This window comes from Acinetobacter seohaensis (assembly GCF_056431365.1).
On sequence record NZ_JBWKMK010000046.1, the window covers coordinates 1 to 48,123 of the forward strand.

The 48,123-nt window shown below is 39.8% G+C and carries 49 protein-coding genes and 3 pseudogenes; 21 read left to right on the top strand and 31 right to left on the bottom strand.

Going from position 1 to position 48,123, the window contains the following annotated elements; translation table 11 throughout:
- Positions 1-402 precede the first annotated feature (402 nt).
- The 4 genes from AC07E5_RS07630 to ftsY form a co-directional block, all read right to left on the bottom strand.
- Positions 403-1,068, bottom strand: coding sequence for a DUF2057 domain-containing protein (locus AC07E5_RS07630; protein WP_498625157.1), 666 nt, complete (start codon positions 1,066-1,068; stop codon positions 403-405).
- Between the two features lie 200 nt (positions 1,069-1,268).
- Positions 1,269-1,862: a nitroreductase family protein gene (locus tag AC07E5_RS07635; RefSeq protein ID WP_498625159.1), complete on the bottom strand. Its 594-nt coding sequence runs from the start codon at positions 1,860-1,862 to the stop codon at positions 1,269-1,271.
- 265 nt (positions 1,863-2,127) lie between these two features.
- The gene (locus AC07E5_RS07640; RefSeq protein ID WP_179990189.1) at positions 2,128-2,814 is read right to left on the bottom strand and encodes a nitroreductase family protein; all 687 of its coding nucleotides are present in this window, start codon (positions 2,812-2,814) and stop codon (positions 2,128-2,130) included.
- 206 nt (positions 2,815-3,020) lie between these two features.
- Positions 3,021-4,127 (bottom strand): signal recognition particle-docking protein FtsY, encoded by a 1,107-nt coding sequence (gene ftsY, locus AC07E5_RS07645; protein WP_004976589.1) that lies wholly within the window; start codon positions 4,125-4,127, stop codon positions 3,021-3,023.
- A 186-nt stretch (positions 4,128-4,313) separates the two neighbouring features.
- Here ftsY and AC07E5_RS07650 point away from each other — a divergent pair, with 186 nt between their 5' ends.
- Positions 4,314-5,648, top strand: coding sequence for a M16 family metallopeptidase (locus tag AC07E5_RS07650; protein ID WP_498625161.1), 1,335 nt, complete (start codon positions 4,314-4,316; stop codon positions 5,646-5,648).
- Between the two features lie 12 nt (positions 5,649-5,660).
- Positions 5,661-7,301: a M16 family metallopeptidase gene (locus AC07E5_RS07655; RefSeq protein WP_498625162.1), complete on the top strand. Its 1,641-nt coding sequence runs from the start codon at positions 5,661-5,663 to the stop codon at positions 7,299-7,301.
- Here AC07E5_RS07655 and AC07E5_RS07660 read toward each other — a convergent pair.
- The gene (locus AC07E5_RS07660) at positions 7,198-7,515 is read right to left on the bottom strand and encodes a hypothetical protein (RefSeq protein ID WP_498625163.1); all 318 of its coding nucleotides are present in this window, start codon (positions 7,513-7,515) and stop codon (positions 7,198-7,200) included. The genes AC07E5_RS07655 and AC07E5_RS07660 overlap by 104 nt on opposite strands.
- 136 nt (positions 7,516-7,651) lie before the next feature.
- Positions 7,652-7,915, bottom strand: a pseudogene (locus AC07E5_RS07665) (hypothetical protein); the annotation flags it as partial.
- A 219-nt stretch (positions 7,916-8,134) separates the two neighbouring features.
- Here AC07E5_RS07665 and AC07E5_RS07670 point away from each other — a divergent pair.
- The 3 genes from AC07E5_RS07670 to AC07E5_RS07680 all read left to right on the top strand — a co-directional run bounded on the left by AC07E5_RS07670 (position 8,135) and on the right by AC07E5_RS07680 (position 9,448).
- On the top strand, positions 8,135-8,368 hold the full coding sequence (locus tag AC07E5_RS07670; RefSeq protein ID WP_004976599.1) for an SEL1-like repeat protein: 234 nt from the start codon (positions 8,135-8,137) through the stop codon (positions 8,366-8,368).
- Positions 8,369-8,519: 151 nt separating this feature from the next.
- Positions 8,520-8,894 carry a DUF2750 domain-containing protein gene (locus tag AC07E5_RS07675; RefSeq protein ID WP_004976601.1) on the top strand — a complete coding sequence of 125 codons (375 nt, stop codon included), beginning with the start codon at positions 8,520-8,522 and terminating at the stop codon, positions 8,892-8,894.
- A gap of 119 nt (positions 8,895-9,013) precedes the next feature.
- Entirely contained in the window at positions 9,014-9,448 is a 435-nt protein-coding gene (locus tag AC07E5_RS07680; protein WP_096901450.1) for a CBS domain-containing protein, read from the top strand.
- A gap of 92 nt (positions 9,449-9,540) precedes the next feature.
- On the opposite strand, the gene trpB is transcribed toward AC07E5_RS07680, so the two are convergent.
- The 9 genes from trpB to AC07E5_RS07725 form a co-directional block, all read right to left on the bottom strand.
- Positions 9,541-10,749, bottom strand: coding sequence for a tryptophan synthase subunit beta (gene trpB / locus AC07E5_RS07685; RefSeq protein WP_498625165.1), 1,209 nt, complete (start codon positions 10,747-10,749; stop codon positions 9,541-9,543).
- Positions 10,750-10,853: 104 nt separating this feature from the next.
- Positions 10,854-12,041: a vWA domain-containing protein gene (locus AC07E5_RS07690; protein ID WP_498625167.1), complete on the bottom strand. Its 1,188-nt coding sequence runs from the start codon at positions 12,039-12,041 to the stop codon at positions 10,854-10,856.
- A 14-nt stretch (positions 12,042-12,055) separates the two neighbouring features.
- Positions 12,056-12,907: an AAA family ATPase gene (locus tag AC07E5_RS07695; RefSeq protein WP_004976610.1), complete on the bottom strand. Its 852-nt coding sequence runs from the start codon at positions 12,905-12,907 to the stop codon at positions 12,056-12,058.
- Positions 12,908-12,929: 22 nt separating this feature from the next.
- A complete protein-coding gene (locus AC07E5_RS07700; protein ID WP_096901448.1) occupies positions 12,930-13,313 on the bottom strand; it encodes a hypothetical protein in 384 nt (127 codons plus the stop codon).
- Positions 13,314-13,334: 21 nt separating this feature from the next.
- Positions 13,335-13,643 (bottom strand): YcgL domain-containing protein, encoded by a 309-nt coding sequence (locus tag AC07E5_RS07705; RefSeq protein WP_004976615.1) that lies wholly within the window; start codon positions 13,641-13,643, stop codon positions 13,335-13,337.
- Positions 13,644-13,812: 169 nt separating this feature from the next.
- Complete coding sequence (locus tag AC07E5_RS07710) at positions 13,813-14,955, bottom strand: ribonuclease D (RefSeq protein ID WP_498625168.1); 1,143 nt, start codon at positions 14,953-14,955, stop codon at positions 13,813-13,815.
- Between the two features lie 273 nt (positions 14,956-15,228).
- Positions 15,229-15,825: a recombination mediator RecR gene (gene recR, locus AC07E5_RS07715; RefSeq protein WP_019837914.1), complete on the bottom strand. Its 597-nt coding sequence runs from the start codon at positions 15,823-15,825 to the stop codon at positions 15,229-15,231.
- Positions 15,826-15,835: 10 nt separating this feature from the next.
- Positions 15,836-16,165 (bottom strand): YbaB/EbfC family nucleoid-associated protein, encoded by a 330-nt coding sequence (locus tag AC07E5_RS07720; protein ID WP_004976621.1) that lies wholly within the window; start codon positions 16,163-16,165, stop codon positions 15,836-15,838.
- 31 nt (positions 16,166-16,196) lie between these two features.
- Complete coding sequence (locus AC07E5_RS07725; RefSeq protein ID WP_498625169.1) at positions 16,197-17,384, bottom strand: O-succinylhomoserine sulfhydrylase; 1,188 nt, start codon at positions 17,382-17,384, stop codon at positions 16,197-16,199.
- A gap of 151 nt (positions 17,385-17,535) precedes the next feature.
- Between AC07E5_RS07725 and AC07E5_RS07730 the strand changes: the two genes are divergently transcribed.
- The 5 genes from AC07E5_RS07730 (at position 17,536) to AC07E5_RS07750 (ending at position 21,829) form a co-directional block, all read left to right on the top strand.
- Entirely contained in the window at positions 17,536-18,630 is a 1,095-nt protein-coding gene (locus tag AC07E5_RS07730; protein ID WP_131261453.1) for an alpha/beta fold hydrolase, read from the top strand.
- A 13-nt stretch (positions 18,631-18,643) separates the two neighbouring features.
- A complete protein-coding gene (locus AC07E5_RS07735; protein ID WP_096901444.1) occupies positions 18,644-19,516 on the top strand; it encodes an NAD(P)-dependent oxidoreductase in 873 nt (290 codons plus the stop codon).
- An 85-nt stretch (positions 19,517-19,601) separates the two neighbouring features.
- Positions 19,602-19,871 carry a YARHG domain-containing protein gene (locus AC07E5_RS07740; protein WP_368782577.1) on the top strand — a complete coding sequence of 90 codons (270 nt, stop codon included), beginning with the start codon at positions 19,602-19,604 and terminating at the stop codon, positions 19,869-19,871.
- A gap of 39 nt (positions 19,872-19,910) precedes the next feature.
- The gene (locus AC07E5_RS07745) at positions 19,911-20,324 is read left to right on the top strand and encodes an HIT family protein (protein WP_446892960.1); all 414 of its coding nucleotides are present in this window, start codon (positions 19,911-19,913) and stop codon (positions 20,322-20,324) included.
- 353 nt (positions 20,325-20,677) lie between these two features.
- The gene (locus AC07E5_RS07750) at positions 20,678-21,829 is read left to right on the top strand and encodes a porin (RefSeq protein WP_498625172.1); all 1,152 of its coding nucleotides are present in this window, start codon (positions 20,678-20,680) and stop codon (positions 21,827-21,829) included.
- A gap of 153 nt (positions 21,830-21,982) precedes the next feature.
- On the opposite strand, the gene AC07E5_RS07755 is transcribed toward AC07E5_RS07750, so the two are convergent.
- Both AC07E5_RS07755 and AC07E5_RS07760 read right to left on the bottom strand, forming a co-directional pair.
- The gene (locus AC07E5_RS07755) at positions 21,983-22,585 is read right to left on the bottom strand and encodes a YidB family protein (protein ID WP_498625173.1); all 603 of its coding nucleotides are present in this window, start codon (positions 22,583-22,585) and stop codon (positions 21,983-21,985) included.
- 140 nt (positions 22,586-22,725) lie between these two features.
- Entirely contained in the window at positions 22,726-23,220 is a 495-nt protein-coding gene (locus AC07E5_RS07760; protein ID WP_278517404.1) for a DUF6231 family protein, read from the bottom strand.
- 34 nt (positions 23,221-23,254) lie between these two features.
- On the opposite strand from AC07E5_RS07760, the gene AC07E5_RS07765 reads away from it, so the two are divergent.
- Complete coding sequence (locus tag AC07E5_RS07765; RefSeq protein WP_096901440.1) at positions 23,255-24,127, top strand: DUF2797 domain-containing protein; 873 nt, start codon at positions 23,255-23,257, stop codon at positions 24,125-24,127.
- An 80-nt stretch (positions 24,128-24,207) separates the two neighbouring features.
- Here AC07E5_RS07765 and AC07E5_RS07770 read toward each other — a convergent pair whose 3' ends face one another.
- The 3 genes from AC07E5_RS07770 to AC07E5_RS07780 all read right to left on the bottom strand — a co-directional run bounded on the left by AC07E5_RS07770 (position 24,208) and on the right by AC07E5_RS07780 (position 27,175).
- The gene (locus AC07E5_RS07770; RefSeq protein ID WP_498625175.1) at positions 24,208-26,079 is read right to left on the bottom strand and encodes a SurA N-terminal domain-containing protein; all 1,872 of its coding nucleotides are present in this window, start codon (positions 26,077-26,079) and stop codon (positions 24,208-24,210) included.
- 131 nt (positions 26,080-26,210) lie between these two features.
- The gene (locus AC07E5_RS07775) at positions 26,211-26,483 is read right to left on the bottom strand and encodes a non-specific DNA-binding protein Hbs (RefSeq protein ID WP_004976639.1); all 273 of its coding nucleotides are present in this window, start codon (positions 26,481-26,483) and stop codon (positions 26,211-26,213) included.
- Positions 26,484-26,707: 224 nt separating this feature from the next.
- On the bottom strand, positions 26,708-27,175 hold the full coding sequence (locus AC07E5_RS07780) for a phasin family protein (protein ID WP_498625177.1): 468 nt from the start codon (positions 27,173-27,175) through the stop codon (positions 26,708-26,710).
- A gap of 197 nt (positions 27,176-27,372) precedes the next feature.
- On the opposite strand from AC07E5_RS07780, the gene AC07E5_RS07785 reads away from it, so the two are divergent.
- From AC07E5_RS07785 to fdx, 8 genes are all read left to right on the top strand, one after another.
- Positions 27,373-28,020: a hypothetical protein gene (locus AC07E5_RS07785; RefSeq protein WP_004976643.1), complete on the top strand. Its 648-nt coding sequence runs from the start codon at positions 27,373-27,375 to the stop codon at positions 28,018-28,020.
- Between the two features lie 123 nt (positions 28,021-28,143).
- Positions 28,144-28,617 (top strand): Rrf2 family transcriptional regulator, encoded by a 474-nt coding sequence (locus tag AC07E5_RS07790; RefSeq protein ID WP_004976645.1) that lies wholly within the window; start codon positions 28,144-28,146, stop codon positions 28,615-28,617.
- A gap of 1 nt (position 28,618) precedes the next feature.
- Complete coding sequence (locus tag AC07E5_RS07795; RefSeq protein WP_004976647.1) at positions 28,619-29,836, top strand: IscS subfamily cysteine desulfurase; 1,218 nt, start codon at positions 28,619-28,621, stop codon at positions 29,834-29,836.
- 104 nt (positions 29,837-29,940) lie between these two features.
- Positions 29,941-30,327, top strand: coding sequence for a Fe-S cluster assembly scaffold IscU (iscU, locus tag AC07E5_RS07800; RefSeq protein WP_004976649.1), 387 nt, complete (start codon positions 29,941-29,943; stop codon positions 30,325-30,327).
- Positions 30,328-30,363: 36 nt separating this feature from the next.
- Entirely contained in the window at positions 30,364-30,684 is a 321-nt protein-coding gene (iscA, locus tag AC07E5_RS07805) for an iron-sulfur cluster assembly protein IscA (RefSeq protein WP_004976650.1), read from the top strand.
- A gap of 99 nt (positions 30,685-30,783) precedes the next feature.
- A complete protein-coding gene (gene hscB / locus AC07E5_RS07810; RefSeq protein WP_004976652.1) occupies positions 30,784-31,299 on the top strand; it encodes a Fe-S protein assembly co-chaperone HscB in 516 nt (171 codons plus the stop codon).
- 45 nt (positions 31,300-31,344) lie between these two features.
- Entirely contained in the window at positions 31,345-33,204 is a 1,860-nt protein-coding gene (gene hscA, locus AC07E5_RS07815; protein WP_498625180.1) for a Fe-S protein assembly chaperone HscA, read from the top strand.
- 15 nt (positions 33,205-33,219) lie between these two features.
- Positions 33,220-33,558: an ISC system 2Fe-2S type ferredoxin gene (gene fdx / locus AC07E5_RS07820; RefSeq protein WP_004976656.1), complete on the top strand. Its 339-nt coding sequence runs from the start codon at positions 33,220-33,222 to the stop codon at positions 33,556-33,558.
- A gap of 121 nt (positions 33,559-33,679) precedes the next feature.
- On the opposite strand, the gene AC07E5_RS07825 is transcribed toward fdx, so the two are convergent.
- The 7 genes from AC07E5_RS07825 to AC07E5_RS07855 form a co-directional block, all read right to left on the bottom strand.
- A complete protein-coding gene (locus AC07E5_RS07825) occupies positions 33,680-35,161 on the bottom strand; it encodes an adenylate/guanylate cyclase domain-containing protein (protein WP_004976658.1) in 1,482 nt (493 codons plus the stop codon).
- Between the two features lie 66 nt (positions 35,162-35,227).
- Positions 35,228-35,662, bottom strand: a complete 435-nt coding sequence (locus AC07E5_RS07830; RefSeq protein ID WP_004976660.1) for an HIT domain-containing protein — start codon at positions 35,660-35,662, stop codon at positions 35,228-35,230.
- A gap of 208 nt (positions 35,663-35,870) precedes the next feature.
- Complete coding sequence (gene mfd, locus AC07E5_RS07835; protein ID WP_104851918.1) at positions 35,871-39,332, bottom strand: transcription-repair coupling factor; 3,462 nt, start codon at positions 39,330-39,332, stop codon at positions 35,871-35,873.
- 150 nt (positions 39,333-39,482) lie between these two features.
- Positions 39,483-39,842 (bottom strand): hypothetical protein, encoded by a 360-nt coding sequence (locus tag AC07E5_RS07840; protein ID WP_498625182.1) that lies wholly within the window; start codon positions 39,840-39,842, stop codon positions 39,483-39,485.
- Positions 39,843-40,068: 226 nt separating this feature from the next.
- Positions 40,069-40,848 (bottom strand): glutathione S-transferase N-terminal domain-containing protein, encoded by a 780-nt coding sequence (locus tag AC07E5_RS07845; RefSeq protein WP_498625184.1) that lies wholly within the window; start codon positions 40,846-40,848, stop codon positions 40,069-40,071.
- A gap of 53 nt (positions 40,849-40,901) precedes the next feature.
- Entirely contained in the window at positions 40,902-41,414 is a 513-nt protein-coding gene (gene rraA, locus AC07E5_RS07850; RefSeq protein WP_179997450.1) for a ribonuclease E activity regulator RraA, read from the bottom strand.
- Positions 41,415-41,426: 12 nt separating this feature from the next.
- Positions 41,427-42,092 (bottom strand): NAD(P)H-binding protein, encoded by a 666-nt coding sequence (locus AC07E5_RS07855; RefSeq protein WP_131261459.1) that lies wholly within the window; start codon positions 42,090-42,092, stop codon positions 41,427-41,429.
- A gap of 215 nt (positions 42,093-42,307) precedes the next feature.
- Between AC07E5_RS07855 and rpsT the strand changes: the two genes are divergently transcribed.
- Complete coding sequence (gene rpsT / locus AC07E5_RS07860) at positions 42,308-42,577, top strand: 30S ribosomal protein S20 (protein ID WP_004976669.1); 270 nt, start codon at positions 42,308-42,310, stop codon at positions 42,575-42,577.
- Between the two features lie 196 nt (positions 42,578-42,773).
- On the opposite strand, the pseudogene AC07E5_RS07865 reads toward rpsT, so the two are convergent.
- From AC07E5_RS07865 to AC07E5_RS07880, 4 genes and pseudogenes are all read right to left on the bottom strand, one after another.
- A pseudogene (locus tag AC07E5_RS07865) lies at positions 42,774-45,475 on the bottom strand (M66 family metalloprotease).
- Between the two features lie 349 nt (positions 45,476-45,824).
- Entirely contained in the window at positions 45,825-46,559 is a 735-nt protein-coding gene (locus tag AC07E5_RS07870; protein ID WP_004976677.1) for a histidine phosphatase family protein, read from the bottom strand.
- Positions 46,560-46,616: 57 nt separating this feature from the next.
- Entirely contained in the window at positions 46,617-47,474 is an 858-nt protein-coding gene (locus tag AC07E5_RS07875; protein WP_498625186.1) for a 3'(2'),5'-bisphosphate nucleotidase CysQ family protein, read from the bottom strand.
- A 182-nt stretch (positions 47,475-47,656) separates the two neighbouring features.
- Positions 47,657-47,836, bottom strand: coding sequence for a hypothetical protein (locus AC07E5_RS07880; protein ID WP_004976682.1), 180 nt, complete (start codon positions 47,834-47,836; stop codon positions 47,657-47,659).
- 220 nt (positions 47,837-48,056) lie between these two features.
- Here AC07E5_RS07880 and AC07E5_RS07885 point away from each other — a divergent pair.
- Positions 48,057-48,123: pseudogene (locus AC07E5_RS07885) on the top strand (helix-turn-helix domain-containing protein); the annotation flags it as partial.

Below are 48,123 nucleotides of genomic sequence, written 5' to 3' on the forward strand. Positions count from 1 at the left end.
CAATTTTCTGACTTAAATTTCGCTCAAATAAACTTCGAGTAATTTAAACCAATCAATCAATGAAATATTTTCGATCAATCAATCAGTAAAAATCCACACAAGTTGTTCTTCATAATCTCTTAATGATTTCCTGTTATTTCGTCAATAACAGCACCAATTCAATCAACACTGCGTTGGTGTGTTGCGTATTCTATACAGTTTTTGAATAGACGCAATATATTTTTTAGTTTTTTTTCAAAAAAAGCACCATCCGCCCAAGTTTTAAGCGTATTTGATATTTTTATCACACTTTTCTTATGATTTGTCTTTTTTTCGCACTTTGCTAAATTGGTTTTTTAAATAAATCCTTTTAAAGCGATAACAAAAAACAACCAGCTCAATTGAGCTGGTTGCAAATCTTTATTAATTGGCTTGTTCTGCAAGCCATGACATGAATTTTTGTCGCTCTGCTTTACTGGCTTGTTGCCACAATTGAATCAATTGTTGCTCTTTGCCCTGTGTTTGTTTTTGTGTAGGCAATTTGGTTGGGGTAGTTTTCTCAGATGGCAATACTGCTGCCGCGGTATAAACTGCTGCTGGCTGATTAACAGCCGTACTGTTTTGAGTTGCATCTACTGTTTTATTGCGTAAGCTACCGCTTAACCAACCAGTTGAACTTGCTTTGGCACCTGTTTGTTGTACTAACAATTGATTCTTTTGATTATATAAGCCAACGCTAGGTTGATCTTTAAATTCTTTTGCAGCATCGAAATCTTTAGGTGGATTCACCAAAGCAAGTCGATAGTTTTCACCATCTTGAAGAATTGGAGTTTTGAGCGTAATAACACCCGATTTTAAAATATCGTGCGCACCATTATGATGTTCAAAATATTGTTGATACCGCAAGTTAATGACATTTTCACCCGCATTGACTTTCACTTGTTGTGCAGAACTGAATAAACCTGAACGAATTTCTTGATCATTTACAGCGAGTAACTTAATTTCTTCTGGTACTGCAATGGTTACTGCTGCAAATGCTGAACTACAAGCCATCAATGCAATACTTGCTACGCCTAATTTAAATGCCATATTTCACTCTGTATCATTTATTAAAGTTTGATTGCACTATGCAATGTATAAATGACAGTTTTATGACAACCTATAAGTTCAGGCATTTTCACATGAATAAGGAAGTTACTAAGAGACAGCATTAACACTCCCTCGAAACAAAAAAAGTAGAATGAATCATCACCCTACTTTTTAGTCTGTGCAGTATGTATTGCTAGAGCTTAGTTAAAGCTTTTGAAACGTTCTGCATCATCCATAAATGTTTTTTCACCCGCAGGTGCTTCAATTGAACCAAACACCAATTGAGCACGCAGTTTCCAATTTGCTGGAATGTCATAAGTTTGAGCAACTTCTTCATCTACGATTGGGTTGTAGTGCTGTAATGATGCACCCACATTGATTTCAGATAAAGCTGTCCACACTGCGAATTGTGCAATCCCTGTTGAATGCTCTGACCATACTGGGAAGTTGTCTGCATATAGCGGGAATTGCTCTTGTAGACCTTTTACAACATCTTGATCTTCAAAAAATAAAGCTGTACCAAAACCTGCAATAAAGCTATTAATTTTTGCTTCAGTGTTTGCAAATGCTTCTGCAGGAACCATTTTATGTAAAGTTTCTAAAACGATGTTCCAAAATTGTGTATGCGATGCACCGTATAAAGTCACAACACGTGAAGTTTGCGAGTTAAATGCAGATGGGCTTAAACGAACTGCTTGTTTGATTGTACTTTCAATAGTTGCCTGATCTACAGAAACATTTTTACCAAGTGCATAGATTGAACGGCGTTTTTCTAATTGATTTAAAAATGACATTTTTAATTCCTCTGCAGAATTTTGTATAAATTAATTGATACAGCGATATTAAGCTTTTTATTCAGCATAAACATTACAAAAAATACGACAGTGTGTTTTATGTATAGAACGATTATAGTTATATAAAGTGACAAATGTATGTGACTGCATCTATATACCTCTAATTCTATAGATACAGTCTATTGCAATATAAATATGCTGCGGTTCGCTCTTTGTAGCACATAATAATAAGCTGATTTGACCAATCTTCATCAAATGCTGTTATTTAAGCATAGACTTTAAATTGATTTTGATAGTGTGCATGACTCCGTTCGGTTACTTCTTCTTCAATTGATCCAAAAACGAGTTGTGAACGTAACAACCATGTATCTGGAATATCAAAATGCTCTGCCACAGCACGGTCTATGTTTGGATTATAATGCTGTAAAGATGCACCCACGCCTGAATCTGCCAGTGCTGTCCACACTGCAAATTGCGCCATGCCTGAAGTTTGCTCCGACCAAATTGGAAATTCTGCAGCATTAAATGGAATTTTCTTTTGCAATTGACGAATCACTTGTTGATCTTCATAGAACAATACCGTGCCAAAACCTGCTGCACATTGTTCGATTTTCATTTTAGTACCTGCAAAAACCTGCTCTGGTACAAACTGACGTTGTACTTCCTGTACTAAATTCCAAAATTTTTTATGTGATTCAGAAAATAAAATAACCACGCGCGTACTTTGTGAATGATGTGCCGATGGACAGCTACGCACAGCTTCCTGAATCAGCTCGGTCATATAAGTTTGGCTAAAATGAACGCGTTTTCCTAAAGCATAAATACTACGGCGCTTTTTTAATTGATCGATGAAAGTCAGTTCATTTGCGTCATAGTTCGGCTTTTTCTTAAGCTTAAAGTCTTTCGTGATATCTGCTGTAAGCACATGACCAATTTTATTTAACAGTGTCATTTTGACTTCCCCAAAAAATCAATCAAAATCAATCTAATATTTTTTCTTATTCTATATAGACGAAAGTGCTTTTATTCAGATTCGTATTTTTAGCTGCTGCTTTTTACAACACTCAAACCCGCTAAAAACAACAAACTCCGCATTTTGCGAAGTTTGTGTGAAACTTACAGCATTTTACATTTTAGCTTTAAAACTTAATTCAAAACTTATTTTTCAGTTTCAAACAGTGCTGCAACAAATGCTTTGGCTGAGAATGGACGTAAATCATCAATTTTTTCACCCACACCAATAAAGCGAATTGGCACATGGCTACGGCTTGCAATGTTAAATAACACGCCGCCTTTTGCAGTGCCGTCCAGTTTAGTGATGGTGATGCCTGTTAAGCCAACAGCCTCATCAAACATTTCCACTTGGTTAATGGCATTTTGACCCGTGCCTGCATCCACAACCAACATCACTTCATGCGGTGCAGTCGCATCAATTTTTTGCATCACACGCTTAACTTTAGTCAATTCTTGCATCAGGTTGCTTTTGTTATGCAAACGTCCAGCAGTATCTGCAATTAACACATCAATGCCTTTGGCACGCGCACTTTCAAACGCATCGAAAATAACAGAAGCACTGTCTGCACCGTGACCTTGTGCAACAACGGCAACATCGTTACGCTCACCCCAAATCTGCAATTGTTCTGTCGCTGCAGCACGGAAAGTATCCCCTGCGGCCAACATGACTTTTTTACCTTCGCCTTGTAAGCGTTTCGCTAACTTGCCAATGGTTGTGGTTTTACCTACACCATTCACACCCACGACTAAAATCACATAAGGGGTTTTATTGGCATCAATATGTAAAGGTTTTACCCGTGGCGCAAGCAAAGCCACTAATTCTTCTTGCAAAGCCTTATATAAAGAATGTGAATAAATTAAGTCGCCACGCGCAGTACGCTCGGTCAAATTGGCAATAATGGTTTTCGTTGCATCTACACCAATATCTGCAACCAACAGTTGTTCTTCGACTTCTTCTAATAATTCATCATCAATTTCTTTACCGCCAATCAGAATATTCACCATGCCATCGGCAAAGTTTTTACGGGTTTTGGTTAACCCTTCTTTCATGCGACTAAAGAAACCACCTTTCGCAGGCGCATCCGTGTCTGATGATGTTTCTGCAGCATGTTCAGAGGTTTCTGCTTGTTGTAGAGGTGTTGTTTCAACAATCGGAATATTTACCGCTGGTAAATTCGGTAATGTGACATCATCATCTCCGATATCAGCATCAATCAAAAATTTATTTTGCCCATTAGATTGCTGTTGCATGCCGAATCCTTGAAAAGCATTGCGTTAAAAAATCGGATTCTAACATAAACCAATTGCTTTTACCTCGTATTCCAACCACATAGCCGCATACAAAAAATACCTACAGCAATCCTTGCCTTTCCGCTTTAATTTCTGAAAGATAAGCCGATAACGATTGATCTCCACTTGCTTATGTTCCAATTTTCGATGAAGTCTGTTTGTGCGTTGCTTTGGGGTTTAACAGCTTCGATTAGCCATGCTGAAGTTTTAGCTGCGAATAACACTTTTGAAACCACACTCAACAATGGTTTAAAAGTCATTATCCGTGAAGACCATCGTTCTCCCATGGTGATGACTCAAATTTGGTACAAAGTGGGCAGTAGCGATGAGTCCGGAAATACACTTGGGATTTCGCACGTACTTGAACACATGATGTTTAAAGGTACAGCCAAGGTGCCGAATGATGAATTTACCCGTTTAAGTCGTATTTATGGTGGCAGTGTCAATGCAGCAACCTTTACCAATTACACGAATTATTATCAGCTCTATCCCAAAACTTATTTCCCACTGGCTTTAGAGTTGGAAGCCGACAGAATGAGTAATTTGTTAGTTCGCCAACAAGACTTTGAGCCTGAAATTAAGGTGGTAATGGAAGAACGGCGGCAACGTACCGATGATAATCCACGGGCTTTGGCTTTTGAACGCTTTAAATGGATTGCCTACCCAACCAGTCATTATCGCCAACCCATTATTGGGCACATGAAAAACTTGCAAAGCATTCAGCTGCAAGATGTACAGGCGTGGTACAAAAAATGGTATCGCCCCAATAATGCTATTCTAGTGATTGTGGGCGATGTAGATCATCAAGCCGCATTGTTGCAAGTCCAAAAGTATTTTGGAGATATTCCGAAAGCACCTACGCCACCGCGCAATGATGTGTTGGAGTTTGAACAATTAGGTTATCGGCACATGGAATTGTCTGCGACTGTGCAAGTTCCTAATTTATATATGGCTTGGAATGTCGGTTCATTGGCAACAGCTAAAAATCCTCAAGATGCCTTCGCGCTCACTATCATCAAACAACTGTTAGACAGTGGAATTACTTCACGTTTAGAACAGCGCTTGGTCAGAAACAATAAGATTCTTAGCTCAGTCAGTGTCAGTTATGACCCGTATCAACGTGGGGATAGTTTGTTTAGTATTTCAGCATTGCCTGCAGCAGGTGTAACGTTAAGCGAAGCACAGGTCGCGATTCAAAACGAAGTGGATACGCTAAAACAGGATTTGGTCAATTCAAGTGAAATTGAGCGCGTGGTAACTCAATTTGTGGCCAATTGGATTTATAGTCAGGATGATTTGGCAGGACAAGCCCGAACCATTGGCAATTTGGAAGTCAATGGATTCAGTCACCGTTTAATCGATGTTTTACCACAACACTTCCAAGCGATTACTGCCCAAGATCTGCAACGTGTTGCGCAAAGTTACTTTAACAAAGACAGACTTAGCACCTTGTATTTATTACCTCAAAGCACAACACCTTAAACTGTGATTTTCATGAAAAAACATCTATTCAGCACGCTTATTTTAAGCACTAGTTTTAGCCTATGTTCTGCTGGCTTTGCGATGGAAACTGCCACCACAGCAGCGCATGATTTTGCTGAAACAGATGTAAGTACGCCTTTACAATCTTTGAGCTTGCTGCACAGTTTAAATGCCGTAAATGAATTGGTCGATGTTCGCGCTCCACAGGTATATGAATTAAAAAATCATCGACACGTACGCACTTTATTTGTCGAAAATCCTGCTTTGCCAATGGTTGATATCCAACTGACTTTTAATGCAGGTTCTGCCCGCGATGCAGAAATTGAAAAAGGTTTATTTGGCGTTGCCAATATGGCAGCCCAACTGATTGATGAAGGCACCAAGCGTTATAAGGCAGAGGAAATTGCCGCAGCCTTTGAAACCACAGGCGCACGTTTTAGTACCACGGCGTACCGCGATATGTTTGTGGTACGGCTAAGAACACTGTCTGAGCCGCAGAAAATGCAAACTGCCGTCAAAATGATGCTAGAAATACTGAAAAACTCGACTTTTGAGCGTTCCAATATCCAGCGTGTGCAAAGCAATACACAAATCGGACAAAAACAGCTGCAAGAAAACCCAAGTCGCTTAATGAATATTCGCTTATATCGTGCAATTTACGGACAACATGTCTATGCGGAACCTATTACAGGCACCAATGCCAGCATCAAACGGATTCAACCAGCGCACTTACAACAATTTAGAGATCAGTTTTTGGTCGCGCAAAATATGAATATTGCCATTACAGGCAAATTAACCTTAAAAGAAGCAGAAAAACTTGCCAATACCATCAGCGCACATATTGCCCAAGGTGTTGCAGCAACAGCTTTGCCACAGCCTACACCTGCAACACGTTTCAACATCCAGCATATTCCCTACCGGTCACAACAGGCGCATGTCAGTATTGCGCAACTTGCGACTACACGGGATGATCCTGATTATTTGGCTTTGGAAATTGCAAATAAAATGCTGGGCGGCAGCAGTTTCAATTCTATTTTGATGAAAGAATTACGAGTAAAACGTGGCTACACTTACGGTGTAAGCAGTTCGTTTCGTTTGACCCAAGCTGCGGGTTTATTTAGCTTAGGCTATTCTACGCGCCAAGATCAATTACTCGATAGTATTCAAGTCGCTCACCAAAGCTTAATTCAGTTTGTACAACAACCCATTAATTTGCAGCAATTAAAAGAAACCAAAGCAGGTCTAATTCGTGCTTTTCCGAATCAATACAGCAGCAATGCCAGTATTAATGCACAGCTTGGGCATATCGGTTTTTATCGACTTTCTGCTAATTATTTAAGTGATTATGCAGAACGCGTGGAGAAAATTACCGCAGAAGATGTGCAACGTGCGATTCGCAAACATTTACACCCAGATCGTTTAACTTTGGTGATTGTAAGCGAACATTTAGATAAAGCTGCATTGGAAAAAATGCTACAGAACAATTTACTTGCGCCAACATCTTTAACACCGACACCGCACAAGATAAATACGACGCCAACAGAAAATATTACTCTTGCACCAATGCAGGAAGTTGTTGAGCCCGATCTTGTTCCATCCGATGTGCCTGCATTAATTTTAGATAATGCACATAACGAATCGGACGATGATTGAGTAAACGCACTGCCATATCTTGGGTATTGGCATACATAGATTGTTGCGACAAACGCTCGACATTTTGAAATTGTTGCACACCAATTGGACGATAAAGCGCAACACTTGCTAACGTTAAAATAATCAAAATGATACTCAGTACAACAATATTATAAATTTGCTCGAGTTTCAGTTGAGAAATAAATTGAATCGTTTTTTGAATTGCGTTGTGCATGACCTACCTCTAATCGCCTTAGTGTAGGATGCCCGTGTGAGTTGTACAAGTTAAACAGCTCAATTTTTACTGTATCGTCACGGTAAAAATTGAGCCTTTTCTACAAATTCTACAAAGCATTCAGCTTTAGCCAANCTTCGGCAGGATGCAGTTCATCTTCATCAGCGATACGCAGTAATTCACCATCATAATTACGGTAAAATTCTATACGATCGCTTCGCTCTAAAGTCTTAGCAAAATCAGCCACACGTTTACGTTGCGCCAGACAGTATTCACCTAAATGAACATCTCGACGGAAAATTGCCTCATCTAGTTTTTTACGGTGATGATATGCCAACTCAATAATTTGAGAAGTCAATGGAGGTACATCAAAAGCACATCCATCTACAGATCTTGTCATGTTATTCTCCTTTTTTATCATGCTTAGAGCTTTAGTTTAATCAAAATTAAACTTGCTCAATGTTTAATCATGTAAACTTGAAATATGCTAATCAACCCCGATAATTATTTGACAATTCAATCAAATTGTAATATTAGTTTAACAATAAAGCGTTAAATTGATATGAAGCCTAAAAGGTAGGCTTAAATTAGTAATCATAATTACAATAAGGAGTTTAATATGATTCAAACGATCTCTCACCATGACTTAGAGCATGTTTATGCAAATGCGGTAAACACAATTCATTCACAAATGAACTTCCAAGATGCGGTAAAACAACTCGAAGAAGCTGCACGTGCAGGACATGGTAAAGCAGCAATGTTCTTGGCAGAACTGTATTATCAAGGTTTCCGTGTAGAACGTGATTCATTGAAAGCACAATACTGGCAAAACATGGCCACCATGCAAGCATAATAAAACGTCACTTAGGTGGCGTTTTTTTTGACCCTTAATTTAGATATTTAAACCATTAATACATATTTATTTACGATTTTAAGCAAAGCTTAAACGGTATATTCATCTATTCTTTTTACAATATAGCCAAATTTTACAACCTTGCTTGATTATGAATCAGATTAACCAACTTCACCCCTTACCAAAGGATTTCTTGCTTAAAGTTACACTATTAAAATCAATGATGTACTGCGGTGTACTTTGGGGTTTATTCCATCAAGGGTGGGCAATGAGTTCAGATCACGATGATTATATTTTCCCTTTTTGGTTAAATGCGGTACAAGCGCATAAATATGCTGCTAAACACTGGCCACAATATAGTCCTCGTAAAATTTCCGCGCAGGATTTTGAAACTTTTTTATTACCAACGCTCACCCGTTTAAATGTCACGCCAACCTTGTTTGGTTCGTCAAGTCAAAAAATTAAACTGACCACTTCACAAATGAAGCATTTCTTTTTTAATGAACCTGCGTTAAATATTGCTTAAATACAAACTGAATAGAATTGACGTAAAAATCAACAATCGTGACTCTAAAGTATTTGCAATTTTTACAATTCACGTTACTTTAAAAGTCAAACAATAAACAACAAATCAGGACACAGAATATGACCAAGGTAACTCACGTTTTACAAGATAAAGCACATCACGAAATTTACACAATTCGCCCAGAAGCAACGGTTTTAGAAGCAATTAGTTTAATGGCTGAAAAAGGCATTGGTGCGTTGGTGGTTACCGATCAAAACAATCATGTGGTTGGTATTCTGTCTGAGCGTGATTACACCCGTAAAGTTATTTTGATGGAACGAACTTCTAAAAGCACAACGGTTAGTGAAATTATGACTGCTAAAGTACTGACCGTGACCAAAAACACCAGTGTGAAAGAATGCTTAAACTTAATTACTGACCATCATTTACGTCACTTACCTGTACTTGAAGATGAGCAGTTGGTAGGTTTAGTGTCGATTGGTGACTTGGTGAAAGCGACTATGGATGATCAGCGCAAACTGATCGAGCAGTTACAACAATATATTGCAAGCTAAGACACTGTTTTATAAAACCTGCCAAATATAAAGTAAAGATAAAAAAACCGCCTAAACTTACACATTTAGGCGGTTTTTCATATTCAGTAGAATTAATTCAAACCTAATTTTTCTGCTACATAGTCTGAATCTTTATCACCACGACCTGAAAGATTAACCACAATTTTCACGTTTTTTGCCATTTTTGGTGCTTCACGTAATGCCCACGCCACCGCATGTGAGCTTTCCAAAGCAGGTACAATACCCTCTACACGTGACAACGTCATAAAGGCATCTAAACATTCTTGGTCAGTTGCCGTTGAATACTCCACGCGACCAATGTCTTTTAAGAAGCTATGTTGCGGCCCCACACCTGGATAATCCAAACCAGAGGCAATAGAGTGCACTGGCAATGGCTCACCATGTTCATCTTCAAGTACATAACACGCCATACCGTGAAGCTGGCCTGGTTTACCCAAAGTTAGGGTTGCAGAGTGTTGATCTGTATCTAAACCATGCCCTGCAGGCTCAACACCCACAAGTTTCACTTCTGCATCATTTAAGAATGCGGTAAATGCACCCACTGCGTTTGAACCACCGCCCACACATGCCACGATATAATCTGGGTTTACACCAAAACGCTCTTGGCTTTGCAGTTTAATTTCATCACCTATAATAGATTGGAAATCACGCACCATTTTTGGAAATGGGTGTGGCCCAACCACAGAACCAATCGCATAAATAAAGTTTTTTGGGTCTTTTAAATATTCTTCAAAAGCGCTGTCCACTGCATCTTTTAAAGTGGCTGTACCGCGGGTCACTGAAATCAGGTTGGCACCTAGAATTTTCATTTTCACCACATTCGGGTGTTCTTTTTCAATATCAACTTGTCCCATGTGAATTTCACACGGAATTCCCACTAGCGCACATGCCGTCGCCAAGGCTACCCCGTGCTGTCCCGCACCAGTTTCTGCAATGACTTTGGTTTTACCCATATATTTGGCTAGTAATGCCTCGCCTAAACAGTGGTTGATTTTATGTGCACCAGTATGGTTTAAATCTTCACGCTTTAAATAAATTTGCGCACCATCTAACTGTTCAGATAAACGCTTGGCATGGAATAAAGGACTTGGACGGCCAACATAGTGAGCAAACAAATCTTTTAATTCATTCTGAAATTCTGCCGTTTTACGAATTTCCTCATAAGCAACGTTAATTTCATCCATGGCTTCTTTTAAATGTGGTGGAATAAACTGCCCGCCATATTGCCCGAAAAAACCGTCTTCATTCGGTAATGCGATGCCATTGATTTGATGATCCATATCGATCCCCTCAGATTGAAATTCACGTTGCCTATCGTATTGCTATTTCATCAATATGCATGCAATAACTGATATTGATAAAAAATTAATGGAAAAAATGGCGCTTATCGCGCCAAATATTTCGTCATATCTTCAATGCCTTTTAAAGTCATTGGATACATATGATGTTCAAAAATTTGTTTAATTAAACCAATGGTATGTGTGTAATGCCAATAGCCTTCCTGTTCAGGATTCAGCCATGCGGTTTTTTCAAAATGCTGACGCAGACGTTGTAACCAAACTTGCCCTGCCTCATCATTCATATATTCTACCGAACCACCAATCGAATTCAGCTCATAAGGTGCCATACTCGCATCACCGACCACAATTACCCGATAGTCGCGTCCATAGGTATTAAATAAATCCCATGTATTCATACGGGTACTGCTACGGCGTAAATTGTCTTTCCAAACATAGTCGTATAAACAGTTGTGGAAATAAAAATATTCGAGGGTTTTAAACTCAGTTTTGGCCGCACTAAACAGTTTTTCACATTGGGCGATGTGTGCATCCATCGAGCCACCCACATCAAACAACAACAACACTTTGACGCGATTACGACGTTCTGGCACCAATTGCACATCTAAAATGCCCTGTTTGGCAGTTTCTCGGATAGTGCCATCAATATCCAATTCTTCAGCTGCACCTTGACGGGCAAATTTACGCAAACGACGCAGTGCCAATTGCATTTGTCGTGTACCTAAAATCTGTTCATCGTCTAAATTTCGATACTGACGCTGCTCCCAGACTTTAACAGCTGAACGCTTACGTCCAGGCCCACCAATGCGTACACCTTCAGGATGATCACCAAAAGCACCAAACGGTGATGTACCGCCCGTACCAATCATACGGTTGCCACCCTGATGCTTTTTATGCTGCTCGCGTAAACGCTCTTCCAGCATTTTCATCAATTCTTCTAAAGAGCCTGCTTTTTTCAGCTCTTCGCGTTGTTCTGGCGTGAGATGTTTTTCTAATAGTTCTAAGTCGAACCAGTCTTTAGGCAATTGATGAACTTGCTGCAGTAAATCATCTAAATCAAAAGTGGAAATGCCATCAAAATAATCTTTCATGGCACGGTCAAACTTGTCAAAAAAACGCTCATCTTTGACCATGACGGTTTTAACAAGTTGATAGAATTCATCTTGATCTGCAAAAACCAGACCCGATGCCACCGCCTGATTTAAGTCAATCAATTCACGTGTGGTGACAGGTACACCGTAACGTCGCAAGGTATAAAACAAGCGCACGAACATGGCGTTGTCCTCCCTTAACGGCGCGACATAAAGGCTAAACGCTCAAGCAATTGCACATCTTGTTCATTTTTGATTAATGCACCGTATAAAGGCGGAATGGCTTTGCTTTTATCGCTATTACGCAAAATATCTTCCGGCATGTCATCTGCCATCAATAGGCTTAACCAATCAATTAATTCAGACGTAGATGGTGGTTTTTTTAAGCCCGGAACTTGGCGCAATTTAAAGAAAACTTGTAAAGCTTCTGAAACCAATGTGCTTGAAATATTCGGGAAATGCACATCGATAATATCGCGCATGGTCGCTTCATCTGGGAAATCAATATAATGGAAGAAACAACGACGTAAAAAAGCGTCTGGCAGCTCTTTTTCATTATTTGATGTGATGATCACGATTGGACGTTGTGTTGCCGTAATGGTTTCGCCTGTTTCATAAACATAAAACGACATTTTATCGAGTTCATGTAGCAGGTCATTTGGGAATTCAATATCTGCCTTGTCAATTTCATCAATCAACAACACACAGCGTTCTTCGCTGGTAAATGCTTCCCACAATTTCCCGGGTTTAATATAGTTTTTAACGTCATACACACGGTCATCGCCCAGTTGGCTGTCACGCAAACGCGACACTGCATCATATTCATATAAACCTTGCTGCGCTTTGGTGGTCGATTTAATGTGCCATGTAATCAACTTTAAACCCAAACTTTTAGCAACTTGCTCTGCCAATAAGGTTTTACCTGTACCTGGCTCACCTTTCACCAAAAGCGGTTTTTGCAAAGCACGTGCGGCTTTCACCGCAAGTTTTAAACTATCAGTCGCAATGTACTGATCTGTACCCGAAAATTGTTGCGCATCAACAGACATGATTTTACCTTAATTGTTTTAGTTACAGTGGTGAGGTATTTTTCTTGGCTTTATAAGTCGTTTGTTTAAGACAGTATCTTGACCAGAAATAACCGATCAATAAGCCAAGACCGATCACAAATAAAATGGCAGATAAATTAGACCAAACCAATGGGGTTTCTTTGGTTAAAACACCAAAAAGAAGTCCAAAGATGGCTGGGGCAAGTGCTGCATTGCTGCCTTCTGATACTGTTGGGGTAAGTAAAATTGCAAACAGCACAATCCAAGTGATACCACCTAACGGATTGGGCAAGCGTTTGGCAATTTCGTACCAGCACCATAAAATAATGGCACTCCCCAACAAATAAACAGAAACAGCAATTGCAGTTTCAGGAATTGAATCCAATCCAGTCATCACACTATTCATTTCTCAACTCCTGAATAAAGCTTAAGCACCACGTAAACCTTCTGGTTCAACGGCATTTGGGTTAATTAAGCCTTCTGGTGGCACTTGAATAAAGAAGCCACGTGTTTGAATAGAATCCATGACATGCAAAACATTCACACGTGCCAACTTACGGCTTTCAGACAGTTGCAAATCCATTACAAATGTCGCACGACCAAATGCAACTCGCATTGGCTCAGGTAAAACCTCTAGCGGGTTAAACGCTTCTGCTTGATCTTCAGTTTGCTCAGGACGGGCGATGTATAAATACATCTCATCTTTTTTGCTCGATTTATAAATTGAACAGTGCATAAACAACAAAACTCTAAAAACTCAGGCAAAGGATACAACAAAAAAAACCGAGATACATTAACCATTATTAACGCATTGGTCTATGTTTACACTCAAACAAAGAATGGCGTGAAAATTCATCCATTTTCAGGTGAAAAACGGCTTTATTTAAAATGTGGATCGGTTTGATTTATTCAGCAACTTTCATCTGACCAGACAAATAACGCTCGTCGGCATGTAAAACTTCAATTAAAGGCTTGGTGAGTAATTCATAACGCCAACCTAACAAATAGTTAGGCAAATCTTGCTCATCGTTATGAAATACCACATGCTGATAAAGCACATTGAGCCATTTTTTACGCAGCAAAACTTCTTTTGGAATTTGAGTTTCCTGTACGGCGCGTTGAATCACCTGTTCTACATTTTCGCCCACTTCTTTTGAAGAATGACGAATTGGTCGCGCCATACGTAATGGCCATTGTGATTGATCAGGCAAATATTTAATTAAATCTAAAATAGTTTTGCCATGTTCACGCACAATATGCGCACGTAAATCTTTAATAGTACTGAGCTGGAACTGATTTTTAGGATTTTTCTCGACCAAGTCCAGCATAGTAGAATTACGCAAAATAAAACTACGTGGTTGGTTTAAGGCTTTTACCATTTGCTCACGCCAAACGGCCAATTGTTGCAATTGCATGAGTTGACGGCGTGAATGACGATAGTTGCCCACATCCTGATACAACAACTCTAAAGGTGTTTCTTCACCAATTTCCTGAGTTAAATTGCGGCAATCTTCTTGTGCAAAATCCAGTAAATAATTTTGTTTTAAGTCGGTTTGTACCTTATCTGCCAATTGCATTAGATACAGCACATCATTGGCAGCATAATTTAACTGCTCATCGGACAACGGACGTGCAAGCCAGTCTGAGCGAGTTTGCCCTTTATCAATATCGACATTGAGCATGGTTTTTAAAGCGTTTTGATAACTGACTTGTAAACCATGCCCTAAAAATGACATGCCAACTTGGGTATCAAACACGTTATCTAAGTTTTTTTGCTGCGCATAATGATAAATTAAATCAATATCTTCACCGCAGGCATGAAAAATATTTTGCTGCGCTTGAAACAGTTTTTCCCAAAATGCACTTAAATTTAAAGAAGTGCCATCTAACAAATAGACCTGATCATTAACATTAATTTGGAATACACCCAATTTTGGCCATAAAGTATCAACCTTAATAAATTCGGTGTCTAAACCATAAATGCTGTTTTGGCTCATTAATGCCAAGACATTTTCAAAGTCTTTTTGTTGATGAATAAATTGGAACATAGCGAGCAGGTAAAACAGGATTCTCTAGGGGTTCATTTTAAACATTAAATAGCATTTAGCTATAAAAATATGCCCAGTATTTTCAATTTTTATCTTATTTCTAAATCGATACAGTGAAAATTTAAATTTTTTATCGTTTTTTTATCTTAATTTGATTTTTTATTGGCTTTAAAGGCAAGTAGTCCTTTTCATGGATGATTTATCAATTGATTATTCATATAAAATAGCCACACATGCGAAATAAACATCCACATGAAATAAGCACCTAAATGCTTATTTCATTCGCATCCGATTATGCACCGCCTGACTTAAAGTATGGCTATCGACATATTCAAGTTCGCCACCTTGCGGCACACCTTGCGCAATACGGGTCATCTGCACAGGCAAATGCTTGGTCGCTTCTACCAAATAGTGTGCTGTCGCTTGACCTTCTACGGTTGCATTGGTCGCCAAAATGACTTCAGTAATGTTGCCATCGCTCAAACGCTGAACCAAATATGGAATACCAATTTCGTCAGGCCCAATGCCATCTAATGGCGATAAATGCCCACCTAAAACATGGTATTTACCACGAAAACTGCCACTTTGCTCAATCGCCATGACATCGGCCGGAGATTCCACCACGCAAAGTAAGTGTGCATCCCGATCATGTGAGGCACAAATATTGCAAACTTCATCTTCCGTTAATGAGTGACAAATTGAACATTCATGAATATAGCTAGTAGCTTCGTTCAAAGCATGAGCCAAACCGACTGCACCTTCTCTATTTTTCATAATCAGGTGCAATGCCATGCGTTGAGCCGATTTTGGCCCAACACTTGGCAAAATGCGTAGCGCTTGTACCAGTTGATCAAAACGATCACTAAACATACGCCGTTCCTTAGAATAAACCAGCCAAGCCCGGTGGCAAGCCCATGCCTGAGTTTGCAGACTTCATTTTTTCTTCAGAAATTGCTTCGGCTTGACGGGCAGCATCATTCATTGCAGCGGCAATCAAATCTTCAATCATGTCTGCATCGTCTTGCAATAATTCAGGGTTGATTTCAATGCGTTTGACCACATTACGGCAGGTCATAGTCACTTTCACTAAACCACCACCTGCTTCTGCATGCACTTCAGTTTGCGCAAGTTCTTCTTTGGCTTTTTTAATGTTGTTTTCCACTTCTTTTTGCATGCGCTGTGCTTGCTGCATCAACATATTAATGTTCATAAAAATCTCCGAACAAATGATCTATTTAGTTTTAAATGAGGTCTAAACCGCGCTCGATGTCGCGAATAATATCATCAATATCTTCCAAGCCAACAGAAACACGAATTAAACCTTCGCTGATACCTGCTGCTTGTTTGGCTTCTGGGGTCATTCTGCCATGCGATGTTGTTGCAGGATGGGTAATGGTTGATTTTACATCGCCCAAATTACTGGTGATAGATAGGAAGCGTGTGTTGTCAATCACAGTCCACGCGCCTTCACGCTCGCCTTTCACCACAAAAGATACAACACCACCAAAGCCAGACTGTTGTTTTTTCGCCAACTCATGCCCCGCATGATGCGGCAGACCTGCATAATACACTTTTTCAACTTTTGGATGTACATCTAGCCACTCGGCAAGTTTTTGTGCGCTAGCGCAATGTGCTTTCATCCGCAGGCTTAAAGTTTCTAAACCTTTTAAGAAAATCCATGCGTTAAATGGACTTAATGAGTTACCCAAAGTACGAATCACACCGTTGATTTCTTCAACCAGTTTATCTTTGCCCACCACAGCGCCGCCTAAAGCACGTCCCTGCCCATCAATATATTTGGTCGATGAGTAGATAATTAGGTCAGCACCAAATTTAATTGGTTGTTGTAAAACTGGGGTACAGAAGGTGTTATCAACTGCAAATAAAGCATTATTTGCATGTGCAATATCGGCAATCGCTTGCAAGTCACCCACCTGAGCCAATGGATTTGATGGTGTTTCAATAAATAACAAACGCGTATTTGGACGAATCGCTTGCTTCCAACTGTCTAAATCTTCTAAATCAACAAAAGTGACATCGACACCAAACTTCATCACGTATTTTTCAAATAGTGAAATGATCGAGCCAAATACAGCACGTGAACAGACTACATGATCACCCGCTTTAAGATAAGCCAAAGTGATCGCATGAACGGCCGCCATACCCGAACTTGTCGCAACCGCACGTTCTGCACCATCTAATACTGCCAAGCGTTTTTCAAAAGCCTGTACAGTTGGATTGGTATAACGTGAATAGGTATTGCCTTCAATTTCACCTGAGAATTTTGCAGCTGCATCGGCAGCATTTTCACAAACAAATGATGAAGTCAGGAAAATTGGCTCACTGTGTTCGCCTTCAATTGTACGGTTGTGTCCGGTACGAATTGCCAAAGTATCTAATTGATATTCAATGTCGTCGTGTTGACTCATCTTTACTGCTCAGCCCTAAACTTAGTCCTAAGACCTGTTTGTTAAATAATTGCCAACATTTTGAGCGCCAAGCGCATTTAAGGTCAAGGTAAAATGTATAAATATCGCTTAGACTTCATTCAAATCGGCGCCACGTGTGATGGAACACCTCATGAATCAGCTACAAAGAAAATTTAATCCGCACCGAAAAAAGCTTAAAAACCTCAGCACTCGCTTATTTAAAAGCCGTGATTTGATCTTATCTCAGACCACGCCATACGACATCGTGGCACGTTATAAGTATGCGCAGATTCGCTATTACGCTTCGCCAGATAAGCAATATAAAGAGCCGCTGGTTTTTGTTGCGCCTTTAGCAATTACCATGTCGATTTATGACTTATATCCTTATCGCTCTTTAGTGAAACATTTTCAGCATAGCGGTTTTGATGTGTATTTGGTTGATTGGGGACAATTGACCTATCAACATTGTCATTTAAATTTTATGGCTTTTATTCAGGATGCAATCCCTAATTGTATTCAACTCATTTTACAACACGCCAAAGTCGAACAAATTTCACTACATGGTTGGAGTATGGCGGGTATTTTTGCCATGCTTTATACCGCCGACCAACAAACAACTCATATTAAAAACTTGATGGTTTTGGGTAGCCCTGTAGATAGCTATGCTTCGGGGCGGGTTGGTAAACTCTTTCAACTGACCAATCAACTGATTTCTAAATATCCCAAATTGCAACATGCCTTTTATTCAGGAAAAATTCCAAAGCATTTAATTCATACACCGGGTTTAATCAATGCGATTGGTTTTAAGATTTTAGACCCTAGAGCATGGCTGGAAAGCAATAAACAGATGCTGTCGAATCTGCACGACTTACAAACCTTGCATGAAAACGCAACTTTAGCCAATTTTTTAAATAATATGATTGATTATCCGGGTGGGATTAATCAGGACATGGTATTGAATGTATGGCTGCAAAACCCACTCAAACAAGGTCATATTCAACTCAAACAACATCAGATAGACCTTAAAAATATTCATTGTTCACTTTTGGTCGGTGCGGGTGATAGCGATCAAATTGTCACTGCTGAAGCTGCTCAACCTTTATGTGAATTGACAAGTAGTACCGATGTCACGTTTACTCTTATTCCAGGTGGACATTTGGGTTTAATGTCCAGTCAAAAAAGTGCCAATGAATTCTGGCCTAAACTGACCACTTGGTTAGAACAACGATCTAGCAAAATTGCATAAAGAGAGCAAAAACATGATTCAATCTGTTGCATTTATTGGCTTAGGCGCAATGGGCTACCGCATGGCAGCCCATTTACCTAAACATTTTGATACGGTCTATGTCTGGAATCGTAACTTTGCCAAAGCCGAGCAACATGCTGCTGAATATGGCACACAAGCGGTTGAATTGGCTCAAGCGGTGCAAGCAGATATTATTTTTTCTTGCTTGCCCACCAGTACCGAAGTTGAAAACCTGATTGCACAAGTTCAACTTAAAGCAGGTTCAGTCTGGGTCGATTGCACCAGTGGCGTACCCGAAAGTGCTAAAAAATTGGTACAACAACTTGAAGCACAACAGATCGACTTTTTAGATGCACCTGTAAGCGGACAAACCATTGGTGCAGAAAATGCCACATTAACAGTCATGATTGGCGGTAAAGCTGCTGCTTTTGAAAAAGCCCTACCTGCAATTCAGGCTTTTGGTAAAGTGATTCAGCATGTGGGTGAACCTGGTGCTGGCTTTGCCGTAAAAGCGGTGAATAATATGTTAATGGCAGTGAGTTTGTGTGCTGCAGCTGAAGGTTTTACCACCTTAAAAGCACATGGCGTAAACTTAAATCAGGCCTTGCAATGCATAAATGCTTCAAGTGGTAAAAGCGCAGTAACGGAAATGATTTTGCCGCAGCGAGTACTGAATCGCGCTTTTCCAAATACTTTTGCACTCCCTTTACTGGCTAAAGACACAGGTATCGCATTAGATTTAGTCCATGAAGCAGCTTTGCCTGCACCTGTATTGGCTTTAACCCAAAGCCTGATTCAAGCAGCGAATTTAACCGCAGAAAAAGACAGTGATTTTTCCACTGCTGTGAAAATGTATGAATTATGGAGTAATATTACCCTAGAGTAAGAACTCGCCATTGAATATACAGCCATAAACCCAATAATGTGTATTAAGTGGCTAGTCACACCATCATTAAGTAGAGGAAACTCTTATGAACAAGTTTAGCATTGCCGTATTTGCAAGCCTTGCAACTTTAATTGGGGCAAGTTCAACTACTTTTGCATCTGAACAAGAATGTCAGAAACTGAAAAATGACCACGATGTTATTTATGCATCTAAAGGGTTCTGCTTCAAAGACCCAGAAGCTAAAGCACGTTTTGGTAATGACAACTGTTATACAACCAAGCCAAAGTTCTCTGAAAAAGAACAACAACGTCTTGACGCAATCAAAGCACGTCAAAAAGAACTGAACTGTAAATAACCGTTCTAAAATAGCATAGGCTGAATTTAAGGAATCATAATGGCTTACGATGATCAAAATATTTTTGCAAGAATTCTACGTGACGAGCTTCCTGCAATTAAAGTGTATGAAGATGACCAAGTTCTTGCGTTTATGGACATCATGCCGCAAGCCGATGGTCACACTCTCGTGATCCCCAAGACACCTGCAGTAACTTTATTGGATTTACCTGCAGATGCAGCAGCTTATACTATTCAAATTGTGCAAAAAATTGCGAAAGCTATGCAGCAAGCTTTGGGTGTAGATGGTATCGTGTTAATGCAATTGTCAGGTGCAAGTGCAGGTCAAACTGTCCCTCACGTGCATTTCCATTTAATTCCAACTTCAGTTCACGAACTTGGGAAACATGCTGCACAAATGGGTGATCAGGAAAAAATTAAAGCCCAAGCGGAAAAAATTAAAGCAGCGCTTTAATAATTTCAAAAATGTCATACAAAATGAATGGAGCAACTGCTCCATTTTTTTCATCTCAAGCTCTAACCCTGCATTTTTTAAAGCAGTTTATGACAATAGCGTGTCAGTCCGCTTGCAATTAAGTTATTCATTTCTTATATTTTTTCTAAATTTAAAAACTCAGTCACTAAAAAAATGCGAATAAAAGTAAGTTTTTGATCTAATTTGTTCTTTTTAATAATTTTGAAATATCTCCTTAATATTACTGTCGCATTTGTAAGGAATACTTAGCACCAATAGAGAACAGCAGTAGATCTACCCTACTTCTGAACAATGTTTAGGACTAAAAACAATAGTCTGTATTGGAGCTACACATGAAAAAAACGCTTTGCGCATTAGCAGTTGGGGCAACCTTATTTACACCAGCACTAGCTATGGCTGCTGATGTTAAAGTTTATGGTCGTGCACACGTATCTTTAGACTATCTTGATGATGGTAAAGACTACAACGAAGTTGGTCTTTCTTCTAACTCATCACGTTTAGGCTTCAAAGCTGAACAAAAATTAGAAAATGGCATGACTGTTTTTGGTCAAATTGAACAAGAAATTAACTTTGCTAGCGGTTCTGCAAATGATGATTTAGAGTTTGCTACTCGTGATACTTTTGTAGGTTTAAAAGGTGACTTCGGTCAAGCGCGTGTAGGTCGTTTTGACAGCCCATTTAAAGCTGCACGTGGTCCAGTCAACTTCTTTGGTGACCAAGTTGGTGACATCCGTAACGTAACTCGTGCTGGTAACTTACGTTTTGATGAGCGTAATGCTAACTCAATTGAATATAAAACACCAAAATTTGGTGGCGGTTTTAATGTTCTAGCTGCACTTTCTTTACATGAAGGTAATAGTGCTGGTTATCCTTCTAAAGTAACTAAAACCTCAACAAAAACAATCACTGTTGAAGATGTAGACGGTAATAAACATGTTATTACAGTACCAGACACTACAACAACAATTGCTGAAAAAGGTGATTCTAAAAAAGATAAAGCTTACGACTTAGCTTTAACTTATAAAGAAGGCAAAGTTGATTTTGCTGCTGCTTATGAGCACTATGAAGAAGATGCTGGTCGTGGTGAACGTGATGGTTTCCGTATCGCTGCAGCTTATAAAATCACACCTGAATTTAACTTAGGTGCTTTATACCAGTATTTAACACATGACAATGATACTGCAAACCCAGATGTGCAAGTATTTGGTGTAGCGGCAGACTATAAAGTTGCACCGAAGACTTATGTACGCGGTCAAGTATTCCATCGTGACGTAGATGCTGATGATGCAAATGCAACATTATTGGCAGTAGGTGTTGAGCACCGTTTAGACAAAGCAGTACGTGTATACGCAAACCTTGCAACTATGCTTAATGACACCAAATCAAACTTAACACCATGGTCACAAGGTCGTTCAAACAACGTTGGTGGCGTGAATGACGAAGATGCTTTAGGTCTTTCTTTAGGTTTCCGTTACGATTTCTAAGTCTTAACCGAACTTAAAAAACAAAAAAACACGCTTCGGCGTGTTTTTTTATGCTCTACTGTTTTAGCTATATTTAGAAACAGGTAAAAAAGCCAGCAAATGTGCTGGCTTAGTTTTTATGGCTCAAGTTTTAACAACAAAGCCTTTCTTTCATTAACGCTTTAAAAACCCAGACACTAAATTCATGACTTGTTGAATATCGTCGTTGGCTTCTTGTTTACTGGTTTGCTCACCTTGTGGTGTCAATGAATCAATAATTTGCGGCAATACTGCAGAAATCGCATTATAAATATCTTGCTTTGGCGCCTGAGTTTGCTGTGCGACCTGCTCTACATCGGCATCATCAAATAAACTTTGTACTTGTTCAGCACCTACATGCGCATTTTCACCTGGGCCTGTAGACACCCAATCATCCACCTGACTGGTTAAGCCTTGTCCTTTGAGTTTATCCAAAGCACCTTGCAAGCCACCCTGTTTTTGAATCCATGCCAACACCAAAGGCAAAACTGCAATCAATAAACTTTGTGTACCTGAAGCACCTGCAGCAGAACGCTGTTGTTGTCCACCCAACTGACCAAGTACCGAACCAAGAATACCACCCAAGCCACCTTGTGCAGATTGTTGGTTATTACCACCAAGTTGCCCCAAAACCGAACCTAAAATGCCACCCAATCCACCTTGAGAGTGATTAGATTGCTGATTCGCACCCAATGCCTGCTTTGCTAAAATTTCAACAATATTGCTTAAATTGGTCATTTTATTTTCCTCATAATGCCCTTATGACAGCATACGAAGTTTTGACTGAATTGCGCACTTGAAATTGTTAAATTTTGCAATATTCTAATTTTTTGTTAAGCATTTATCATTATTAGGTTTTTGTGAGTTTAATGCAGCACTTACCAACGAAATTTATCCCAATTTTCAGGGTTTGCCCAAAACTTAGCGTTAAACCAATCGGGCACGTGCTTATAAGTCAAAATATTAAATTGCCATAAGCATAAATGATGCTGCTCAAAGCGATGTTCAATCAATTGCGTAAAACCAAGTGCTCTAAGCAATTGCTCATCTTCACGTGCAGCAATTACCACAATACGCTTTGCCAATAAATCACGTAGCTTTACCAAAATTTGCGAGGTGTGTTGTGGTGTCTGCGCAGCAAAATCGGCAGCATCTAAAAATACAACTGCCAAATCAAAACGTTGGGTAAAAGGCAGATTTAAAAATGCCAATGCGCTAAAATACTGCCATTGGATAGTTGGCTGCTCATCAGCCGCTTGATTGTTATACTTCGGGCTTGCTTCAATATTTTGCCCTATACACAATGCAGTAGAAATTGGCTGTTGTTGAGATAAATCATCAATTAATGCTTGAATTAAACGCATTTCAGCCATCACTGCATTCCTTCATTTTCGAGAGAGTATTCTTATGGAACTACAAGGCATTTGCCATAAAATGCACGCAGGTCTTAAGGACCATAGTGTAACTGATGAACAGGTACACAAGGCAAATGTTGAATATAAATTTATTCTAGACCGTGCAGAAATTGACCTGCCTTTTCAGCTTGGGCAAGAACTTGAACTGGAATGGACGGGCAATATTTATTGTGTTTCTTGTGGTGTGAAAACACCAAAATCCTATTCGCAAGGACATTGTTTCAAGTGTTTTAAAACCAAAGCATCTTGCGATATGTGCATCATGAAGCCTGAGACCTGTCACTATCATTTAGGTACCTGTCGTGAAGATAGTTTTGCTCAAGAAGTCTGCTTTCAACCGCACATCGTATATTTAGCCAATTCAAGTGCTTTAAAAGTGGGAATCACCCGTTTAGGTCAAATGCCAACACGTTGGCTAGATCAGGGCGCAACTCAAGCCTTGCCAATTATGAAAGTCGGCTCACGCCGTTTATCTGGGCAATTGGAAGTTATGTTTGGTACACAAGTCGCAGATAAAACCGACTGGCGCAAACTACTCAAAGGCGAAGCAGAGCCTTTAAACCTAGTTGAAGTGCGTGAACAACTGATTGAAGAGTTTGCGCCTAAAATTCAGACCATTCGTGATGAGTTTAGTCAAAACCTTGAATTCAACGAAACGGTAGAGCTTTTAGATCAGGAACTTCCGCGTGAATTTGTGTACCCTGTAGAACAGTATCCTGAGAAAATTAAATCGCATAACTTAGATAAAACCCCAATTATTCGCGGCAAACTGCAAGGAATTAAAGGGCAATATTTAATCTTGGATACAGGTGTCATCAACATTCGTAAATACACAGGTTATGAGCTAAAAATTCGCGCTGAATAAATCTTGAAACTGCTTACTTAATCATTTTAGATGCACAAAAAACCAGCAAATTTGCTGGTTTTTTTGTAGATGTTCATCACTTATTTGATTTTCGCTTTCGATTTCAAATATTGCGTATAGTCATCTAGCTCTTGTTGAGCACGTAATTGTTGATACAACTGCGCTAACTCTTTCAGTTGCTCAGGCGTTAAAGCATTCGATGTAGTATCGTTTACATTTGATACAGCTACCACCACCAATTCATTTGGTATAGATGCTGTTGTTACTGACCACATACCATCTTTAGGCGCAAGCACACTAAATGCAGCACGTTCAATTTCACGCTTTAACAAACCATCTGCACGGGTGAATGTGCCTGCATTTTCAAAACGGATTTGGTTTTTCGCCAAAACGGTCGCTGCAGGTTGAGTTTTAAAGGCATCCAACGCAGCTTGAATATCTTTTTTCGCTGCATCAAAGGCTTTTTTCTCAATCAGTTTAGCTTTTACGCGGGGTGTTGCTTCTTCTAAAGTTTGCACACCTGCGGCATGGTAATTACGCACTTTCACCCATACCACATCGCCATTGGCTAAAGTAATGTTACTCGATGCGTTGCGATCGCCATTTTTCACATCATCATTAAACAATTTAACTTTGACAGATGGCTGGCTTAAAACAGGATGCTGCGCCGCCAAAGTTAAACCATTAACAGATTCGACTTTGGCCGTTTTCACTTCTTCTGCCACAACATCTAAAGCATCACTACTCACCACCAATTCATTTAAGCTGTTGATGGTATCGGTATACGCATTTTCAGTTTTGGCTTTTTGCAACTCTGCCATTAAACGTGCTTTTTGAGTTTCAAACGCAGGGACTTGAACTGTAGCACCTTCTGTTTGAATCACATGATAGCCATATTGAGTTTTAATCGGCTGTGATACTTCACCAGATTTTAAGCTACCCACGGCTTTGTCAAAGGCATCGCCAAATACGCCTGCTTCATAACCTGCAACCTCACCACCTTTGGCTTTAGACTCAGGATCATCCGAATACTTTTGTGCAGCTGCAGTAAAGCTTGTACCTTGCTTAATTTCAGCTGCGGCTTGCTCTGCAAGTTTTTTAGCTGCGGCATCATCACGCGCATCGGTGGTGATTAAAATATGTTTCACTGTCGGTACAGCAGCACCTTTTTGAGTTTCGACAAACTTTTGATAAGCCTGTTGTAACTCTGCGTCAGTGACAGCCGTATTTGCAGGTGCAATATTGGCTGGAGTCACCACAATGTAATCGACATCAACGCTAGCAACCTGTTTAAAGGCATTGGCGTGCTGTTCATAATACGCAGCAATCTCTTGTGCATTTGTGGTGATGTTTTTCTTGTAGTCATCTAGCTTAATGCTAGATAAATACAAAGTACGTTGCTGGGTTTGTAAATTGGCAATTTGCTGAATATCAGACGGGCTAACTAAAGCATAATCGGTAAAGCTAGCACTCAGCATTTTTAACGCATGGTCTTGGCGTAAATTTGCCACAAGCGCCTGATTGGTCATGCCTACAGATTGCAGATAGTTCGCATACAAGCTTTCAGAAAACTTGCCATCTTGTTGGAAATTCGGTTGCTGTGCAATCATTTGTTCAATTTGTGCATCGCTCAAAGAAATCCCTAATTTCTCAGCTTGTTGTAATAACAAGGTACGTGCAACCAACGTATCTTTGGCTTTGTTTTGAATATAATTTTGATTCAATAGTGTTTCATCACCATTGGTATAGGCCAAGTATTGTTCTTTCAAGGAGTTGGTCAGATTATCTAATTCTCGTTTTGAAATTTGCTGACCATTGACTGTTTGTGCAGTGTCTTCAGACTGACCTCCACTAAAATATCCTTCAATACCTACAAGTGCTAAAGGGGTCAAGAACAAGACGAGCAAAACTTTGCCCAACCAACCCTTAATAACTTTACGAAAAGATTCCATAAGTATTCCAATATTTTATTTGTGCGAGATTTTAACTGAAAACCCTCAACGAATGAATGCGTTGAAGCCGTTTATTGACATTATTAATAAAAAACGCGCCAATTGGCGCGCTTTCTTGGCATTTTAAAAGATTATGCTACTGAATCTTTTAAACCTTTACCCGCTTTAAAGCTTGGTACTTTGCTTGCTTTAATTTCAAGTGTAGCACCTGTTTGTGGGTTACGACCTGTGCGAGCAGCACGCTCTTTCACATTAAATGTACCAAAACCAACGAGGGTTACAGTATCACCCGCTTTAAGCGCTTCAGTAATAGAAGCAATTGTTGCGTCTAAGGCCTTACCTGCATCAGTCTTAGACAATCCCCCTTTCTCTGCAATTGCATCGATTAATTCTGATTTATTCATGAAAATTACGTCCTCTTAATATCGTTTATTTAAGGTCCAGAGATTTAATTTAAATTACCGTAACGCCTTTATAGCAATGCTTTGAGGGTAAAAGCAATACTCCCTGCACGCTTTTATGCAAAATAAATGGTAAAACGATGGAACTGTTAGCCTCTATTCAGTTTTGCCCTAAAATACCCGATGTATAATAAAGCAACATCCTTTAAGCCCCCCTTTCCACAGAATTACTTTTTCGCAACATCTTCTTTTAATTGTTTATTTTCTTCAATCAACGCATCGACTTTGGCATGTAATTGCAGTACCAATTGCTCCAAATGTTGTAGGTCTTTTGCTGTCACCAAGCCAATTCTATTTAAAGAATGATTGACGCTATGGTCAATTAAACGCTCAACTTTATCTTTAGTATCAATGACCGACTCTTTGGCTTTTTCAGACACTTTTTCAACTGTTTGATCGGCAATTTCTGTAGTTTTAGATTCTAATTCCTCACCCACCTTGACCAGAGAGTCAAACAATTTATTGCCTTCTTCTTCTGCGCGTGAAAATGCACCTAAACCTGCTAGCCAAATTTGCTTGGTATATTTACGAAAATCGAGTGATGATTTACGTCCTGAGCGTAATTTATCTTTATTTTTCAATGTGGTTGCTGATTCAAGCAAATGCTCTTCTACGCTATCCGTCGTTTTTTCCATGAACCTCTCTCCTGCTTATTTTATGCGCACATAAATGTAATAAACCTACAAAATGCTTTCATAATAGCAAATTAAATACTTGATCGTTTTGCTAAACTGTTCTACAAAGCAAGATTATTCGCTGTGCTTCTAATATGATGTATTCACTACGAAGTGCAAACCAAGGAATTCAACTTTAAATTTAGGGACTTGATTTTATGAGTGATTCGCAACAAAGACAAAGTAATCCACATTTGTTGCTGACCATGCTCATGATTGTGTTGGAAACAATTTTTAGCTTTATTCTCAAACATGATCGTGTGGTCGCTTTGCAGGCTAAAAAGTTTGTCGACCAGAAAATCACCATTAAAATTAATAGCTATATTCCTTATTTCGACATTTACGTCGAATTCAATCCAAACGGCATCTTATTTGACAGCAAAGCACCTGAACAAGCTGTCGATTTGGATGTGCGCACCACCCTCATAGATTTATTTAAAATCTTTATTTTAGGTAATCGTCGCAGTATTAAACACATGCGTATAGATGGTGACATTACCCTTAAAGATGAGTTTCGTGATCTAATTTTGCATTTTAGTGCACCCAAAGTTTTAGCTGACTGGAAACAATGGCTGAAAGAAGCACCGCAAGAACAAGAAGTGATTGGTTCTAAAAAGCGCATTGCCCCACTTTTAGACAAAATTGATGAACAACGCTCTAAGATCAACACCCTACAAGTTGAGCTTAAACAGCATAAAAACCGTATTCGTCGGATTGAACGTCGTCAAAAGCGCATTAACATCGTCTTTGGTGTAATAACAGTACTATTAATTACGTTATTAGTGTATAATTTATGGATCGTTTAAACGCATTAAAATATCAAGAAAAACAGCGTAAATCCTCGCGCACAATATCACAATAAAATACTTGACTAATTTAGTCGGGATTCTTAGAATACCCATATCTAGTCTAATCATGTGTATCGAATCATGCGCTTAACAACTCGCGGTCGCTACGCAGTGACTGCTCTACTTGATTTAGCTTTGCAGCCAACTGAACAAACGATCACGCTTGCTGAAATTGCAGCCCGTCAAACTATTTCTGTTGCTTATCTTGAGCAGTTATTCGCAAAACTTAAGCGCCACGGCTTAGTGTCTAGTGTTCGCGGTGCTAACGGTGGTTACCATTTAGCACGTAGTGCAAATGAAATCACTGTGCTAGAAATCATTGAAGCCGTAAACGAAACTGTTGATGCAACGCGTTGCGACCATAAAGGCAACTGTCAAAATGGTGCAATGTGCTTGACTCACGACTTATGGCAGGAACTCTCCCATCATATTGCCGACTATCTCGCTAAAATCTCACTTGCTGATTTAGTTGCGCGTGACAACGTACAAACTGTTGCCATTCGCCAGAACACAGCACCGTTTGATTCAGCTCTGTTATCGGTTACAGGTATTTGACATGAAACGTCCAATTTATCTTGACTACGCAGCAACCACTCCTGTAGATCCTCAAGTTGCAGAACGCATGATGGAGTGCCTGACTTTTGATGGGACTTTCGGTAATGCCGCTTCTCGTTCGCACGCTTATGGCTGGCAAGCAGAAGAAAAAGTTGAATATGCACGTGAACAAGTTGCGAACTTGATCAAAGCAGACCCACGTGAAATCGTGTGGACTTCTGGTGCAACAGAATCAGATAACCTTGCACTAAAAGGCGTAGCACAATTCTATTCGTCTAAAGGCAAACACATTATTACCTCTAAAATTGAACACAAAGCCATTTTAGATACCTGCCGTGAGCTTGAATCTGAAGGTTTTGAAATCACGTACTTAGAGCCACAACCACAAACAGGTTTAATTACACCTGAAATGGTTGAAGCGGCAATTCGTCCAGACACAATTTTAGTGTCGTTGATGATGGTCAATAACGAAATTGGTACGATTACCGATGTCGCTGCAATTGGCGAAATCACCCGTGCCAAAAAAATCTTCTTCCACGTTGATGCTGCGCAAGCTGCAGGTAAGGTAGAAATTGATTTATCTACCTTAAAAGTAGACTTAATGAGCTTCTCTGCACACAAAATCTATGGCCCTAAAGGTATTGGTGCGCTATTTGTACGCCGCAGTCCACGCGTACGCTTAAAAGCACAAATGCATGGTGGCGGTCATGAGCGTGGCATGCGTTCAGGCACACTTGCAACCCACCAAATTGTAGGTATGGGCGAAGCATTTGAACTTGCAGGCAAAAACTTGGCTTCTGAACAAGCCCGTTTACGTGTATTGCGCGACAAACTTTGGAATGGCTTGAACACCATGGAACAAGTTTTCCTGAATGGTCACCCAACACTAAACGTAGCCAACTATTTAAACGTCAGCTTCAACTTTGTTGAAGGTGAATCTTTAATGATGTCTCTTAAAGATGCTGCGGTATCTTCAGGTTCTGCGTGTACTTCAGCGACTTTAGAGCCATCTTATGTATTACGTGCACTAGGTCTTTCAGACGAACTTGCACACAGCTCAATTCGTTTCAGTTTTGGTAAATACACCACTGAAGAAGATATTGATCATGTCCTAACTGTGACTAAAGCTGCTGTTGAAAAGTTACGTGAACTTTCACCGCTTTGGGATATGTATAAAGAAGGGATTGACCTTTCTAAAGTAGAATGGACTGAACACTAATTCATCCCAAATCTAATGGCTTTGACAGGAAGCCATTAGATTGATAAAGGTAATTTCACCCCCATATTTATATTAAGGCTGACCCCGAGGTTTGGAGAAGCGACATGGCTTATAGCGATAAAGTAATTGATCATTACGAAAACCCTCGTAATGTTGGCGTTTTAGACAAAAATGCTGAAAACGTTGGTACAGGTATGGTGGGCGCACCTGCATGTGGCGATGTAATGCGTCTGCAAATTCAAGTGAATGACGAAGGCGTGATTGAAGAAGCACGTTTCAAAACTTATGGTTGTGGTTCTGCCATTGCTTCAAGTTCTTTGGTTACTGAGTGGCTTAAAGGTAAAACTTTAGATGAAGCACAAGCGATCAAGAACATTGATATTGCTACCGAACTTGCCCTTCCACCAGTGAAAGTACACTGCTCTGTATTGGCAGAAGATGCAATTAAAGCTGCTGTAGAAGACTATCGCAGCAAAAAGACCAAAGCTTAATTTGCTAAGTTTTGTGGAAAAACAAACGGAGTTTTCATGATCAATTTAACTGAAAATGCTGCAACTCATATCAGCAATTACTTAAAGAATCGCGGTAAGGGTCAAGGTATTCGCGTTGGTGTGAAAACTTCAGGCTGTTCTGGTTTGGCTTATGTACTCGAATTTGTAGATGAAGTCGATACGCACGACCAAATGTTTGAACAGTTTGGTGTTAAAGTTTTCGTTGATCCGAAAAGCCTAGTTTACCTAGATGGCATGGAAATGGACTATGTCAAAAATGGTTTAAACGAAGGTTTCGAGTTTAACAACCCCAATAAAAAAGGTGAATGTGGCTGCGGTGAATCGTTCACGGTATAACGCCACCTCCCTCTTTTTAGCTTAAAACAGTGTACAATACACTGTTTTAATTGCATTTATGCAGCCAATTTTGCACACTAATCGCGGATTCCATCTCCCATGAATCATTTTGAGTTGTTTAATCTTCCTGTTGCACTCGATATTGATTTCGCTACTTTAAAAGCTGAATTTTTAAAGCTACAGCAGCAATATCACCCCGACAAAGCCGAAGACAAAGATCAAGCCTTGATTAAATCTAGTAAAATTAATCAGGCGTTTAAACAACTCTCTGCGGTAGACAGTCGTGCTGCATATTTACTCTCATTGAAAAAGCAAGATTATCATCTCGATCAATCCATCCATGACTTTGAATTTTTACAAGATGCCTTGGAAATTCGTGAGCAATTGGATGATGCCAACTGTGCCGATGACTTACAGTCATTAAAGGTTGAAGTACAACAATGGGTTGATGGCTTAGTCCGTGAATTTAAAATTGACTATGCCGAAGAAGATTGGGCAGAAGCGCGTGACACTGTGCGTAAATTACGCTTTTTCATGAAAGTTATGGCTGACCTAGACAAAGCTGAAGATCGTTTCCTTGATGATGACAGTTTTGATTTAGACGATGATTTTTAATTTTAGTTTGTATTTTAATATTTAACGGGCAAAGGATTTTACATAATGGCGCTCTTGCAAATTGCAGAACCAGGTCAATCAAGTGCACCGCATGAACATCGCATTGCGATTGGCATTGACTTAGGCACCACTCATTCATTGGTTGCCACAGTTCTTTCTGGTAAAGCCAAAGTCTTGCATGATGAGCAAGGTCGCGTGCTACTGCCTTCTATCGTCCATTATGCAGAGCAAAATACACATTATGGCAATGCTGCTGCACCATTTATTACTACAGACCCTAAAAACACGATTGTTTCAGTCAAGCGTTTTATGGGTCGTTCTAAAGCGGACATTAAATTTCAACATCCATACACGTTAGTGGGTGAAGACAATCAAATGCCTGCTTTTGAAACAGCTCAAGGCCGTAAAACACCTGTTGAAATTTCGGCAGAATTACTTAAACAACTCAAAGACCGCGCAGAAGCCAGCTTACAAAACCCTGTAAATGGTGCAGTGATTACTGTTCCTGCTTATTTTGATGAAGCTCAACGCCAAGCCACACGTGACGCTGCCGAGCTTACAGGTTTAAAAGTATTGCGTTTATTGAATGAACCGACTGCAGCAGCGGTTGCCTACGGTTTAGATCAAGACACCAACTTGGCTCAAGACCGTAACTATGTGATTTACGACTTGGGCGGTGGTACGTTTGACGTTTCTATTTTACGTTTCTCTCAAGGCGTTTTTGAAGTTTTAGCCACAGGCGGCCACACTGCTTTAGGTGGTGATGACTTAGATCGTCTGATTGTAAAATGGGCAAAAAAACAGCTGAATATTGAAAGTTTAGATGATGCAGAATATGCACACTTTATTGTGTCTGCACGTAAAGCCAAAGAAGCGCTCAGCAATGCAGAAAGTGTTGAATTAAAACTGTTAGAGCACACGCTGCAATTAGACCGCGCAAACTTTGAAAGTATTATTCAGGTTGCTTTAGATAAAACCATTAGTGTATGCAAACGTGTATTACGCGATGCCAAACTTGACCTAGATGACATTCAAAATGTAGTTTTAGTTGGTGGTTCAACACGTTCTTATGCCGTGCAAAAAGCTGTTCGTGAAGTATTTAATCAAGAACCATTATGCACAATTAACCCAGATGAAGTGGTTGCAATTGGTGCATCAATTACCGCCAATCAACTAATTGGTAACAGCAAAGATGGTTCGTTGCTATTAGACGTTACCCCACTGTCTTTGGGTTTAGAAACCATGGGCGGTTTGGTGGAACGCTTAATTTCACGCAATACTGCAATTCCTGTAGCACGTCGCCAAGAATTTACCACTTATCAAGATGGCCAAACTGCCATGTTGATTCATGTGGTACAAGGTGAGCGTGATTTGGTAGAACATTGTCGTAGCTTAGGTCGTTTTGTGCTACACGGTATTCCACCAATGACTGCGGGTCAGGCACGCATTGAAGTTACGTTCCAAGTCGATGCTGATGGCTTGCTCAGTGTTTCTGCTAAAGAAACCACTTCTGGTGTGACTGCAAATATCGACATCAAGCCATCTTATGGTTTATCTGAAGCAGATACCGAGCGTTTGCTGCTAGATGGTTTCAAATATGCAGAAGAAGACAAGCAATTGCGTCATTTGCATGAAACCAAAGTTGAAGCACAACGTGAACTTGAAGCTTTACAACAAGCCTTAAAAGTAGATGCACAACTATTAAGCCCAGAACAATTAGAAGCTTTAAATACTGCCAAAGCGCAGTTGGAAGCCGAATTGACTGGACAAGACATTAAAGCCATTGAACATGCTGTTGAACAGCTTAAAATACACAGTGATGCTTTTGCTGCAATTCGTATGAATCAACATATTGATGCAGCACTTAAAGGCACTAAACTCGACGATTGGTCAAACTCAAACTAATTTAAGGTAAAGATTATGCCACGTATTAAAGTACTTCCACATGCGCAATTCTGCCCAGAAGGTGCTGAGTTTGAAGTCGAACAAAATGCCAACTTATGCGAAAGCTTACTTGAAAATGGCATTAAAATTGAACATGCTTGCGATATGTCTTGTGCATGTACCACTTGCCACGTTGTTGTTCGTAAAGGCTTTGACAGCCTAGAAGAAATGGATGATGTTGAAGCTGACTTATTAGACCGTGCTTGGGGTTTAGAGCCTGATTCACGCTTATCTTGTCAGGTTAAAGTGGTCAATGAAGACTTGGAAGTCGAAATTCCAAAATACACCATTAACCATGCTTCAGAAAATCATTAATCATAAAATGATGCTAATTCTAAAAAACTGCGCTACGGCGCAGTTTTTTTATTGCACAACTTTAGATTTAAAATTTTTGAGGATTTAAAAGTTAAACGAGATCTACATTATAAGAAAAATTTTAGTGTTTTTCAGGAATATGAGTTTTGGCAATTTCTTCAACAGGTGGATGTTCAATCACTTCATCTTCAAGATTAAGTTTTACAATGCCCTGTGAGTTGGTCAGCTTTTGCTGCGTTTGAATTCTTTTAATCATTTTTTCTAATACGGTAATTAGCTCAGGATATTCAAAATTCTGCACTTCATCCAAATTAAGCAACAAATGAAAACCTTTATATTCGTAGTCAAACCAACGCTGATAATCCGACTTGCTGGCCGCATATTTTTCCATCACTTGCCAAGTTTTTACAGGACCTTGAATCCCCTTTAAAAAGATCGGTGCTTTCGGAGCACACAAATAATCATTTTTAATCAGTTTATAAGTGTCATCTGAAAGTAAAATTTCATCAACTTCGGCCGCACTTTGCAAACGCGCAGCTAAGTTAGCATCACGCCCAACAATGGTATATGCCATCCGATGTGCTGCACCGTAGTTCCCAACGTGGCAATATCCTGTACTGATACCCATACGAATATGTAAAGGCGGATAGCCCATTTTGACCCAACGTTCGCGTAACAATTTCATTTGCTGACGCATCGCAATAGCCATCTCTACACAAGTTTTAGCATCTTGTTCAACACCTTGCGTATTTGGATCACCAAAGAAAATTAAAATCGCATCACCCATAAACTTATCCACCGTCGCTTCATATTGCTTGGCAATTTCGGTCATGTGGCTTAAATAATCATTGAGCAGGAATGCTAAATCATCTGGAATTAGTGTTTCAGAAAGTTCAGTAAAGCCTTGAATATCAGAAAAGAAAATCGTCATTTTTTTACGTTTATATTCAATTTTCGCTTCCGACTCACCTTTCATAATCGATTGCCACAACTGCAAAGGTGCATAGCGACTAAGCTGATTCGCAAATTCCATATAGCGGTTCATTTGTGTGTAGTAATGGTCTTTCTTTGCCGTGGTATAGCGGATACGACGTGCCTGATAGGCACTGCCCATGCCAAAGTAAAAGATCATACATAAAAAGGCTAAAATCGTAAGTTCGGTACTGCTTTGTTCAAAATATTCGTTAAAACCAAAAATAAAAATATTACAAAAATAAAAAACTGTGACCGCCAATAAGGATGCCAATGCCACCAAAAAGAAAGAAACTTTAATATAAATGGCGGTATATAGCAGCGCAAATAAAGCGGCAAAAGTAAGTACCAAATTCAGATGTACCGCAGACAAACATACTGCGACTACCACAATATCAATAATAAACAGGATATTACGCTTGGCTTGATGACTATATTTATATTGCAGCCAACGCGAAAATTTAGGAATTATCAGTAATAAAAAAGTAAGAAAAAACGGAAGGTAAATTTGATAATTGGTATCGGCGTAGGTGTAGTGATAGACCACCATAATCAGGGATAAACTTGCATACCCGACTAAACGATGCAGAAATTCGAATTGTTTGGGATCTCTTTCCATCCAATTGTACATGAACACCGCGGCCTACTCCAATCTAGGATTAAAAAGCCACGCATCCTGCGTGGCAATTCATTTCAATTAATCCATTCGCCAGTCAAATGGCATATCGCCTTGACCACGCAGAGCAAGCATCAAGGTTTGACGCATGTGAGCCAAAACTTCATTGCTGTATGGTACAGCTGGCGTACCCCAAACTGGTTTAGGCCAAGCCACATCATTTTGATAACGCACGACGTGATGAAAATGCAATTGTGGAACCATATTACCTAAAGCCGCCACATTCATTTTATCGGCACGGAATACACGTGATAATTGGCTAGATAACCAGCTAGATTCACGTAAAAATTGTTCTTGGTCTGCCTGGCTTAATTCGTATAGTTCTGTAACCCCTGGCACACGTGGAATTAGAATTAACCAAGGGAATTGCATATCATTCATTAAACGACATGTTGACAGAGGAAAGTCGCCTACAAAAAAAGTATCTTGAGCAAGTTGTGGATGCAAACTAAACATATCTTTATAAATGACGCAAATTGTAATGATGGGTAATACTATCACATCCCTAGTGAACTGAGTATGATTCCCATCATGTTTCGATGTAAATAAAGTGCAATTTTAACCAAATTCATCATGAATAATATTCATTATAGAATCAGAGGTTTCTTAGCAAATATTCATAAATTTACCGATATGATATTTGGATCAATTTGCATTTTTAAACTCAGCTGTGCAAAGTTTTTAGCAGGCTGTTTAGTAGATCGGCAATAAATTGAATCCGCTTTTCAGCTTCCTCCAACATCACCATCACTTTTAAACGCTGTCCACCATCCATACGGAAATAGGTCGGATGTTTTTGCATCATTTGAATGATGCTCATGGCTTGCACAGGTGTATCTGGTGAAAATTCGATATGACCGCCATTTGTACTAATATCAATTTTAGTGATGCCCAACTGCTCTGCTTTTAAACGCAGTTGATGTACAGCAAATAATTGTTTCACCGCTTGTGGTGGAATACCAAAACGGTCAATCAATTCCATACGGATATGATCAAGCTTTTCTTGAGTATCGGTATTACTAATGCGTTTGTAGAACAATAAGCGCTGATGCACATCGCCCAAATAATCATCTGGAATTAAAGCAGGCATGTGCAGGTTGATTTCTGCAGTTAAAGACAATGGTGCATCGAAGTTAGGGGTTTTACCTTTTTGAATGGCTTTGGTGGCTTTTTCCAGCATTTCCATATACAGGCTATAACCAATAGCTTGCATTGAACCGCTTTGTTGCTCACCCAGTAATTCGCCCGCACCACGAATTTCCAAGTCTTCGGTTGCCAACATAAAACCTGCACCCAAAGTTGAGGCACGCTGAATCGCATCCAAGCGTTTTTCAGCATCGCCTTTTAAGCCCTTAATGGAAGGTACCAGCAAATACGCATAAGCTTGGTGATGCGAACGTCCAACACGACCACGTAGTTGGTGCAACTGCGCCAATCCGAGTTTATCTGCACGTTCAATTAAAATGGTATTGGCATTTGGAACATCAATCCCTGTTTCAATAATGGTTGAGCAAACCAACACGTTATATTCTTTATGATAAAACTGCTGCATGACTTGCTCTAATTCACGCTCGCGCATTTGCCCATGCGCAACTGCAACCCGCGCTTCTGGTACCAATTCACGAATGGTTTCAGCACTACGCTCAATGGTTTCCACTTCATTATGCAGGAAATACACCTGACCACCACGTAACAATTCACGTAAAATGGCTTCTTTCACCGTATCGCCTGTATGCTCTTGCACAAAGGTTTTGACCGCTAAACGGCGTGCAGGTGGTGTGGCAATAATGGATAAATCGCGCATACCGCTAAATGCCATATTTAAGGTACGTGGAATTGGCGTTGCGGTTAAAGTCAGCATATCCACATCGGCGCGCAGCGCTTTAATACGTTCTTTGTCACGCACCCCAAAACGATGTTCTTCATCGACAATCATTAAACCCAACTGCTTGAACTGAATATTTTCTTGCAGAATTTTGTGCGTCCCAATCACAATATCGACTTTGCCTTCAGCTAAATCTTCAATGGTTTTTTGATGAGATTTGCTTGAACCAAAACGCGATAAGACTTCAATACGCACAGGCCAGTCGGCAAAACGGTCTTTAAAAGATTCATAATGCTGTTGTGCCAACAATGTGGTCGGAACCAATACCGCGACTTGTTTATTATTCTGTACCGCGACAAATGCAGCCCGCATGGCGACTTCGGTTTTACCAAAACCAACATCACCACAGACCAAACGATCCATTGGTTTTGCCAGTTGCATGTCATGTAAAGTCGCTTCAATTGCATTGGCTTGGTCTAGGGTTTCTTCATAAGCAAAGCCACTGGCAAATTGCATATAAAGACTATGATCCAACTCAAAAGCAAAACCCGGTTTAGATTGACGACGTGCCTGAATATGCAGTAATTCTGCTGCCACATCGTGAATTTGTTCCAACGCTTTGCGTTTGGCTTTATTCCATGCATCTGTGCCTAATTTATGCAAAGGCGCAAGGTCTGGATCACCACCGCTATAACGGCTGATTAAATGCAAATTGGTAACAGGTACATACACTTTTGCAGCATCGGCATAATCAAGTTGTAAAAACTCATGCTCTTGCTCATCAATATTTAAAGTAATTAAACCTGCATAACGCCCTACGCCATAATCAATATGTACCACAGGTGCACCAATGCTTAACTCGGTCAAACTGCGAATTAAAAACTCTTCAGAAACTTCCTGCTGACGTTTACGACGGCGCTGCACCACACGATGTTCATACAACTGATTTTCTGAGATTACACTCAATTGATCTTGAATGACCAAGCCGCGATCTAAAGGTGCATTGGTAATCGCAATGGCTTGTAAAGACTGCTGAAATGCCTCAAAACTCTCCACTTGTGGAATTTCACCCAAAGCGGCACGCAACGCATCTTTTAAGGTTTCACGACGACCTGCACTTTCTGCCACCAATAAAACAGGATGATTGGCCGCATCAATATATTGCTTAACGGCATGAAAGGGTTGTTCTTGTTTAGGATCAACCGCCAAACGTGGTGGTACAAGTGTGCTTAAGTTCACTACACCTGCTTTTTGCTCAAAAGCTTCGGGCGATGCAATCACACGTCCAAATTGATTCAGTTGTTCTAATAATTGATTTGGTTGTAGGAATAATTGCTCAGGCGGCAAAATCGGCTGGTCGATGTTATGACGTCTGTCCTCATAACGATACAGCACATCTTTCCAAAATTGAGTTAAACAGTCATCCACCGCCTTATCTGTAATGACAATGCAATGCTTTGGTAAGTATGAAAGTAATGTATTTTGACCTTCAAGCTGTGCTTGAGTGAAGAATAACGGAAAATAAAACTCTAAACCAGGCGATGCAATGCCTTCTAACACATCCTGATACACAGGGTTCTTTTTCGGGTTTGCCGTTGGGAAACTTTCTGCATAGCGGTCACGGAAAATCGCACGACCTTCTTTTAATGGAAATTCTTTGGCGGGTAAAACCGTAAAATTCTGCAAACTTTGGGTGGTACGCTGCGTTTCTGGATCAAAAAACTTTAAGGTTTCAACTTCATCATCAAATAAATCAATACGGATGGGTGCTTCCTGTCCCGAAGCATAAATATCCATAATACTGCCACGCACAGCAAACTCACCATGATCATAGACTGTATCGACCAGATGATAGCCTGCTTGTACCAAACGCTGTTTTTGTTGTTCCAAAGCAAACTTTTGCCCAACACGAATATCGAAATGCTCGCCTAACACCCATAAGGTTGGTGCAACACGTTGTGCCAAAGTGGTTGTCGAAACCAACAATACACCTTGCTGCGGCATATTGGATAAAATCGCCAAACGCTCCGACACAATATCTTGATGCGGTGACAAGCGGTCATAAGGCAAAATTTCCCAATCGGGGAAAATAGTCGGTTTTACCCCGTAAAATTCTAATTCGCTTTCTAACTGCGCCAAATGTTGTTGATTGCGCGCGACAATCACAAATAAATGCTGATTCTGCTGACCAATTTCTTTAAATAATAATGCTGCGGCGGAACCTTGTAGATTACCAATCCAGCGTTTTTCGCCAGCTTTCAGTTGTGCTAAATTGAGTTGGGAAATTTCGTGTTGGAACATGTATATAGCTTTAGGGTCTAAACAACATGGGGCTTATACTAGCACGATGAATTGACGGTTTTACGTAATTTTTTTCATCCACCATTACAGCGTATTTAATTGCAAAATTTTATAAAACAGCGAGCTTTAAAGTTTGATACACACGCCTCTTTACTTTTGATCACGTAAAAACTGTCGATAATAATCATTCAATTTTTTAACAATCGCTTTAAATTCCAGTAAGTTTTCTTCGGTATTACCAAGCATTGTGTTAAAACGCTGTTGCGCAATTTCCAGATCAATTTTTTCATTGATAATCATAGCTGTAGAATACAGCTGTGCCAAATCATCAAACTGCTGCATACGGCGGTTGGATAAATAATTTAAACGCTCTGCCAAAACATCGTTAAGCAAAATACCATCGACAATATAGCCTTGTTCCGCATCCCATTGAATATTCTGTGCTTCTAAATAGGCAATTTCTTCGAGATTGGCTTTATTTTTTAACAACCCTGTAAGTTTGCTGAACATTTTAAACCTATAAATTGGCGAAATCAAAGTGAATGCTGCAGAGTTTAAATGCTTCACTAAAATAGATGCAACTGATCAGGGTGATTTATGCTCCCCTGATGTTATAAGTCAGTGTTTCAACCCCACTTTGCTTAGGCTATTTATAATAATGCATATTTTGCATCCTGCCAAATGCAAAAAAGCATCTTGAAGATGCTTTTATAACAATCAAAAAATGACTTAAAGCTTATTTGCCATAAGTTTGCTGTAAATACTTCACAATCTTGGCCGATTCAAAAAGCTGAGTCTGGGTATTTGGATCGATTAAAAATGGGACTTGAATATTATCAACCATAACTTTTAATACCTGCTCACGCTTACCACCTGCCAGTGGCACATATTTACCCGGTTTTAAACGTAATTTTGCCAAGCCTTGATCTTGCCAACGCTCTTTGGCTACATTATGAAATTTGAATGGCAACTCCAGTTCAGTCAATACACCACGTACTACACGTGTATAAGGACTTCCCTCAAAACCCCACAGTTCAATCAGTTGTTCAGGTGCAGCGCGCTCTACAATTTTCTGGTTAATCCACACACCACGTGCACCATTCAATAACGTGCCTGCAAGTGCAACATAAGGAATTTTAGGAAAATGCGCGTATTTTTTTGGCGTTTTTCCACTTTTGCCATAATGTTTGAATAAATGATGAATGATCTGCTGTGATTCATAGAGCTGATCACCTGTATTTTCATCAATTAAAAATGGAAACTGAGTTTTACCACCCAGTTGTTTCACCAAAGGTCGATATTTTGTGCCGCCTTTGGGGCATGGATAAACCTCATAATCCAAATTTAACAAGGTCATGACTTCGCGTACACGACGGCAAAATGGTGAACCTTCAAACTCATATAACTTTAAGGCTTTTTCGGGTTGCTTGGGAAATGCTGTCCCATTCACACCGCGCCCACCTTCGGTAAGCATAGATGCCATTGCCTGAATGACTTTAATTTGATGATGCACCATTTTGTTTTCCTTGTGATGTGCTCAGCAATTTGATGGCTGTGCCATCAAACCGCTTATAAATCGACCAATTTTCCCTTTGCCACAATAATACCGTTGTTATCGGCATAGACATAATCGCCCGAATTAAAAGTGACTTGTCCAAAATGCAAACTCACATCTACTTCACCCACGCCTTTGCGGTTACTTTTTTGTGGAATTGAAGCCAAAGCATGTACGCCTAAATCAAGTGCTGCAATTGCATCGACATCACGTACACAGCCGTAAATAATCACGCCATTCCAGTGATTTTTCACTGCAGATTCAGCAATCAAGTCCCCCATTAAGGCACAGCGCATAGATGCCCCACCATCTACCACCAAAACTTTGCCCGTGCCATCGGTTGCCAACAACTCTTTTACACGCGAGTTATCTTCAAAGCACTTTACAGTCACAATTTGACCGCCAAAAGTTTTACGTGCACCGTAACTTTTGAAAAATTTGCCATCCAAAGATGGAATCACCACTTGAAGGTCATGTTCTGGATGGTCATCTAATAAGTCACAAGTTACGAATGGTACTGTAGACACGTTGTTCCCCTTTTACTTGGTTTTTTGTATTTGTAAATTATCATAAATTTGGAATTTATGAATTTGCGATTGCGCTGCCTCGACCATAGTATGAGCCACTTGCGTAGCACTTACTGGCTTATATGTAAAATGATCGGGAATAAATCGTGATATTTTAAGATACAGCTTTTGTCCTAAATCTTCTAAACGCCGTTGTTCGTTGCGCTCACCCAATAATAAAGATGGACGCAAAATTGATACTTTGTCTAAATCCAAACTTTCAATATATTGTTCTAGCTCACCTTTGACACGATTATAAAATACGGCTGATTTGGCTTCTGCTCCCAAAGCACTGACCAATATGTAATGCGTACCCTTCGCCTGCAATAATTCGGCAAAATGTGCATTGATGGTATAGTCCACAGCATAAAATCCCTGCTTTGAGCCTGCCTTTTTTAAGGTTGTGCCTAAACAACTGAATGCATGACTATAACCGCTCACATCTTCATCATTGAGCAATAAAAAGTCTTCGAGGAGTAACGTCTGGACTTTTTCTAAGCGATTTAATTCCGAGCAAGGTCTACGCAAAACAACGGTGATATTTTTACATTCAGGCAGCTGATTAAGCTGTTTGACCAATTGCTGCCCAACTAAACCATTCGCACCAATTACAATTGCATTTTGAATAGAATTTGTCATTTTTTAAACAATCTCTGAGGCTTAAAGCTAATCTACCTGTTTCTTTCTGATTTTTCTGCAGCTAAAATGTTGTCAAAGCATGTCAAGACTTGACTTAACTGTCTAGTTTCATCAAAATATGGCACTTGTTTACGGGCTGGTGATAATTCTTCTGATGTTGGTTTTCGGAAGTAATTGCAGCCCGCCCAGACCAATCTATTTCAAGGAGTGCACGAGTGGCAAACTCTGCTCAAGCTAGAAAACGTGCTCGTCAAAACGTTAAAGCACGTAAACACAACGCAAGCTTACGTTCTATGGTTCGTACTTATTTAAAACGCACAATCGCTGCTATTGCTGCAGGTGATTATGCGGTTGCTACTGAAGCTTACAAAAAAGCTGTTCCAGTAATTGACCGTATGGCTGATAAAGGCATCATCCATAAGAACAAAGCAGCTCGTCATAAGAGCCGTTTAAACGCTCAAGTTAAAGCTTTAGCTTCTAACTAAGTGTTAAACAAAAGAAGCCCGTTAAGGGCTTTTTTTGTGCCTGCTGTTTCGATAATTTATCAAATTAAGCAATCTTTAGTTTCTGCACGCCAATTACATCACTTCAAATACACCTGCCACCATAAAATAAAAAACACCTCCTGAACCGGTCAAAAGGTGTTTTAAATTAATGAAGATGAATAATTCAGACGAAGAATTATTTCAACATCAGTCGTAAATTTTGTGGACTTAAATAAGCCAGTTGCAAACTGTTATTAGCCTTTAATTGCGTCCATTGCTGATTCGCACCACCTGTGCAACCATAACGAATTAAACGCGCGCGGTTTTCTTTTAGGTAGCCATGCTCTAAATCAAAGCACTGATTCCCCTGACGAATCGTTCCCGAAGCTGTGTGCATTTCCCAGACCTGACTGTCTTTAGATGTACTGCAGCTTGCAAGTGAGACCACATTGCCGTTGTTGGTTAAGCACTGATCCATTTCTGCTTTGCTGTGAATACGCCCCAAACCATCATAAATCCACTGCTCAGTTGCATCGCCTGTACAGCCACTTGCTCCACTAATGTAAGCATTTTTCTGACCACTCGCCAAAGTTTCAACTTTCAAACAGTTATTTCTGTTTTTCATTAGTGTTGCTTCAGCCACAATATTTTCATTGCCTAAACCCAATCGCTCCACAAAATTGTGCAATGCTGTTTCCGCTTCAGGCTTAGTCTTTTCTAAATCGGCACGATAAACATTCATCCAGCGGTTTAAACGATAAATCGTATTTTGCTGTTGTTCATAACGCTGTAATTGTTGCTGTGCAGTTGCACTTAGCTCTTGACGATAATCTGCATAAGAATCATACAATAGTTGTGCAGCAGGTTTTAAAGCCACCACAGCTTGACTGGCTTGCGCTTCCAACTGCTTCTGAAAATCAGGCATTTCAACTTTTCTTAAAGCTTCATAGCCATGTGTACGACCAATTTTTACCGCAGGTTGAATACTATCGCTATATTGCGGAATATTCAGTGTCGATAATAACTTCTCGGCATGATTGGCTTTTTTACAGTATAAATTCACCTGTTTTGGCTGCTCAGCAAGTGCTAAATTGACATGCAGTTTATTGGCATTGCTGGTCATACGGTTAGGTGCCAATGCCACGTTCTGATTACGATTGGCATATTGAACATCTAACCAACATGCGGCATTTTCAGCAGCACGATTTGCCCCAGGTAAATTATAAACATTACCCCAGTTACTGCGTGCAGCAGGATACAACACACCTTGCTGAGTTTCAGGATCATATCCGCCAATAATAGTAATTACAGGCACACCAAATAAGCGCGGTTTTAAATAGTAACCATCGGCACTGTTGTACCAAACCTGATTGGAGCTTGGTACTTTTGGATAAACCACTTCCATTTGGCGTGTGTCTTTATTCCAAATTTTATAACCACTTGGTGAGCTTTCATCCCAAACATGTCGCGCCCCAAAGTGGGGGTTGAATCCGAATATGGGTACTGTAACCCGTGTAATGGGTATAACGCGAAATGCTACTGTTGGTTGCACCACCTGACATCGCATCCCAACCATAAGCATATTGTTTCAGGAAGTTAGGCACACCATTTTTGCCATCACCCAAGTTTCGAGTATGCCACGCTAAGTTACCGCGCATTTTATTACGATACGCAATATAGCCCCAACCGCTGTCTGCATGGTGTGCAGCCCAGAACATATTTTCACCTTGTGAACCCGGATAATGCCCTAGACCATAATGATGTCCAATTTCATGGCTGAACTCGTTGCCCACAGAATCATACAGGGTCAACATACCATTACCGCCACTTAAACCATGCGTTTGATCACCATTTGTATATTTACCTCGTGCATGATGGGCAATTACAGTTTGTGTAAGTTGTGGCTGTTGATGACTCAACATCGAGGCACTGGTCACCCCCCCAGTTGGCCAAGTTAATTCCTACACTAAAGGTCGATTTTGCAGTATTTTCCCGCATGTCCCCCGACTAGACACCACCTTCACCCGCACTTTGGGTATCGTAAATCGTGCCGTTGGCGACCATCACTCGATCTAGCTGAATGTCATCATATTTTGCCACGGTCATTTGTGCCGCAGGAATGGTTTGGAAATAATCGGTACCCGCTTTTTCAGGCTCTAATAACATATAATGCCCGCCCGATTTCGGTGGTGCAGTTAGTAGACCGATACGAATATTATTGAGTACCAATTCACCCGGTGCGGCAAAATCAATTTTTTCTGCTTCGAGTGCACCAGTACGGTTTTTAGAATCGACCAAACGCAGCTTTAAACTGGGACGTACTTCATCCCAATTTAATTTAGCCGACCACGCACGCTTACTATACAACACCTCAGCACGACCATCTTGATTGCTCTGGTCTGAAGCAGGAATCTGGGTTGGATCAAGTAAAGCAACACGACGTAACAAGCGTTCATTTTGATACACTTCAAGCTGCAAAGTGTCGATATTGTCCATGCCTTGATTTGGTGTAACCAATAATAATGCTTCTTTTTCTGCGGTCAAACGTGGCATTTTTTTCGCCTCGTTACCATTCGGATCAACCACATGCCCTTGAGCAAATTGAATCATTGCCTGAAAATCACCTTCTAAATCATTACGCACTTCACGTGATTCAGAATTGGCGTTGTAATCATAAAACCCAAGTGCCGATTGATTGATGACATCTTGTGTAGGTTCAGGGTAAGGATTAGCCACATTACCCACAGGTGGTTGCTGAGGAATTTCCAATGGTGTTGGATTTTCTTGATTTGAATTCCCAGCGGCCTCCCCATCGCCACCACCACCACATGCAGCAAGCATGGATGATAATATACATACACTTAATAGACTAAGCGAAAACCGAGTCACACTTTTCATTATTTATTCCACCCCAATGTCAATTTATGACAAAAAATATAAAAATAAACACATATTTTTCAATGGCTTGTATTTTTATATTAAATAGATGTATAAAATTATGCAATTCTCAAGTTTCATATCGCTTTATATTTTCAACACAATTTTATTAATTTTTCTTTATAAAAATCAGCGAATTTTTAAAGCAGCACACAGATTGATAGACAATATTTGATCGAGTTTGCGCTCACAACTGCATAAAATGAAGGAAAAAAAGAGAATAAAATTTGAATTATTTTTTTTAATTTCTGACAGACGGTATTCTATCGTACTGAATGGATAGCACTAGAATATGCGTTCAATTTTCTGCTTAAACTTTCTGACGAAATTGCGAGATATCTAAAGTGTGAATCTGACCGCGCCAAATCCATTTTAGCTTGGATTCTAAAAACTCATCACCTTCAAACCAAACGAATAAACCTTCCATCATGTCTGGCCAATCGGCTTGCGTGACTTCATTACGTCCAGAAATCACCGCGATAATTGCAGCTAAAATCGTATCATGACTCACAGCTAAACTCAGTCCGTATTGGTTGGTTGGATGGGTGTTATAAATCAGCTCAAGGACATCCACGACACCATGAATCGGATGTTTCATGCCGGGCAAGGCATTATTCACAAAACTATTAATAAAGCCTAAAGCACCCTGTTTCTGAAAATATGGGCCTGCCTGTTTGATATCAAGTACAAAGCTTCCTGGTTCCACCAATAAACCTTGTTCTATAATTTCAATGTGATGGGTATTGGGTTCGAGGGTAATGCCATCTGCCCCACGAATCATTAAAGCAGCCGTATCGACACAACGCTGAATAGGACTTGAAATACAGTGTTGAATCACCCGATCTGTATTTCCAACCAAGTAGCCTCCCCATGCTTCGGCTAAATCGCGACCTTGTTCGGTCAATTGTAAATTATAGCCAGCCAAACCCTGACCAACGACAATTTCACGAATAGAATGACGGGTAAACAAAGTCACAGGCGTCTGAGCATCAGGCAATAAATCAATTGCTTTAAGCATACTTGCAGGGAGTAGTTCTAATGCCATGATCTAGCCAAAATTTTAACTTGGTTGCTTGACACTATACCATGTTCAGCACTTTGCTCAATCTGACTTCGCCATAAGTCCAAGTGCTTGTAAGGCAATCTGTTTCATCTGCGTATTTTTATAGGCGATAAAACCACCATTTAACAATGTATCGCGCTGATTATATAAAAATGCCCGCCCCTGAAAATCGACCAATCCACCACCTATTCGTTCCAATAAACATTGTCCTGCACTGGTGTCCCACTCAGAAGTCGGATGAAAACGTGGGTAAATATCGACACGATCTTCCAAAATCATGCAGAATTTATAAGCACTACCTGCTTTTAGTTCTTCAAAATTGGTCAACTGCGCCAAGCTTTTTAAATAGTCTGCATAGTGTGATTTTTTTTGACTACTGTGGCTTAATCCAATTTTTAGAACTGAAGATGTTACCGTGGGTTCAGACTGATAGAGATACCATTGCTGAGTTAAAATATGATATTTCAATGGCATACCCTGTTCAGGACAAAAATAAATAGTTTGCTCGCCTGGTACTGCAAGTACTGCAAAAGTTGTTTGCACACCACAAATTAAACTTAAATTAATGGTAAATTCAGGACGTTGATGTAAAAACTCTTTCGTGCCATCTAAAGGATCAAGCAACCAAAATTGCTGCCATTGCTGACGTTGGTCTTGCTCACCTTCTTCGGACAACACAGGTAAATTGGAGATTTTTGCCAAAGCCTGCATTAAATAATAATTGACTCGATAATCGGCTTGCGTAACAGGAGAATCATCAGTTTTCTTTTCTACATCAAAAGCAGTACCTGAACAATAATCTTGAAATTCCTGATTTAAAATTTCACACGCCTGCTGCACGATTGGCAATAACTGTAAAATTAAAGTATGCGTTGGCGCCTTTGTTTTTATAAACATAACTATCCTTTTTAGACTGTATCTAAAGGTCTAATTTTTCATTACTTTCATAAAAACATTGTAATAAAATTTACGGCTGATGCGTAGATAAAATTTAGTGGCTAGATATGCTAAATCAAGACTTTATGTGTCAAGGCAATTCATTTTTACTTGAGTTTTTTATTTATTGAGTGCTTAGTTAATTAATCTTTAAATGGATTGGATAATCTTTTTTTAAACATCGATAAAGTGAGTGCACCACTAACCAATAATAAAATACCCACAATCACCAAATAAGTTTCACCACCAAAAAAACCAATAATAATTGCAGCAATACCCAATAAACCCAAAATAGTGGTAATGGCAATTCCTAAAATAGACATCACAATTCCTTTTAAATTTATTTAATCATGAAAAATTGTCAATATTCTCAGGTATCGTTCTGTCATATTCATGCCTCTTTTGATAGTTAAAGCGTAACATTTGAGCGCACCTTGCCACATTTATACACAGAACTTATACTGAAATAGACTAAACACGACCTAAGTTGACAAAAATAACTAATCATGCGAAAAAGTTTTTTTAGTTAACAGATGTTCACACATGCCTCGAATTGTTTCTGTACCACTTAGTTTAGAACAGCGAGAACGACTCATTTTTCTGGCCAAGC

What these genes read in the sequence shown, in the direction of transcription:
- AC07E5_RS07630 (WP_498625157.1), bottom strand. Translation starts at nt 1,068, where the DNA reads ATGGCATTTAAATTAGGCGTAGCAAGTATTGCATTGATGGCTTGTAGT.
- AC07E5_RS07635 (WP_498625159.1), bottom strand. Translation starts at nt 1,862, where the DNA reads ATGTCATTTTTAAATCAATTAGAAAAACGCCGTTCAATCTATGCACTT.
- AC07E5_RS07640 (WP_179990189.1), bottom strand. Translation starts at nt 2,814, where the DNA reads ATGACACTGTTAAATAAAATTGGTCATGTGCTTACAGCAGATATCACG.
- ftsY (WP_004976589.1), bottom strand. Translation starts at nt 4,127, where the DNA reads ATGCAACAGCAATCTAATGGGCAAAATAAATTTTTGATTGATGCTGAT.
- AC07E5_RS07650 (WP_498625161.1), top strand. Translation starts at nt 4,314, where the DNA reads ATGAAGTCTGTTTGTGCGTTGCTTTGGGGTTTAACAGCTTCGATTAGC.
- AC07E5_RS07655 (WP_498625162.1), top strand. Translation starts at nt 5,661, where the DNA reads ATGAAAAAACATCTATTCAGCACGCTTATTTTAAGCACTAGTTTTAGC.
- AC07E5_RS07660 (WP_498625163.1), bottom strand. Translation starts at nt 7,515, where the DNA reads ATGCACAACGCAATTCAAAAAACGATTCAATTTATTTCTCAACTGAAA.
- AC07E5_RS07670 (WP_004976599.1), top strand. Translation starts at nt 8,135, where the DNA reads ATGATTCAAACGATCTCTCACCATGACTTAGAGCATGTTTATGCAAAT.
- AC07E5_RS07675 (WP_004976601.1), top strand. Translation starts at nt 8,520, where the DNA reads ATGAATCAGATTAACCAACTTCACCCCTTACCAAAGGATTTCTTGCTT.
- AC07E5_RS07680 (WP_096901450.1), top strand. Translation starts at nt 9,014, where the DNA reads ATGACCAAGGTAACTCACGTTTTACAAGATAAAGCACATCACGAAATT.
- trpB (WP_498625165.1), bottom strand. Translation starts at nt 10,749, where the DNA reads ATGGATCATCAAATCAATGGCATCGCATTACCGAATGAAGACGGTTTT.
- AC07E5_RS07690 (WP_498625167.1), bottom strand. Translation starts at nt 12,041, where the DNA reads ATGTTCGTGCGCTTGTTTTATACCTTGCGACGTTACGGTGTACCTGTC.
- AC07E5_RS07695 (WP_004976610.1), bottom strand. Translation starts at nt 12,907, where the DNA reads ATGTCTGTTGATGCGCAACAATTTTCGGGTACAGATCAGTACATTGCG.
- AC07E5_RS07700 (WP_096901448.1), bottom strand. Translation starts at nt 13,313, where the DNA reads ATGAATAGTGTGATGACTGGATTGGATTCAATTCCTGAAACTGCAATT.
- AC07E5_RS07705 (WP_004976615.1), bottom strand. Translation starts at nt 13,643, where the DNA reads ATGCACTGTTCAATTTATAAATCGAGCAAAAAAGATGAGATGTATTTA.
- AC07E5_RS07710 (WP_498625168.1), bottom strand. Translation starts at nt 14,955, where the DNA reads ATGTTCCAATTTATTCATCAACAAAAAGACTTTGAAAATGTCTTGGCA.
- recR (WP_019837914.1), bottom strand. Translation starts at nt 15,825, where the DNA reads ATGTTTAGTGATCGTTTTGATCAACTGGTACAAGCGCTACGCATTTTG.
- AC07E5_RS07720 (WP_004976621.1), bottom strand. Translation starts at nt 16,165, where the DNA reads ATGAACATTAATATGTTGATGCAGCAAGCACAGCGCATGCAAAAAGAA.
- AC07E5_RS07725 (WP_498625169.1), bottom strand. Translation starts at nt 17,384, where the DNA reads ATGAGTCAACACGACGACATTGAATATCAATTAGATACTTTGGCAATT.
- AC07E5_RS07730 (WP_131261453.1), top strand. Translation starts at nt 17,536, where the DNA reads ATGAATCAGCTACAAAGAAAATTTAATCCGCACCGAAAAAAGCTTAAA.
- AC07E5_RS07735 (WP_096901444.1), top strand. Translation starts at nt 18,644, where the DNA reads ATGATTCAATCTGTTGCATTTATTGGCTTAGGCGCAATGGGCTACCGC.
- AC07E5_RS07740 (WP_368782577.1), top strand. Translation starts at nt 19,602, where the DNA reads ATGAACAAGTTTAGCATTGCCGTATTTGCAAGCCTTGCAACTTTAATT.
- AC07E5_RS07745 (WP_446892960.1), top strand. Translation starts at nt 19,911, where the DNA reads ATGGCTTACGATGATCAAAATATTTTTGCAAGAATTCTACGTGACGAG.
- AC07E5_RS07750 (WP_498625172.1), top strand. Translation starts at nt 20,678, where the DNA reads ATGAAAAAAACGCTTTGCGCATTAGCAGTTGGGGCAACCTTATTTACA.
- AC07E5_RS07755 (WP_498625173.1), bottom strand. Translation starts at nt 22,585, where the DNA reads ATGACCAATTTAAGCAATATTGTTGAAATTTTAGCAAAGCAGGCATTG.
- AC07E5_RS07760 (WP_278517404.1), bottom strand. Translation starts at nt 23,220, where the DNA reads ATGGCTGAAATGCGTTTAATTCAAGCATTAATTGATGATTTATCTCAA.
- AC07E5_RS07765 (WP_096901440.1), top strand. Translation starts at nt 23,255, where the DNA reads ATGGAACTACAAGGCATTTGCCATAAAATGCACGCAGGTCTTAAGGAC.
- AC07E5_RS07770 (WP_498625175.1), bottom strand. Translation starts at nt 26,079, where the DNA reads ATGGAATCTTTTCGTAAAGTTATTAAGGGTTGGTTGGGCAAAGTTTTG.
- AC07E5_RS07775 (WP_004976639.1), bottom strand. Translation starts at nt 26,483, where the DNA reads ATGAATAAATCAGAATTAATCGATGCAATTGCAGAGAAAGGGGGATTG.
- AC07E5_RS07780 (WP_498625177.1), bottom strand. Translation starts at nt 27,175, where the DNA reads ATGGAAAAAACGACGGATAGCGTAGAAGAGCATTTGCTTGAATCAGCA.
- AC07E5_RS07785 (WP_004976643.1), top strand. Translation starts at nt 27,373, where the DNA reads ATGAGTGATTCGCAACAAAGACAAAGTAATCCACATTTGTTGCTGACC.
- AC07E5_RS07790 (WP_004976645.1), top strand. Translation starts at nt 28,144, where the DNA reads ATGCGCTTAACAACTCGCGGTCGCTACGCAGTGACTGCTCTACTTGAT.
- AC07E5_RS07795 (WP_004976647.1), top strand. Translation starts at nt 28,619, where the DNA reads ATGAAACGTCCAATTTATCTTGACTACGCAGCAACCACTCCTGTAGAT.
- iscU (WP_004976649.1), top strand. Translation starts at nt 29,941, where the DNA reads ATGGCTTATAGCGATAAAGTAATTGATCATTACGAAAACCCTCGTAAT.
- iscA (WP_004976650.1), top strand. Translation starts at nt 30,364, where the DNA reads ATGATCAATTTAACTGAAAATGCTGCAACTCATATCAGCAATTACTTA.
- hscB (WP_004976652.1), top strand. Translation starts at nt 30,784, where the DNA reads ATGAATCATTTTGAGTTGTTTAATCTTCCTGTTGCACTCGATATTGAT.
- hscA (WP_498625180.1), top strand. Translation starts at nt 31,345, where the DNA reads ATGGCGCTCTTGCAAATTGCAGAACCAGGTCAATCAAGTGCACCGCAT.
- fdx (WP_004976656.1), top strand. Translation starts at nt 33,220, where the DNA reads ATGCCACGTATTAAAGTACTTCCACATGCGCAATTCTGCCCAGAAGGT.
- AC07E5_RS07825 (WP_004976658.1), bottom strand. Translation starts at nt 35,161, where the DNA reads ATGTACAATTGGATGGAAAGAGATCCCAAACAATTCGAATTTCTGCAT.
- AC07E5_RS07830 (WP_004976660.1), bottom strand. Translation starts at nt 35,662, where the DNA reads ATGTTTAGTTTGCATCCACAACTTGCTCAAGATACTTTTTTTGTAGGC.
- mfd (WP_104851918.1), bottom strand. Translation starts at nt 39,332, where the DNA reads ATGTTCCAACACGAAATTTCCCAACTCAATTTAGCACAACTGAAAGCT.
- AC07E5_RS07840 (WP_498625182.1), bottom strand. Translation starts at nt 39,842, where the DNA reads ATGTTCAGCAAACTTACAGGGTTGTTAAAAAATAAAGCCAATCTCGAA.
- AC07E5_RS07845 (WP_498625184.1), bottom strand. Translation starts at nt 40,848, where the DNA reads ATGGTGCATCATCAAATTAAAGTCATTCAGGCAATGGCATCTATGCTT.
- AC07E5_RS07855 (WP_131261459.1), bottom strand. Translation starts at nt 42,092, where the DNA reads ATGACAAATTCTATTCAAAATGCAATTGTAATTGGTGCGAATGGTTTA.
- AC07E5_RS07870 (WP_004976677.1), bottom strand. Translation starts at nt 46,559, where the DNA reads ATGGCATTAGAACTACTCCCTGCAAGTATGCTTAAAGCAATTGATTTA.
- AC07E5_RS07875 (WP_498625186.1), bottom strand. Translation starts at nt 47,474, where the DNA reads ATGTTTATAAAAACAAAGGCGCCAACGCATACTTTAATTTTACAGTTA.
- AC07E5_RS07880 (WP_004976682.1), bottom strand. Translation starts at nt 47,836, where the DNA reads ATGTCTATTTTAGGAATTGCCATTACCACTATTTTGGGTTTATTGGGT.